52 protein-coding genes and 2 riboswitches (2 of these 54 only partly in view) are annotated in these 57,671 nt (G+C 29.2%); of the genes, 10 read left to right on the top strand and 42 right to left on the bottom strand.

Going from position 1 to position 57,671, the window contains the following annotated elements; genetic code table 11:
• The 9 genes from DYA59_RS03810 to DYA59_RS03770 form a co-directional block, all read right to left on the bottom strand.
• Positions 1-1,815, bottom strand: partial view of a hemagglutinin repeat-containing protein gene (locus DYA59_RS03810; RefSeq protein WP_172606948.1) — the 5' portion only. 9,330 nt of this gene lie to the left of the window's left edge; the window shows 1,815 of its 11,145 coding nt (coding positions 1-1,815); it begins with the start codon at positions 1,813-1,815; its stop codon lies off the left edge, out of view.
• Between the two features lie 11 nt (positions 1,816-1,826).
• Complete coding sequence (locus tag DYA59_RS03805) at positions 1,827-3,530, bottom strand: ShlB/FhaC/HecB family hemolysin secretion/activation protein (RefSeq protein ID WP_115269543.1); 1,704 nt, start codon at positions 3,528-3,530, stop codon at positions 1,827-1,829.
• A gap of 20 nt (positions 3,531-3,550) precedes the next feature.
• Complete coding sequence (locus tag DYA59_RS03800; protein ID WP_115269541.1) at positions 3,551-6,124, bottom strand: hypothetical protein; 2,574 nt, start codon at positions 6,122-6,124, stop codon at positions 3,551-3,553.
• A gap of 29 nt (positions 6,125-6,153) precedes the next feature.
• On the bottom strand, positions 6,154-6,816 hold the full coding sequence (locus tag DYA59_RS03795) for a hypothetical protein (RefSeq protein WP_115269539.1): 663 nt from the start codon (positions 6,814-6,816) through the stop codon (positions 6,154-6,156).
• 18 nt (positions 6,817-6,834) lie between these two features.
• The gene (locus tag DYA59_RS03790) at positions 6,835-7,404 is read right to left on the bottom strand and encodes a hypothetical protein (RefSeq protein ID WP_115269537.1); all 570 of its coding nucleotides are present in this window, start codon (positions 7,402-7,404) and stop codon (positions 6,835-6,837) included.
• Entirely contained in the window at positions 7,401-7,985 is a 585-nt protein-coding gene (locus tag DYA59_RS03785) for a hypothetical protein (protein WP_115269535.1), read from the bottom strand. The genes DYA59_RS03790 and DYA59_RS03785 overlap by 4 nt, the downstream gene beginning before the upstream one ends.
• A gap of 73 nt (positions 7,986-8,058) precedes the next feature.
• A complete protein-coding gene (locus DYA59_RS03780; RefSeq protein WP_115269533.1) occupies positions 8,059-8,646 on the bottom strand; it encodes a hypothetical protein in 588 nt (195 codons plus the stop codon).
• A 32-nt stretch (positions 8,647-8,678) separates the two neighbouring features.
• Positions 8,679-9,443, bottom strand: coding sequence for a fimbrial biogenesis chaperone (locus DYA59_RS03775; protein ID WP_115269531.1), 765 nt, complete (start codon positions 9,441-9,443; stop codon positions 8,679-8,681).
• The gene (locus DYA59_RS03770) at positions 9,406-10,464 is read right to left on the bottom strand and encodes a hypothetical protein (protein ID WP_115269529.1); all 1,059 of its coding nucleotides are present in this window, start codon (positions 10,462-10,464) and stop codon (positions 9,406-9,408) included. Before DYA59_RS03770 ends, DYA59_RS03775 begins: the two co-directional genes overlap by 38 nt.
• Before the next feature lie 561 nt (positions 10,465-11,025).
• On the opposite strand from DYA59_RS03770, the gene DYA59_RS03765 reads away from it, so the two are divergent.
• Positions 11,026-11,589 (top strand): cyclic nucleotide-binding domain-containing protein, encoded by a 564-nt coding sequence (locus DYA59_RS03765; protein ID WP_115269527.1) that lies wholly within the window; start codon positions 11,026-11,028, stop codon positions 11,587-11,589.
• Between the two features lie 266 nt (positions 11,590-11,855).
• Entirely contained in the window at positions 11,856-12,428 is a 573-nt protein-coding gene (locus tag DYA59_RS03760; RefSeq protein ID WP_115269525.1) for a hypothetical protein, read from the top strand.
• Between the two features lie 51 nt (positions 12,429-12,479).
• Here DYA59_RS03760 and DYA59_RS03755 read toward each other — a convergent pair whose 3' ends face one another.
• The 12 genes from DYA59_RS03755 to DYA59_RS03700 form a co-directional block, all read right to left on the bottom strand.
• Entirely contained in the window at positions 12,480-12,854 is a 375-nt protein-coding gene (locus tag DYA59_RS03755; protein WP_115269524.1) for a hypothetical protein, read from the bottom strand.
• 129 nt (positions 12,855-12,983) lie between these two features.
• Positions 12,984-13,616, bottom strand: coding sequence for a thiamine phosphate synthase (gene thiE, locus DYA59_RS03750; protein ID WP_115269522.1), 633 nt, complete (start codon positions 13,614-13,616; stop codon positions 12,984-12,986).
• Complete coding sequence (gene thiF / locus DYA59_RS03745; RefSeq protein WP_115269520.1) at positions 13,606-14,142, bottom strand: sulfur carrier protein ThiS adenylyltransferase ThiF; 537 nt, start codon at positions 14,140-14,142, stop codon at positions 13,606-13,608. Before thiF ends, thiE begins: the two co-directional genes overlap by 11 nt.
• Positions 14,139-15,245, bottom strand: coding sequence for a 2-iminoacetate synthase ThiH (thiH, locus tag DYA59_RS03740; RefSeq protein ID WP_115269518.1), 1,107 nt, complete (start codon positions 15,243-15,245; stop codon positions 14,139-14,141). Before thiH ends, thiF begins: the two co-directional genes overlap by 4 nt.
• Before the next feature lies 1 nt (position 15,246).
• Entirely contained in the window at positions 15,247-16,020 is a 774-nt protein-coding gene (locus tag DYA59_RS03735; protein WP_005887458.1) for a thiazole synthase, read from the bottom strand.
• Positions 16,021-16,115: 95 nt separating this feature from the next.
• Positions 16,116-16,331: a sulfur carrier protein ThiS gene (thiS, locus tag DYA59_RS03730; RefSeq protein WP_115269516.1), complete on the bottom strand. Its 216-nt coding sequence runs from the start codon at positions 16,329-16,331 to the stop codon at positions 16,116-16,118.
• Positions 16,332-16,341: 10 nt separating this feature from the next.
• Positions 16,342-17,619 (bottom strand): phosphomethylpyrimidine synthase ThiC, encoded by a 1,278-nt coding sequence (thiC, locus tag DYA59_RS03725; protein WP_115269514.1) that lies wholly within the window; start codon positions 17,617-17,619, stop codon positions 16,342-16,344.
• Between the two features lie 89 nt (positions 17,620-17,708).
• Positions 17,709-17,807, bottom strand: a riboswitch (TPP riboswitch).
• Positions 17,808-17,871: 64 nt separating this feature from the next.
• The gene (locus DYA59_RS03720; RefSeq protein ID WP_115269512.1) at positions 17,872-20,154 is read right to left on the bottom strand and encodes a bifunctional dihydroorotate dehydrogenase B NAD binding subunit/NADPH-dependent glutamate synthase; all 2,283 of its coding nucleotides are present in this window, start codon (positions 20,152-20,154) and stop codon (positions 17,872-17,874) included.
• 52 nt (positions 20,155-20,206) lie between these two features.
• Positions 20,207-20,917 carry a hypothetical protein gene (locus DYA59_RS03715; protein WP_115269510.1) on the bottom strand — a complete coding sequence of 237 codons (711 nt, stop codon included), beginning with the start codon at positions 20,915-20,917 and terminating at the stop codon, positions 20,207-20,209.
• Between the two features lie 13 nt (positions 20,918-20,930).
• Positions 20,931-22,022, bottom strand: coding sequence for a ParA family protein (locus DYA59_RS03710; RefSeq protein WP_115269508.1), 1,092 nt, complete (start codon positions 22,020-22,022; stop codon positions 20,931-20,933).
• Positions 22,023-22,119: 97 nt separating this feature from the next.
• Positions 22,120-24,714 (bottom strand): cation-translocating P-type ATPase, encoded by a 2,595-nt coding sequence (locus DYA59_RS03705; RefSeq protein ID WP_115269506.1) that lies wholly within the window; start codon positions 24,712-24,714, stop codon positions 22,120-22,122.
• A 236-nt stretch (positions 24,715-24,950) separates the two neighbouring features.
• The gene (locus tag DYA59_RS03700; RefSeq protein WP_245943713.1) at positions 24,951-25,808 is read right to left on the bottom strand and encodes a sirohydrochlorin cobaltochelatase; all 858 of its coding nucleotides are present in this window, start codon (positions 25,806-25,808) and stop codon (positions 24,951-24,953) included.
• Between the two features lie 231 nt (positions 25,809-26,039).
• Between DYA59_RS03700 and DYA59_RS03695 the strand changes: the two genes are divergently transcribed.
• Together DYA59_RS03695 and DYA59_RS03690 are read left to right on the top strand one after the other, a co-directional pair.
• On the top strand, positions 26,040-26,720 hold the full coding sequence (locus DYA59_RS03695) for a response regulator transcription factor (RefSeq protein WP_115269504.1): 681 nt from the start codon (positions 26,040-26,042) through the stop codon (positions 26,718-26,720).
• Positions 26,720-28,051, top strand: coding sequence for a sensor histidine kinase (locus DYA59_RS03690; protein WP_115269502.1), 1,332 nt, complete (start codon positions 26,720-26,722; stop codon positions 28,049-28,051). The genes DYA59_RS03695 and DYA59_RS03690 overlap by 1 nt, the downstream gene beginning before the upstream one ends.
• A 127-nt stretch (positions 28,052-28,178) precedes the next feature.
• Here the strand turns inward: DYA59_RS03690 and clpB are convergent, their stop codons facing one another.
• Positions 28,179-30,755: an ATP-dependent chaperone ClpB gene (clpB, locus tag DYA59_RS03685; protein WP_115269500.1), complete on the bottom strand. Its 2,577-nt coding sequence runs from the start codon at positions 30,753-30,755 to the stop codon at positions 28,179-28,181.
• 211 nt (positions 30,756-30,966) lie between these two features.
• Here clpB and DYA59_RS03680 point away from each other — a divergent pair, with 211 nt between their 5' ends.
• Positions 30,967-31,464: a PTS sugar transporter subunit IIA gene (locus DYA59_RS03680; protein WP_115269498.1), complete on the top strand. Its 498-nt coding sequence runs from the start codon at positions 30,967-30,969 to the stop codon at positions 31,462-31,464.
• 122 nt (positions 31,465-31,586) lie between these two features.
• Here DYA59_RS03680 and DYA59_RS03675 read toward each other — a convergent pair whose 3' ends face one another.
• The 8 genes from DYA59_RS03675 to DYA59_RS03640 form a co-directional block, all read right to left on the bottom strand.
• Positions 31,587-32,222, bottom strand: a complete 636-nt coding sequence (locus DYA59_RS03675; RefSeq protein WP_115269496.1) for an amino acid ABC transporter ATP-binding protein — start codon at positions 32,220-32,222, stop codon at positions 31,587-31,589.
• The gene (locus tag DYA59_RS03670; RefSeq protein ID WP_115269494.1) at positions 32,222-32,848 is read right to left on the bottom strand and encodes an amino acid ABC transporter permease; all 627 of its coding nucleotides are present in this window, start codon (positions 32,846-32,848) and stop codon (positions 32,222-32,224) included. The genes DYA59_RS03675 and DYA59_RS03670 overlap by 1 nt, the downstream gene beginning before the upstream one ends.
• 19 nt (positions 32,849-32,867) lie before the next feature.
• Positions 32,868-33,629 carry an amino acid ABC transporter substrate-binding protein gene (locus DYA59_RS03665; protein ID WP_115269492.1) on the bottom strand — a complete coding sequence of 254 codons (762 nt, stop codon included), beginning with the start codon at positions 33,627-33,629 and terminating at the stop codon, positions 32,868-32,870.
• A gap of 293 nt (positions 33,630-33,922) precedes the next feature.
• Positions 33,923-34,489 carry a xanthine phosphoribosyltransferase gene (locus DYA59_RS03660; RefSeq protein WP_115269490.1) on the bottom strand — a complete coding sequence of 189 codons (567 nt, stop codon included), beginning with the start codon at positions 34,487-34,489 and terminating at the stop codon, positions 33,923-33,925.
• Between the two features lie 70 nt (positions 34,490-34,559).
• Entirely contained in the window at positions 34,560-36,809 is a 2,250-nt protein-coding gene (locus DYA59_RS03655) for a xanthine dehydrogenase family protein molybdopterin-binding subunit (RefSeq protein WP_115269488.1), read from the bottom strand.
• Entirely contained in the window at positions 36,809-37,264 is a 456-nt protein-coding gene (locus DYA59_RS03650; protein ID WP_115269486.1) for a (2Fe-2S)-binding protein, read from the bottom strand. Before DYA59_RS03650 ends, DYA59_RS03655 begins: the two co-directional genes overlap by 1 nt.
• Positions 37,264-38,052: an FAD binding domain-containing protein gene (locus DYA59_RS03645; protein ID WP_115269484.1), complete on the bottom strand. Its 789-nt coding sequence runs from the start codon at positions 38,050-38,052 to the stop codon at positions 37,264-37,266. The genes DYA59_RS03650 and DYA59_RS03645 overlap by 1 nt, the downstream gene beginning before the upstream one ends.
• Before the next feature lie 29 nt (positions 38,053-38,081).
• Positions 38,082-39,413 carry a uracil-xanthine permease family protein gene (locus DYA59_RS03640; protein ID WP_115269482.1) on the bottom strand — a complete coding sequence of 444 codons (1,332 nt, stop codon included), beginning with the start codon at positions 39,411-39,413 and terminating at the stop codon, positions 38,082-38,084.
• A gap of 82 nt (positions 39,414-39,495) precedes the next feature.
• Positions 39,496-39,595: riboswitch (purine riboswitch) on the bottom strand.
• Positions 39,596-39,730: 135 nt separating this feature from the next.
• On the opposite strand from DYA59_RS03640, the gene hcp reads away from it, so the two are divergent.
• Complete coding sequence (gene hcp, locus DYA59_RS03635; RefSeq protein WP_147368823.1) at positions 39,731-41,398, top strand: hydroxylamine reductase; 1,668 nt, start codon at positions 39,731-39,733, stop codon at positions 41,396-41,398.
• 125 nt (positions 41,399-41,523) lie between these two features.
• Here hcp and DYA59_RS03630 read toward each other — a convergent pair whose 3' ends face one another.
• Genes DYA59_RS03630 through rlmN form a run of 3 tightly spaced genes read right to left on the bottom strand, consistent with a single transcriptional unit; the run spans position 41,524 to position 46,229 of the window.
• On the bottom strand, positions 41,524-42,912 hold the full coding sequence (locus tag DYA59_RS03630) for an aminopeptidase P family protein (RefSeq protein ID WP_115269480.1): 1,389 nt from the start codon (positions 42,910-42,912) through the stop codon (positions 41,524-41,526).
• Between the two features lie 54 nt (positions 42,913-42,966).
• Complete coding sequence (locus DYA59_RS03625) at positions 42,967-45,159, bottom strand: transglycosylase domain-containing protein (protein WP_115269478.1); 2,193 nt, start codon at positions 45,157-45,159, stop codon at positions 42,967-42,969.
• Between the two features lie 8 nt (positions 45,160-45,167).
• On the bottom strand, positions 45,168-46,229 hold the full coding sequence (rlmN, locus tag DYA59_RS03620) for a 23S rRNA (adenine(2503)-C(2))-methyltransferase RlmN (RefSeq protein WP_115271468.1): 1,062 nt from the start codon (positions 46,227-46,229) through the stop codon (positions 45,168-45,170).
• 220 nt (positions 46,230-46,449) lie between these two features.
• Between rlmN and DYA59_RS03615 the strand changes: the two genes are divergently transcribed.
• Entirely contained in the window at positions 46,450-47,643 is a 1,194-nt protein-coding gene (locus tag DYA59_RS03615) for a M20 metallopeptidase family protein (RefSeq protein WP_115269476.1), read from the top strand.
• Between the two features lie 100 nt (positions 47,644-47,743).
• On the opposite strand, the gene DYA59_RS03610 is transcribed toward DYA59_RS03615, so the two are convergent.
• Both DYA59_RS03610 and DYA59_RS03605 read right to left on the bottom strand, forming a co-directional pair.
• Entirely contained in the window at positions 47,744-48,172 is a 429-nt protein-coding gene (locus tag DYA59_RS03610) for an META domain-containing protein (protein ID WP_115269474.1), read from the bottom strand.
• 65 nt (positions 48,173-48,237) lie between these two features.
• Complete coding sequence (locus DYA59_RS03605; protein ID WP_115269472.1) at positions 48,238-49,044, bottom strand: histidinol-phosphatase HisJ family protein; 807 nt, start codon at positions 49,042-49,044, stop codon at positions 48,238-48,240.
• 200 nt (positions 49,045-49,244) lie between these two features.
• Between DYA59_RS03605 and DYA59_RS03600 the strand changes: the two genes are divergently transcribed.
• Positions 49,245-49,577, top strand: a complete 333-nt coding sequence (locus tag DYA59_RS03600; RefSeq protein WP_115269470.1) for a DMT family protein — start codon at positions 49,245-49,247, stop codon at positions 49,575-49,577.
• A gap of 41 nt (positions 49,578-49,618) precedes the next feature.
• On the opposite strand, the gene DYA59_RS03595 is transcribed toward DYA59_RS03600, so the two are convergent.
• Complete coding sequence (locus DYA59_RS03595) at positions 49,619-50,584, bottom strand: aromatic acid exporter family protein (RefSeq protein WP_115269468.1); 966 nt, start codon at positions 50,582-50,584, stop codon at positions 49,619-49,621.
• Between the two features lie 141 nt (positions 50,585-50,725).
• Here DYA59_RS03595 and DYA59_RS03590 point away from each other — a divergent pair, with 141 nt between their 5' ends.
• Positions 50,726-51,241: a shikimate kinase gene (locus DYA59_RS03590; protein ID WP_115269466.1), complete on the top strand. Its 516-nt coding sequence runs from the start codon at positions 50,726-50,728 to the stop codon at positions 51,239-51,241.
• 19 nt (positions 51,242-51,260) lie between these two features.
• Positions 51,261-52,046 carry an SDR family NAD(P)-dependent oxidoreductase gene (locus tag DYA59_RS03585; protein WP_115269464.1) on the top strand — a complete coding sequence of 262 codons (786 nt, stop codon included), beginning with the start codon at positions 51,261-51,263 and terminating at the stop codon, positions 52,044-52,046.
• Between the two features lie 68 nt (positions 52,047-52,114).
• Here the strand turns inward: DYA59_RS03585 and DYA59_RS03580 are convergent, their stop codons facing one another.
• The 6 genes from DYA59_RS03580 to DYA59_RS03555 all read right to left on the bottom strand — a co-directional run.
• Positions 52,115-53,401: a lipopolysaccharide biosynthesis protein gene (locus DYA59_RS03580; RefSeq protein WP_172606947.1), complete on the bottom strand. Its 1,287-nt coding sequence runs from the start codon at positions 53,399-53,401 to the stop codon at positions 52,115-52,117.
• Positions 53,402-53,403: 2 nt separating this feature from the next.
• The gene (locus DYA59_RS03575) at positions 53,404-54,183 is read right to left on the bottom strand and encodes a glycosyltransferase (RefSeq protein WP_115269462.1); all 780 of its coding nucleotides are present in this window, start codon (positions 54,181-54,183) and stop codon (positions 53,404-53,406) included.
• Positions 54,184-54,192: 9 nt separating this feature from the next.
• Complete coding sequence (locus tag DYA59_RS03570) at positions 54,193-55,182, bottom strand: glycosyltransferase (RefSeq protein WP_115269460.1); 990 nt, start codon at positions 55,180-55,182, stop codon at positions 54,193-54,195.
• 91 nt (positions 55,183-55,273) lie between these two features.
• Positions 55,274-56,386, bottom strand: a complete 1,113-nt coding sequence (locus DYA59_RS03565) for a glycosyltransferase family 4 protein (RefSeq protein ID WP_115269458.1) — start codon at positions 56,384-56,386, stop codon at positions 55,274-55,276.
• An 11-nt stretch (positions 56,387-56,397) separates the two neighbouring features.
• Complete coding sequence (locus DYA59_RS03560) at positions 56,398-57,576, bottom strand: EpsG family protein (RefSeq protein WP_115269456.1); 1,179 nt, start codon at positions 57,574-57,576, stop codon at positions 56,398-56,400.
• Positions 57,576-57,671, bottom strand: the 3' portion of a protein-coding gene (locus DYA59_RS03555; protein ID WP_115269454.1) for a glycosyltransferase. 987 nt of this gene lie beyond the right edge of the window; the window shows 96 of its 1,083 coding nt (coding positions 988-1,083); its start codon lies off the right edge, out of view; the stop codon is at positions 57,576-57,578. Before DYA59_RS03555 ends, DYA59_RS03560 begins: the two co-directional genes overlap by 1 nt.

The raw sequence follows: 57,671 nt of genomic DNA, 5'->3' as shown, positions 1-57,671 counted from the left end.
TATTTTACCACTTTCAGTATTTTCTAGAATAAAACCAGTTCCATTAATAACAACTTCATATCCTGATACAGTTCCTTTATTAATAAAATTACCATTTGTAAAGTCTATTTCTACTTTTCCAAATCTATCTGCTGTTTCTCCTTGACTATCCACATTTTGTCTAATATCTCCAACATTTTCTATACTTCCAGCAACAATTTTTATATCTGAACCCTGTAATGATGCTCCTTCTTTATTCTCTAATTTACCTGCATTTAGTTCTAATTTTCCAGATGAAGATATTAATTTATTATTTATTAATTTATCTGTTGCAGTAATTTTTATTGAACTTTTATCTTGTAAACGTCTTGTATTACTAATAGTTGAATCATTAGTAAAATTAGTTGAGCTAATCTCTATTCTTTCTCCTTGTATTCCACTTCCTACCCATGAATATTGACTTTCATTTAATATTTCTCCTGTTATTGGGTCAATAACTTTTCCATCTTCTCCTACTACTAATGGTGGATCATCACTTGTACTACCATTTCTAACTGGTCTCAACAAAGCTTCAATAGTGATATCTCCTTCTACTTTTATCAATAAAAGTCCTTGTGCTAATATTCCTGCTGTTGTCTTTTTATCTCCTAAAATTTTTAAATTTTTTGCTGTTATTTGTAGTCCTTCTGCTCCATTAGCACTTATAAAGCTATTAATCTCCATATCTCCAGTTACATTTAAATTTATTCCTTTTGTTGAAACAATACTATAGTTATATATTTTATTATCCACTTTATAAGTTCCATTAATTGTTTCTAACTTTCCTTTTCCTGTAACTGTAATATTTTTTTCAGAATTTAATCCTCCTATAGCTATATCACCATCAGCTTCAATAGTGATATCTCCCTTACTTCTGATTATTCCTTCATGTCTTACCCCAAGTCCATGAGCTGTACTTATAAGTCTTATATTATTTCCATACATTGCACCTAGCGGACCTGCATGTATTCCATATTTTATTTCTGAAGTTGTTCCATTAGTACTTCCTGTAACTTGAGGAGCTGAAGTATTTATAAAATCTACTTTATTATTTCCAGCTATAAAATTTAAATCGGCATCATTTTCACCATTTTTAGAGGATACCTGTCCAAATAGCTCTATAGTTTGAGAAATAATATTAAAATAATTTCCAGATACTTCTACTCCGCTTCCTTCAATTACAACATTTCCTTTAGTTACATCAACACTTAAATTTCCATTATTATTATTAACTTTACCAGTTGTTAATGTAACTCCACTAGTATTAATAAATCCTGCTCCATTAACAGTAATTCCGTTCTCATTCGCAAGAATAAAATCTGCTTTTTCTCCAGCTACTTCTACAACACCATTCAAATATGAATCTCTCATTCCAGTAACTTCATTTAAAATTGTTTTAGCAGCTCCACCACTCAAATTAGCATTTTTATGAACAATTCCTCCTAATTGACTATTAACATATTCATGAAAACCATTATTATTAAATATTATACCTTCTTCACCAACATTAAAGTCAACAAATTTGTTGTGTGAAATTCCATTAGCCCCTGGAGTTACAATATTTACAACATCAGTTTTTCCATTTGCTGCTTTATCAATACTTAAACCTGGACTATCATTACCAATATTAATATCATTTTTTGCTTGTCTTGGCCTCAGGTCCCTAGCTAGAATTTCTTCTTCCGTTATACCTAGACCACCGGTTATCATAAAAGTTACTATCAAACTTAAGGTTATTCTTTTTTTGTTCTTTAAATGATGTTTTAGTAACTTCTCATTTAACTTTAAATAGTTCATAACCATCCCTCCTATAAAATATAACTTAAGTTAACATAGATAGGGTTAGTTTCACGTGGCATTCCTGGTGCCCATCTTAAAGGTATTCCATATGTAAAGCTTCCGTGTAAATTCCCCATATCAAATTTGAATCCTAGAGCCATACCCACTATCTTATCAGAAGTAGGAAGATCTCTATCTCTTGATACCCCAGCATCTAATCCTATAAAAGGCTTAAATGCAGCAAGATATTTATTCATATTTTCAGTTCCCATATATGTTAACGTATTATTTATATAAACTCCTTTATTTCCAGCTACAGAACTTTCTTTAAATCCTCTAACTGTATATTCATCTCCCATAGTAAACTGATTTACTGCTAATAATCTATCGTCTGAATAACTACCTCCTATACCCATTTTATATTGAAATCCGTGATCTTTTACACTAAAAAATCTCAACCAATCCAAGTTAAAATTAAGTTTATCATACTCTATTTTATAATCTCCTTCTTTCAGAGGACTAGGATCTATTTCGGAACCAAACCAAGGTACTCCTCTTTCATATTCAAGCATTCCAAAAATAGTTCCACCTAAAAATCTATTTGTATGATCTATTGAAAAAGCCGCATTTGTATATTTTTTACTACTTACTTCTAGCAACAAATCATTTAGAGTATTTTTGTTATCTCTAATAGTAAAGCCTCCATGAATAGTTGTTTTTTGATACTGTCCTCTAGATATAACTCTACTTATTCTAACTTTATGTTTTTCAGCTCTACTCTCACTTGTATATGAACCAATATCACTAGTATAAGTATTATAGTTATCTCCTAGATTATAGTTATAAGCAAATTTCCAATACCCTATTGGGATAGTTACACCTAAATCATAGTTTGATTCTCTATCTTTATCTCTATCATCTGTTAATCTTTCAATGTAATTAAATCTTATAACATCATTTATTCCTAGAAGATTATCTTGTGTAAATCCTAGATTGAGTTTATATCTTCCTTTATCCTTATAACCACTGTTATCCATACCAAGTGAAAAACCAGTTGGAGAATAATTTTCTTCAATTATAATATCAGAATAACCGTATTCTTCTGTTGGAGTTATTTCTGCTACATTGTTATTTCCACCAACATTCATGTTTTCAATTCCTTGGTCCATATCTCTTGTACTAAGTAAATCACCTTTTCTCATTGGAAAAGCCATTCCTAGCTTTAATTTGTCTTTACCACCTTCCTTTTTATTCATAAACTCTACATTCCTGACTTTCCCCTCTTTTACCTCATAAATCAGTTCACCCTTGTTGACATTTCCAGATTTTAAAGTTACAAGTGTTGTTGAATAACCATTTACTAAAAATATATTAGATAACTTAACTAATAGGTTATATATCTCCTCCTTTCCCATCTTTGTATTGATATACTCTTTGATTACCTTATCAGTTTCTCTTTTTAACTTAGTTGTTCCAACTAATTGTATATTTGTAAATAGGTATTTTTCACCCTCTTTTACCTCATCTAATACATCCTTTTCTACTTTTATAGTACTTCTATTGGGATACATAAGTTGTTGATTTATATAGTCTTGCTTTTGTCTTAACTCTATTAGTCTTTGAGTTCTTTCTATATCACTTAATGTATCTCTTTGTACAGTGGCAGCCCATACGGAACTACCACTAGCTAACAAAGCTAATAAGCATAATTTAACCTTCAAATTCTTTTTCATAACATCCCTCCCAAATATGATTAATACATTTCTATCTCGTATTGTAAATCATTTTCATTATTTCCTCTTATATATAACTCAACTAGTTTCTCTTCATCATCACTATGAGGCAAATCTAATTCTTGCTCATATAGAGCTTCTCCAGGCTTATTAATTGATTCTAAAACTAGTTTATACTTACCTCCAGTCAAATTCTCTACCATAAAGAATCCATCTTTTTCTGGTATAACTACTTCTATTCTTTCTCCAGTTGAAAGATCATATACATTCATAAATAATGTTGGTAGTAAAGTATATTTTAAAATTTGATCTTCTATGTTAATATTTCCACTAACAATTTTTCTTGCTTTCATTGGAATGTTCAACTCTGTTGTTGTAGCAGGTCCTATTTTTACTCTGTACTTATCAGCTTCAGCTTTATATAATGGGTTTTGTGTTTCGAATTTTGTATCATAAGCTCCTGGATACAAATTACTTAATTTATATTCTCCATTTTCATCAGTAGTAGCTATAGTTCCTTTTACACTCACTTCTGTTCTTGGTAAAGGTCTGTCTATTCCTTCATCATATTGACCATTATTGTTATTATCTACATAAACAACTCCAGCTATTCTTCCATTATCAATAGAATTGATAGGTGCATTTACATCAGATAAATTTATAAGTTTATCTACAGTAAATCCAACGTCAGAATAACTTACTCCTCTATCTTTTTTATATGTAGCTGTTCCAGTGAACCAATCGTTGTAATCTATATCAAACGCTAGACCAAAAACCTCTCCATATCTATCTGATTTTTCGTAATAAGCTCTATATCTAATTCCATTATCGTTATATCTTCTACTTGTAACTTCAACCTTGTATTTAGTTTCATCATATCCTTTTACTGTCTTATGAGACACACCTGCATAAAGTATATAATTTAAGAAATGGTAACTTCTAATACTAAAATCATGTTGAGTAAAGTCTGTAGTTAAATTTCTATAAAGTCCATATTCAGGAGTAAGGTTTCTAAATCCTCCCCTTAAAACTACCCCAACCTCATTTTCTCTTTTAGTATAAGTATAGTTTGTTGAATAATACTTCAAGGATAAGCTTAAAGGATTAATTAAAAATCTACTCTTGCTTAATTCTAAAGCTTGCTCATCTTTTTTATAAATTCTACTTTCAGTTATCTTTGAATATTTTCCACCTTCAAAGCTAAAACTATAATCATTGAATTCTTGTCTATAATTATAATAATAATCCTCTCCAGCATTTCCATTATTTTTAAATGCCTCTATATCTATACTAAAGGGATATTTTGAAAAGTCACTTACATATAAAGCTCCTAACTTTACGCTTTCTCTAGATTGAGCTTTATCATCCCAATATGATGAATATTTCAAATCATAATATCCAGTTTTCAAAGTTAAAGTGTTAGTTAATCCGTAGTTTACTTCACCTATGAATTGATAATATTTATCGTAATCTGAATCTCCCATAAAAATATTATATCCAAATTCACCTTTTTTCTCTAAATCTTTGTTATAACCTCTTCTCAAATCTTCCCTAACTATACTTCCATCTTGATTATATATTATTACATAAAATGAATCAGAGTTAAAAAGTGCAGGTACATTTTCAAAAATATAACGTCCAGCTTTTACATCTTCATATGATAGTAATTGTCCATTTCTATATAACTCTACAAACTTTCCAAGTGGAGCTTGTCCAGTTATAGTAATATTAGTAGAATTTTCATTTATACTACTAATCTTACTATCTCTAGTAAAGCTTATTCCTCTTAATTTACTAACTGTTCCAGTCAATATATCAGGCATAGTTATATAATTGTCTCCAAAAATAATATCATGATCTTTATATACATCTCTATATGTTAATCTTGTCTGATAATTTTCTAATTCAGGGTATATTTCATGATACACCTCTAACTCTCCATATAGAAGAGGTCCATAATACTCAGTATCTAATGTTTTGCTTTCAGAACGATATCTTTGAAAGCTTTTATTGTAATTATATATTAATCTTAAATTTCCTGGTTCAAATAACTTTCTTTGTTCTGGTATATCTTTTTTTAATGAATTATCACCAGCTAGAAATTGTTCTTTTCTATATTCTCTTATATTAGCAAGTTCTGATGGTAATTGAAAAGATGTTTGAATGGCTATATTTAAAGTATCTTCATCTATATCAACTTCAGAAAGAGATAAAATGTTTTTTAAAAAATTAATATCAACATAGAGTTTGTCATTTTTTTCAAAAATTTCATTATTGTAAGCTATATCTTTATTATTTTTTCTTATTTGTTTTTTACTAAGATTAATAATTGTTTCTTGAGTAAAAATATTTCCACTATCAACTATATATTCATCATTTACCCATTTATTATTCGTTATTCCTAACATATCTAATAAATTTTGTAGTTCAATATATTTTTTTTCATCTATTATGTATACTTTTGTAGCCTCTGCCTTTACTTTTCTATTAAATACTAAGTCATATAAGCCTATACTTTCTGTAGAAATATCTTCAGAATATGTAAGAGCATTCAGCAACGCAAATACGCCTATACATAGTACACTCCTTTTCATATTACTCTCTCCTCATTAATTTATTTAGATTAAATTCCAGCTCTAGCATTTGAAAATTGTTCTTTTACAATATCTTGAATATTTCCTATTGCCTCTGTATTATTTTTTGCCTGTACATCCTTTCTAACTATATCTCCTACTTTAGCATTTTGCACTTTCAACCATAATTCAAAGGTATAAATTAATCTTTTTATTGGTTTGTACCCTAAACTTATTACTTGTTCTACTTCACTTTCGTGTGCAACAAATAAATACTTGTCTCCTCCTTGCCCAGGTCTAAATAGATCTTCTACTTCAATTTTTCCACCACTTATAGCAAGTTCAATATCAGCGTTATCTCCATTTTTATATTTTTTTATAACTCCTAATTTAACCATTTGATCTTTAATTACCGAATTTAAAATAAATGCCTGATTAAAATCTCCTTCTATTCCAGGTAGAGAAGGATTCCCAACATCTGTTGGCTCTGCAAGCATATCAACTCTAACTGTTGCTAGTTTTAACTCCTTTGTTCCTGATTGACTATTAATGACTCCTGCATCAAGTAATAGAGCCTCTCCATATGAATATTTTTTTGTTGTTCCATCTGGTTGTATTACTGCATTAACTTTTAAAGTTCCTTTAGCATATGCTAAACTACTAATACAAAGTAAAATAAATATATATAATATTAAACTCTTTATTTTTTTCATAACTATCTCCTATAAATATTAGTTTAATGATCCTCCAAACCATACATTGAGATACAAAGTTCCTCTATATACTCCCATTGGAACATCTCCATCTGGTAAAGTAAAATCAACATCTATTCCAGTAGTTGTTGAAAATGTATTTCCACTAACTGCACTAGAAAAAGGTTTGTTAATTTCAGTTAACTTTGCTTCTTCTGTAGCGGCAACCTGAGAGTCTATAAAATATCCATTTCCTATTATGGTTTTCTGTTCAGTTCCATTTTGTAGCTCAAAATTTCCTCCATTTTGTAACTGAAAATAAACAGTTTCATATATTTTTCTTAAAATATCATCAATAGCATCTTGATTATATGAAGAAGTTACTTTTACAACAAGAGGTGCTTTTTTAGTACTCATTTTACTATAAGTAAATGTTTTTTGATTTGCTGATACAACTAATTTTTCAGGTTCTTCAACTGTTACTATTAATGGATCGACTATTTTATAAATAATTGAAATTTTTCCTGAATCTCCACTCCACTGAACATCACTATAACTTATAATTCCAAACACTAAAAATAATGATAAAACAATTATCCTTCTCATCATTTTATGCCTCCTTCAGTCAAAAGTATCTTATTTGAAATAGGATTTATAGGAGTGGCATAAACAGTAGCACCAATTGTCTTTTTATATTCTCCTAATTTTACATCCCCAACCTCTCTAATTTCACCAGTTATTGGAATTACCATCTCTCCCTTTCTTAAAATCTCAGCATTTACTCTTTTAAGATAAACATCTATTTTATCATTTTGATTTTCCGGATTATTCTCTACAGGTGTAATTTGATATTTTGCATAAACAGTATCTGTTGGCATCAAATCATCTGTTTTATCATATTCAACTTTTATCTGCACATCCTCATTAAAACTTGCTTGAAATTTCAAATCAGCTTCTTTTGTTATTATATTTTTACTATTTCTTTGAATATCTCCAAAATCTAGCTCAACTGGATCAACTCCAACTGCTAAAGAGCTTAAAACTTCTATTTGAAAATCTATATTTTTAGTTATTACCAAACTATTTGTTGAAGTATGATTTCCTACCGCATTACTTTTCAATGTAATAATAAAAAAAAACATGAATAATATTAAGTTAAAACTAATCTTATACACCTTTTCTTTTTTCAACTTCTCTCCTCCTCCTATATTTTAAAATAAAGTTTTTGGGTAAATAGTATTACTATTTACCCATTATTACTCTTTATTTTATAGTTGCTTCTACTATTACTGTTCCTATATATGCTCCTAGTTTTTGATTTGTCCCTAAGTTACCACCAGTTTTATCTATTCCACCATTTCCATTATCATAAGCGGTAAAATGTCCTGTTAAGATTTTTTCAGCTTCTCCATTACCATTTAAGTCTATTGGTTCTGGTGCTGTTCCAAGTCCTCTAACAGTAACATTCCTTATCTCCATTACACTTCCTTCTCCATTTGAACCATTACCATTTCTCCAAGTTAAATTTGTAGTATCTTTTTCAAGATTTGCATGAACTCTTCCACTTCCTAGCATTCCTTGATCTGCTCTGAATACAACTCTTCCTGGTTTCAAACTATCAATCATTTCATTTTCAGTGTATACATTAGCCCCTCTTACTAAATTTCCGAAATCTATTGGCTCTGCTTCATTTACTGCAACTCCAGCTACAACATTAGCTCTTACTTTAACTTCTGTTCTACTTCCATTTTGCCCTATTCCTTCAACACCCATTCCATCAGTTCCTATCGCTAAAACAATTGCCGAACAACTAAGTAATCCTACAACTCCCATTAGTAATTTTTTCCTCATATTATTCCCTCCTAATTTTTGACATCATTCAATTATCTGAATGTTTTAATTATATTTTTGTTAGAATCCATTAAGTATATTTTATTAATAGTTGCTAATTCCTCTGGTAATTTTTCATTTATCTTGTCTTCATATCCTTGAATTACAACTATATTTTTATTTATAATTCTTTGCTTTCCTTCTTTATCTACTCCTTCGAAGAAAAGTGTATATGGTTTAGTTATTTCTCCATCATTTTTCAATTTAAATTCCATTCTAGTTTCTAAAATCTTCTCTTCAGAAACAGTTCCTGAAACTTTTAATTCATTAGGATCTCCAGAATATCCATATACTATTACTCCTAAATTAATTAACATATTAACTTGACTATTAGTAGTTCCCTCTTTCATGATAACTTTACCTTGAGGTGTTAAAGCTTTTTGCTCTAGTTCTTCCATAAATAAAACTGCTCTATACTCACCTTTAGGCAGATTTCTAGGAGCCTCTATTGAGAACTTAATATCCTTTTGATCTTTAGGTGGAACTGTTACTATTCTTGGATAAATAGTTCCCCAATTTCCTAAGTACTTATCTTCTCCATCTTTTTGATATGGAATAAAAGATATTTTTACTCTTTCAGGCTTATCTTTTCTGTTATAAAAAGTTACTGTTTGACTATTCCCCAAACTATCAAGTTGGTACACAAATTCTGCTGGTGTAATCTCTATTGCCTGTGCTACACTTGCTAAAGCCAGCATTCCTAAATACATTTTCAAAAAACTACTCTTGAACACCTTCTTCAATTTTTCCATCATCATTTGCTACTACCTCCTCATCCTCATAGAAACTTACTTCTATTCTTCTGTTTAACTTTCTATTTTCAAAAGTATCATTGTCTACTTTATAAACGTTCATTACAGTTTCTTCTGGATTAACTTTTTCAATTCTTACTTTATCTGTCAATCCATTATTTATAAATTCTTGTTCTAGATTGTTCATTCTTTCAGTTGCCAATTTTACATTCAACTCTTTACTTCCTGTATTGTCAGAGTATGCTGTCATCTCTAGAACTCCTGACTTGTCATATTCATTTAATTGTTTTGTCATCTCTTGAACATTCATCTTTTGTACTTCTGGTATATAAGTCTTATATGCTTCATATCCACCAGTTATTTCATCTCCAGCAATTACTAGTTTAAATTTAGGTTCTGGAGCAGTTGTCACTACTGGTACTTGTGCATTTCCTTCTCCATCTCTTGGTTCAGTTGTAGGTAATATTGGCTGATTTAATTCAGGCTCTGAAATATCTCCAAAGATATATCCAAATTTTAATCCTATAGTTGTATAATCTTTATCGGCAAAATTATTTTTCAACTTAGTATTCTCTCCTAATAGTTGAACTGTAAATCTTCCAAAACGTTTTTCTAATCCTGCAGCTACATAATATGTAGAATCAAACTCTTTTTGACTTGTTCTTCCTAATCTAGCTACTAATGAATAAGTTCCCCAAATTTTTCTCTTAGCTAATAAATAATAAGTATATAGTCTTTCTCCATCCTCTCTTATAAATTCTTTATCTAATTTTCTTTTTACTTCTCCTCCAAATCCTATAGAGAAATTCTGAAATGGTCTATATACCTCTAATCCAAAATCTAACCCCTCATCATATCTATTTGAATATGTTTTGCTGCCATATTTTTCATATGGTGTAACTCCTACTTTTAATTCATAATTAAGCTTTACGTCCTTCCAGCTAGTAAGTTCTTCATCCTCAGCATATGAAACTCCTGCAAGAGCTAAAACAGCTAATAGAAGAAAACTTTTTCTTTTTGTCAACATTTGCTTTTACACCTCTCTTTTAATAATTGAATTTTTTTCACGTTACATACTTCAGCTTTATACCTGAATTATACAAAAAAAATTAAATTAAAAAGTCCTATTTAGGAATAAACGAATTGTTTTAGTACTTTTATTTCTTATAAAACAGCTGTAATACTTAGAATTTACCAAATTGTCAGTTGAAACTTTTTTTGAATTTTTCTATACTAGCTCTAATTAGTATAATATTTTTTCAAGTTTTTTATTTTTCTTTCAAAAAAAATTACTTTTTATGATTTTTTAAATCTTTTTTTATTATTTTTTATTTTTTATAATGTTATTTTATTTTTTATATTTTATGTCAAGAGATCTTATTTCTTAAAGTTTTTTAAAAAAAAATCCTTTCATTCCTGTGTTTTTTTATTCTTTTTGTGTCTTATATAGGAAAAAAAAAAAGAAAAATTGATATATCCTTTAATATATATTATAATAATCCACTATCCTATTTCATAATTATTTTTTCCAATTTAATTAATTAATCACTTAAAGTTTTAGAATTTGTAAGAAAGGAGGAAAAGCAAGATGAATATGATATTCTTAAATAAAAATGATCGTCATTATTTAGATGGAAAATTTTATATTATAAAGAAGGGAAAAATTATAAGTCGTGATATATTAGAAAATGGAAAGATATTGACATATGAAAATTATCTTACCTCTGGAGAGATAATTGGAAATTTCTTTAGTTTTCTTACTCTTAAGGATATATATATTCCGGATATTGATATTGAAGTAGAAGCTCTAGAAGATGATACTGTTCTTGAAGAGTTTAACTTCAATTCTAATATTCTGACTGATGATAATTTCATTTCAAAAATAATTACTCATCTTGCCAAAAAAACTTTAATTAAGTTTTTTTACCAATTATATGATACTCAAGGTTATATTTTATCGATTTTGAAATTATATAATAACGATACAGGCTTTATCTCAAAAAAGGAGATTAACTATGAAAATTTTAATATAAGCAAGAGTCAATTCTACCTTGTATTATCTAAATTAAAAAAAGAGAAATATATATTAGATGATAGTGATGGGATATATCTGAATTTGAAAAAAATAGATACTTATTTAAGTAGTTTATAATTTTTCATTTTTTTCACATAACTAAAAATTTTTATTTATTCCCAAATTTACTGATATTTAACAAATTTGACTAAAAAAATATACTATTTTTTTAGTTATTAAGTATTATTTTTTTAGTTAAAAATATCTGTAATTCACAATAATAACATATTAGCGACACTAAAATGCCATTTTATAATTATAAAATTGAAATAAAACTCAGGAATAAGATTCAAAAATTCAATTATTAAAAAGATTTTTGTGAATTAGTTTGGGGATGATATTTTATGGAAAAAAATAGAATTGTTTTGAAAAAGAAAGAACGAATCTTCATTGACAATCGATTCTACATAATTTTAAAAGGTAGTATATTAGCATACGATATTTTTCAAAATGGAAAATATCTTCCAAAAGGTGGAAAATTTAAAGAAGGAGATATTATAGGTAACTTTTTCTCACTTAAAATTAATAATTTATCATTACCTGAAGTTAGCGTTGAAGGAGTAGCTTTAGAAGATGATACAATACTTGAAGAGTTCAAATTCAGTCCTGAAGTTTTCTTCAGCAGTACAGGTGTTGAAAAAATATTATTTCAACTTATTAAAGAAAATTTATTTAAACTTTTTTATCAACTATATGATAAAAAAAGATATATTCTTTCAGTATTGAGATTTTATACAGATAAATCTGGAAAATTATCCAAAGAATATGTTAGGTTTGAAAATTTTGCAATAAGCAAAAGTCAATTTTATTCTCTTTTAACTGAATTAAAAAAAGATAAATTTATTCTCGAAAAAGATAATGAGTTATTTCTAAATCTAAAAAAAGTTGAAAAATACTTATTAATGAATGAAGATTAATAAAATAAAAAGCCTTCAACATATTGAAGGCTTTTTATTTTATATCTTTCATTATATAGTATTATCTTTATCTAACTTTGCAAAACACAATAACCCATCACGTTTATTCCCTAAATTTATTTTTACTTTTAAAACTCTAAACTTCTTAGAAAAAATCTCCTCTTCATGTATTAAATAGTTTAAGTCATATGCCTTTATATCACTTTTCTGACAAGTTAAAATAGCCATTTTATCTTTAAAAATATCCTTATCTTTTTTCCCAATAACATCTTCTATTTTTAGATTAAACATATCACAAAATACCGAGTTAACATAACTATATTCAAAATTATTATTTTTAATAAAAATTAGATCTTTACTTAAATCAATATCTAAAATATTTTTTATAAAATCTAACATATTTTTATCTAAAAATCCTGTTTCCATCTTTCCCTCCTAAATAGCATCCAAACAAAAAATATTATGGTGTATGTTAACATTTAATTTTGACAATTTTATGACATATTTTTGTACTTTTTATCCTATTAAGATGGTTTTTTTAATATTTTTCTTCTATTACTCAGAAAATTTCTCTTGTAACTTTTTACTAATTTTAGATATAGATTCTGCTCCTACTATCTCACTAACAAGAGATACTCTTTGTGCTCCTTTAGCTATGATACTGTCTATATTGTGTGCTTTTATTCCTCCAATAGCTACAAAAGGTAAATTTAAATTTTTTACTGCGTATTCAAGATACCCCAATCCTACCGGAGTTGTATCTTTAGTAGTTGTTGGAAATATAGGTCCTACTCCTATGTAATCAACATTAGGATTTTTATAGGCTTCCATTCCCTGCTTTTCTGAATGAGTAGAAAGTCCAATGATTTTATTATCTCCTATAAGTTTTCTTACATCATCTGGGTGCATATCCTCTTGTCCTATATGAACTCCATCTGCATCTACAAGAAGAGCTATATCTACATTATCATTTACTATAAATACTACTCCATTTTTTCTACAAAGCTCTCTTATCTCTCTAGCTTCCTTTACTTTCTCTCTTGTATCTTTTGTTTTAGCCCTATATTGAACTATTTTTATTCCACCTTTTATCATCTCTTCTACACAAAAGTAATTACTTCTTCCATTAGAAAAATTATCTCCTGTTATTCCATATATTCCCTTAGGAATCTCTATTCTATTTCTCATTGTATAGCTCCTTTAAGATTACTTCTACTACTTTGCTAGCTACTATATTTACCTTATGTGAATAAGTTTTATATTCTGAAATATCACTTTTCATATCCCCTACTATATAGAGATTCTTCATTTTTTTTATTACCTGTACACTTGAGGAATCTATTCCACCTATCCCAGATACTGTTATTAAAAGTTTCTTTCCATCAAAAATCTCTTCAAGTAAAAGAGCCTTATACTCCTTTTTATCAAATCCATCTACTACTATATCACAATCTTTGAAAAACTCTCTCATATTCTCTTTTTCAAATTTTATTACTTCAAACTCATAATTACCCTGTGAGATTTTGGTAAGATTTTCCTTTAGAGTTTCAGATTTATATTTTCCTATCTGCTCTTCAAAGTAAAATTGCCTATTGAGATTAGATTTTTCTATTCTATCAAAATCTCCAAATTTTAGATTAGTAATTCCACTTCTAACTAGATGCATAGCCACATTTGAGCCTATTCCACCTGTACCAGCTATACCTATTTTCATAATAATGTCTCCCAATCTTTATACTTAGGTTCTAATCCTCTTTTTCTAATAGCTTCTACTATCTCTTCTACACTTCTATTGTCAGTTATATCAAATTGAGCTGTTGATTCATTTTCGTGTGAATAACCACCTACTTCCGTTTTTGAGCCTGCTGAAAATTTAGTAATTCCTAATTGCAATAAATTATCTCTCATATAAGCACTCTCTCTAGTTGATAGAGTTATTCCAGCTGTTGGTTGGAAAATTCTATTGGCTAATATTATCTGTACAAAGGTAATATCATCAACAGCATAACTATCTTTTAAATTCCCTTCTGCTTCATTTACTCTAGGGAAGGAGATACTAAACTCACTATTTGGATAATTATCTATAAGGTATTTCAGATGCAATCCTGTCTTAAAGGCATCACTTCTTATATTTCCAAGTCCTAATAGTGCTCCTATTCCTATTGTTCTTAATCCAGCTTTGGCTCCTCTTTCGGGAGTATCCAATCTATATTTAAAATCTCTTTTTTCCCCTGAGAGATGTACCTCTGCATATCTTTTTTCATCATAGGTCTCTTGATATACAGTAAGTCCATCTAATCCATCTTTAGCTAGATATCTATAATCTTCTTCGTCTAATGGCATTACTTCAATAGATACAGATGAGAAATATTTTTTCAATACATCTATTCCACCTTTTAAATACTCCTTATCTACTAACCCTTTAGCTTCTCCAGTTAAAAGAAGTATATTTTCTATTCCAGATTTTGCTATCTCTTTAGCTTCTCTTTCTATCTCTTCAAACTTCATATGTCTTCTTACTATATGATTTTTTTTAGAAAATCCACAATAGATACAATTACTAGTACAATAGTTAGAAACATATATTGGAAGATATAGTCCTATTACATTTCCAAAATATTGTCTTGTCAACTTATGTGCTCTTTGAGCCATTTTTTCTATATGATTTTTTGCTCTAGGAGATAAAAGATTTAAATAATCATATACAGATAATTTATCTTTCTCTATACTTTTCAATATCTCTCCATCAGTTACAGAATTAAAATATCCCTCAAAATCAAAACCTTTCCATTTAACTAGTTCATCATAGTAACTCATTCTACTCACCTCTAAACAAAAATCCTGTAAGTGGTGATGAAGCACTAGCATATTTTTGTTCCTCTGCTAATTGAGCTAAGAAAGCTTCTCTTCCAGCTTCTACTGCTAATGCAAAAGCTCTTCCCATTTTAACTGGGTCTTGTGCTGTGGCAATAGCTGTATTTACAAGTACAGCATCACACCCCATCTCCATAGCTATAGCTGCATCTGATGGTTTCCCTATTCCAGCATCTACTATGATAGGTACTCTATTATTTTCTAATAACATCTCTACAAATGGTTTTGTAAGTATCCCTCTATTTGAACCAATAGGAGAACCAAGTGGCATAACTGCTGCTGCTCCAGCATCTTCTAATCTTTTAGCTGTTATTAAATCAGGCATAATATATGGTAGTACTATAAATCCCTCATCAGCTAAAACTTTTGTAGCTTTTATTGTTTCACTATTATCTGGCATAAGATATTTACTATCATTTATTATCTCAATTTTTATAAAATCTCCACATCCAGCTTCTCTAGCTATTCTTGCTATTTTTATAGCTTCCTCTGCTGTTCTAGCCCCTGAAGTATTAGGTAACAATGTTATATGTTTTGGAATATAGTTTAGAATATTCTCCTTTGGATTTTGGAAGTTTATTCTTCTAAGTGCCATTGTTATAATTTGAGAACCACTAGCTTCTAACATAGGAGCTACTAAATTTTTATCAGCAAATTTCCCTGTTCCTGTAAGTAATCTACTACTAAACTCTTTTCCTTTTAAAATAAATTTTTCCATCTTTTCCTCCAATTCTTTTGGAACAATTCTTAATTTCTAATCAACTTAATTTAACTAGTTACATATATTTTTGTCCTATATTACAAATTATAAAATTACCCTCCAGAAACGAAAGATAAAACTTCTAGGTGATAATCCTTGCCTACTTTTTTTGTTTCCCATTTATTTTTTTTGACTATTTCATCATTCACAAGTACAACTGCTCCAGATAAATCTATATTCCATTTTACTGATAATTCCTCTAATAATTCCCCCACAGTGATATCTTCTTTGAAGACTTCATATTTTTCTCCATTTAATACAATATTCACTTCACTCACCTTAATCTAAAAGTTCATTACATCTTTTCATAGGACATAAATCTCCACACATTGTACAAACTTCCTCTTCAATAGGTTTTGAAGATTTTCTATACTCTTTTGCTTTTTCAGGGTCTAAACACTCTTCAAACATTCCATTCCAATTTAACTCTCCTCTATATTTACTCATTCTATTATCCCAATCTCTAGCACCTTTTATTCCCTTAGCTATATCTGCAGCATGCCCAGCTATTCTTGAAGCCATAATTCCCTCCTTCATATCTTCCAAAGTAGGGAGTCTTAAATGCTCAGCTGGAGTTACATAGCATAAAAAGTCTGCTCCACTAGCTGCTGCAATTGCTCCACCAATAGCTGAAGTTATATGATCATACCCAGGTGCAATATCTGTTACTAATGGTCCAAGGACATAAAATGGTGCATTATGACAAAGTTTTTTTTCTATTTGCATATTTGTTACTATCTCATGCATAGGAACATGTCCAGGTCCCTCTATCATAACTTGTACATCTTTTTCCCAAGCTCTTTTTGTAAGCTCTCCTAGTATTATTAATTCTTGAATTTGTGGAGCATCTGTTGAATCAGCTATACTTCCTGGTCTTAATCCATCTCCTAAACTTAGTGTCACATCATATTTTCTACAAATCTCAAGCAATCTATCATAATGCTCATAAAAAGGATTTTCTTTATCATTGAGTACCATCCATTGAAAAAGAATAGATCCTCCTCTACTTACTATTTTTGTAAGTCTTTTATTATTTTTTAATCTATCTACACAAGTTCTATTTAGTCCTGCATGTATAGTTAAGAAATCTATTCCATCTTCACAATGCATCTCTACTACCCTAAATAGATCTTCTACACTCATATCTTTTATATTTTTTCCTAATTTTGCTACTGCATCATACATAGGAACAGTTCCTAACATAACTGTTGATTTTTCTACTAACTCTTTTCTAAATTTTCGTGTATCTCCAAAAGTACTCAAATCCATTATCGCATCTGCTCCATACTCAATAGCTTTTTCTACCTTTACCATCTCCTTACAGTAGTCACAACAATCTTCTGATACACCTAAATTTACATTTACTTTTGTTCTTGTCCCTTCACCAATTGCTCTTGGATATATATTCTTATGATTTTTATTTGCAGGGATTACTATGCTTCCTTTAGCTATTTTTTCCATAAGCTCTTCTTTGCTCATCTGCTCATCTCTAGCTACTATTTCCATTTCCTTAGTAAATATTCCTTTTTTTGCTGCTTCCATCTGTGTTGAATACATATTTCCTCCTAAAATCTTTTTCTAATTTTCTAATAAAAAAAGCTCTGTACCAATGTACAGAGCTATAATTATACCGATTAATAAAAATCTAGTAAAACATATTGCTTCCCTACGCTGGTATTATCCATATCAGGTTCTAAGGGTCAAGATTCCTCTTTCTCAGCCTACTGGCTCCCCTAGCAATTAATTATTCAATTTTTTTATCTTTACAGAGATTATATACTTACAATTTTATTTTGTCAATATAATTTTTTATTTTTGTTCTGCTTTCTTTCCTCTAAGATATCTATCTATCTCAGCTGCTGCTTTTTTCCCAGCTTCCATAGCAAGTATCACAGTAGCCGCTCCAGTTACAGCATCTCCACCAGCAAAAATTCCCTCTCTTGAAGTTTTTCCATTTTCATCTGCTTCTATTCCCTTCCATTTACTAATACTTAAATTCTCTGTAGTATCAGCTATCAATGGATTAGGAGAGGTTCCAAGTGACATGATTACAGTTTCTCCCTCCAATATAAACTCACTTCCATCTATCACAGAAAATTTTGCTCTTCCACTTTCATCAGGTTCTCCCAACTTCATTCTTACACATTTGATCTCTTTTACCCAACCTTTTTCATCTCCAATTATCTCCACTGGATTTACTAAAAATTGAAACTTTATTCCTTCTTCCTTAGCATGATGAATTTCTTCACGTCTTGCTGGTAATTCTGCTTCTCCTCTTCTATATAATACTGTTACATCTGCCCCTAATCTTTTTGCAGTTCTAGCTGCATCCATGGCTACATTTCCTCCACCTATTATAAAAACTCTCTTCCCAATTTTTATTGGAGTAGCATAATCTTTTCTATTAGCTTTCATTAAATTTACTCTTGTCAAAAATTCATTGGCTGAGATTACTCCATTATAATTTTCTCCTGGTATATTCATAAATCTTGGAAGTCCTGCTCCACTTCCTATAAATACTGCTGAATACCCCTCCTTATCTAATAGATCATCTACAGTAAAAGTTCTTCCAACAAATGAATCAGTATGTACTTTTACTCCTAAAGTATATAATTTTTCTATCTCTTTATCTACTATCTCCTCTTTTGGAAGTCTAAACTCTGGTATTCCATAGCTAAGTACACCTCCAAGTTTATGTAATGCTTCATAAATAGTTACATTGTATCCAAGTTTTGCTAAATCACCAGCAGCCGTAAGACCAGCAGGTCCTCCACCAATTATAGCTACTTTTTCATCTTTTTTTTCTTCTATCTCAACTTTAGCATTATTTTGAATAGCCCAATCTCCAACAAATCTCTCTAATTTTCCAATAGATACAGGTTCTCCTTTTATTCCTACAATACACTTTCCTTCACACTGAGTTTCTTGAGGGCAAACTCTTCCACATATAGCTGGCAGTGTAGAATATTTTGAAATTACTTTACTTGCTGCTTCAATATCACCTTTTTTTATTTCTTGAATAAAGGCTGGAATATTTATTGAAACAGGGCAGCCTTTTACACATAGAGGATTTTTACAATTCAAACATCTTTCAGCTTCTTTTTGTGCCTCTTCAAGAGTATAACCATAACAGACTTCTTTAAAATTTTTATTTCTTACATTTGGATCTTGCTCTCTTGCAGGTACTCTACCTTTTACTTCAGACAAATTAGTATGAGTAGGACATGAGTCATTATGATGTGTATCTCCATCTTCTATCTCAAGAATATTTCTTCCTTCAGATGTTTTATACATCATCTGTCTTCTCATTGCCTCATCATAATCTACTTTATCCCCATCAAATTCTGGTCCATCTACACAGGCAAATTTTACTTTTCCATCTATAGTGACTCTACAAGCTCCACACATTCCTGTTCCATCTACCATAAGAGGATTTAAGCTAACTGTATTGGGTAAATTATACTCCCTACACTTCATAGAAGCAAACTTCATCATTATCATAGGTCCTATTACAACAGCATGATCATACTTTTTCCCATCTTCTTTTATTAATTTATCTATCATATCAGGTACTCTTCCATGCATTCCATAACTTCCATCATCAGTGCAGATATATACATTGCTAGCTACTTTTTTCATCTCTTCTTCTAATATTAAAATATCTTTACTTCTTGCTCCTATTATTACATCAACTGCAACTCCATTTTCTTTGAACCATTTTACCTGTGGATATACTGGTGCTGTTCCTACTCCTCCAGCTACAAATAGATATCTCTTATTTTTCAATTCCGTTAATGGTATATGTAAAAATTCACTTGGTTGTCCTAGTGGCCCTACTACATCTTGAAAATATTCTCCTTCATTGTAGTTTCCCATTTCCTTTGTTCCTTCTCCTACTACTTGAAAGACAATAGTTACACTTCCTCTTTTTTTATCATAATCACATATGGTTAATGGAATTCTCTCTCCCTTTTCATTGACCTTTACGATTAAGAACTGACCTGGCTTTGCAGCATTTGCAAGATCTTTTGCTTCAATATCCATATAACAAATCTCTTTAGTTAACCATCTCTTTTTTAAAATTTTATACATAAGTACACCCCTTTTTTAAGTAATTTTTTATAACATCTTTTAATCTCTATCTTTATCCCAATAATTTTTCTATTTCAAACAAAAGTTTATCTAATTTCTCTTTTCTTTTCTCATCTAGCTCGCCATAACTTCTATTAATTTTTTTATATAGATTATCTATTCTATCCACATCATAGCCAGATATTTCAACTTCTTTTTTATTTTTTATCTCTATAGTTTCAGAATTTTTCTTTAACATATCCATCATTTTTTTATATGTTAAATTTTCACTATTTTTTTCTAATTCTGGAATGATCTCATTTTGTTCTTTATAAAGTTGCTCAATACTTCTTACAGGTAGTATTGATATTATTTGTTTTACTACTTCAGATTTTGCTTTTTTAAAAAGTTCATATCTTTTTCTAAGTCTTAGAGCTGTATCTTTTTTATAACCATTAAATTCTAAATACTTTATATATAGTCCCTCTGGGCTTCCTTTTCTCCCCAACTCATCAAAGACCTCTGTAAGATTTTTTCCCAACATAATTATATTATTTCCCTGTATTTTTAACATCTCTAAAGACTTATTTTTCAAATATTCAATCAGATCTATATCAGTAGTTAAATCTCCAAATACTGAATCTTCTATCAAAAAAATCTCTTTAATATCTTTTTTACTGTTCTTTTCATTTACCACAATAGGTTTTTCTACTTTTTGCTCTGTTTCCTTTGCTTTTTTTCTTTTTGCCATCATAGCTTGGAATCTTTCCTCTGCTGTACTCATTTTCCCTCCTGCTCTACATCTCCATTATTATATCTAACAAACTATTCTGTGCTTCCTCTATAGATTTTGCCTTACTCTCCCATATGGTCTTTCCTTTTTTTACAAGACTTTCTATTAGTGATGTCTCTTTGATTGGCTCTGGAAATAATATATCTGTTTCTTTTAACATAGAATTTAACTTTTCCAAAATATCCTTTTGAGTAATAGTAGCTCTATATAGATTTACTAGTATAGCATGTATCTTCTCTATTCCTGCCTCTTCTATTACATTTATTACCCCTTTTAATGTCGGTATATCACAAAAAGCTGGAATTATAATCTTATCAGAACACCTTACAAACTCTGTATCTATCTTCATAGTAGGAATACTATCTATCAAAATATAATCATACTCTTTTTTTAGATGATCTATAAAAATTGGTAACTTCTCTAGAAATCTCTCTGTAAAAACTGAACTCTCTAGTGGAATAAAGTCTAGATTTTTTCTAAGGTTAAGCTTATCTCCTTTTCCAGTCATAACCCAACTTCTAAGTCCCTTCTTTAACTCTATACTTTCTTGTTTTTCTTCTGGAATTGTAAAATCTATTATATTATTTTGAGAATCTGTAGTTAAAATTATTACTTTACTTCCTTTCATTGTAAGCCCATGAGCTAGTTGTACTGTAAGAAAAGTTTTACCTATTCCTCCTTTATTTACCTTTAGGGTGTATACCTTCCCTATTCTTTCTTTTCTATCGATAATAACAGCTCCATCTTCTAGTGTTATGTTGACATCATTACTATCTTTTGTAATTTTTAATGTATCCACTACACCAAAAGGAATATTAAGTTTTGCTACATAGTAATCCTTATCTTTGTACACTTTACTAAAATTTATATTTACATTTTTTCTATACTCAATTAAATCTCCATGTATATTTTTTTCTTCTACTTCCTCTTTACACCTGCCCTTAGTTAAGGTGATGACTCCATCTTTCATAGAGAAAACTATCTCATTTTCATCCTTACTTACATTCAATGCTTCTGTTATACTTTTATCTATTGTAAGTACTGCATTATTAAAACTTCCATTTTTTTTATAAAATAGTCCTATCTTCTTTTTCATCTATAACTCCTTTATAAAAAACTAAGTCGCATGCATGCGACTTAGCTTGATATTACTATAGACATTCTAACATACTTTTGGTATGATTTCAACTATTTTATCTTTTATATTTAAAATATTTAGATATCTGTATAATAATAGTTGGAATCAACGCTAATCCATATATAATTAATATATCATTTAATTCTAAAGGAGCAACTTCAAATACTTTATGTATAGCTGGTATTAGTAAAACTCCATTTAGTAATACAAATCCTATAAAGAATGCTAAAACCGAAAATGGATTACTCATAAATCCTAGCCCTATTATTGAACTATTAGCTCTACAGTTAAATCCATGAAAAAGTCTCGCTAAACATAAGACAGCAAAAGCCATTGTACTACCTTTGAAAGCATCTTTTATCTCTCCATATCCAAAATAAAATCCTATCATAACAAATATAGCTATAAGCACTCCTTCAATAATTATTCTACTAGAAAGAGTTTTAGTAAGAATTGGTTCCTTAGGATCTCTTGGTTTTTCTTTCAAAACCTCTCCATGCGATGGTTCCATTCCAATAGCAATAGCTGGTAAACTATCTGTAAGTAGATTTATGAATAATAGATGTACTGGTGCAAATATTACTGGTAACCCTGCAAATGATGAATAGATTACAGCTAATATAGCAGCAGTATTTCCAGAAAGTAAGAATCTTATAGAGTTTTTAATATTAGCATAGATATTTCTTCCTGTTGTAACAGCCTTAACAATTGTAGAAAAATTATCATCAGCAAGTATCATAGAAGCTGCATCTTTAGAAACTTCTGTTCCTGTTATTCCCATAGCTATTCCAATATCTGCTCTTTTTAATGCGGGAGCATCATTTACTCCATCTCCAGTCATAGCACAAATTTTTCCTAATGATTGCCATGCTGTAACTATTCTTATTTTATGCTCTGGTGAAACTCTTGCATATACAGATGTATGAGCTACTTTTTCTTTTAGCTCCTCATCACTCATTTTTTCTAATTCTACTCCCTCTAATACATTATCTCCATCTTGATATATCCCAATCTCTTTTGCTATTGTTTTAGCAGTAACTTTATGGTCTCCTGTTATCATTACAGGCTTAATTCCTGCCATTATACATTTTTCTACAGCTTCTTTTGACTCTAATCTAGGTGGATCTATCATTCCTACTAAACCTACAAAAATATAGCCATTTTCATCCTCATAACATATATCTTTCTCACACTCTAAGCCCTTGTATGCATAAGTTAAGACTCTAAGTCCTGTCTCAGCAAACATAGTATTAATATTTTCAATCTCTTTTATATCCTCAGAAGTTATAGCTCTTATTTCATTTCCATGAATTATAGATTTTAATTTAGGTAGTAATGAATCTAAGGCTCCTTTTGTAAACATTGTTATCTTTCCATCTATCTCATGTACCGTACTCATAAGTTTTCTATCTGAGTCAAATGGTATTTCAGATATACGTGGATATTTCTCTTTTAACTCTTTATAATCTACACTATATTTTTTTGCTAGATTTATTAGAGCTATCTCAGTAGGATCTCCTACCTCAGTAGTTGCATCATTACATAATACCGATTCTTTTAATACTATATCTTCAGCTAGCCTTGTATCATCTAAACCAGTATCCTCAACAACTCTACCACTTACATATACTTTTTTTACAGTCATCTTATTTTGTGTAAGTGTTCCTGTCTTATCTGAACATATTACTCCTACACAACCTAAGGCTTCTACTGATTTTAAATTTTTAATAATAGCATTTTCTTTAGAAAGTTTTTGTGTTCCTATTGCTAGTACAATAGTAACTATTGAACTAAGTGCCTCAGGTATAGCAGCTACAGCTAAAGCCACTGCAAACATCAAAGAGTCTAAAATCTTAACTCCATGTAATAGATTTATAGCAAAAATAATTCCACATAGTATGATTATTCCCAATGATAATTTCTTTCCAAAATTATCTAGTGAAACTTGTAACGGAGTAGTTTTTTCTTTTGTTGCTTCCAATAGTTTAGCAATTTTTCCAAGCTCAGTATTCATACCAGTAGCAGTAACTAATATTACTCCTCTACCATAACTCACTAAGCTTCCAGAAAAAACCATATTTTTTTGATCTCCCAATGCTAATTCATCAGCTTCTATTACATCGCTTTTCTTCTCTACACCCTCAGATTCTCCAGTAAGAGAACTTTCATTTACAAGTAACGAAAAACTATCTAAAACTCTACCGTCAGCAGGAACTAAATCCCCAGCTTCTATAAAAACAATATCCCCAGGAACAACCTCTTCTGATGATAATTCAACTTTTTCTCCATTTCTTAAGACTTTTGTTTTTGGAGATGAAAGTGATTTCAAACTATTTATTGACTCCTCAGCCTTAATATGTTGAACAGTTCCAAGTATAGCATTGATTATTATTACCACAAGGATAACGATTGTACTTTCTATATTTCCAGATATAGCAGAAATAATCGAAGCAATTATCAAGATAATTACTAAAAAATCCTTAAATTGTGATAAGAAAACAGCTAGTGTGCTTACTTTTTCCTCTTCATTTAATTGATTTTTACCATACTTTTTAACTCTTTCCTCCACCTCTTGACTATTTAGTCCATTTTTCGTTGTTTGAAACTCTTGTAAAACTTCCTCTTTCGATTTTGAAAAATAGTTTTTCATAAATCCTCCTTTTGTTATTCTATTTTATTATTACTTAATTAATAAAAAAAGACTTTTAATACGAAGTATAAAACTCCGTATTAAAAGTCTTGTTACCACTTGGGTATACAGTACCAGAAAGCCCTAGACTCCGTGATGTTGATACTATATTTTCAACTACTCCCTTTTAATACCTAACTATCTTTTTACCTTCAAAATAATATCACAGTTTTTATTAAAAGTCAAGAATTTTATTATTATTCATTCTTAGCTCTAGAATATTCAATTTTTTTAGCTGCAATATCTTCTGGCCTATGCTCAGAAATAAACCTTATATGTTCTAAATATATGTCTTGAATATCTTCATTCTCTCCAAGTCCCATCATTACTATCTTTAAAATTTTAAATCCAGCTTCTTGTAAGTCCTTATTCCAATCACCAGCTATATCATTTTGAGCATGATCTCCAGCTACAAACATAAACGGAATAAGAATTACCTCCCTTATTCCTCTAGCATTTAGTTTTTTTACTACATTATCAAATTCTGGATATCCCTCTATAGTTCCAACAGCATAATTATCATATCCTTTAGCTGAAAATACATAATCCATCATAGGATAAGCTGAACCAGCAAAATGCTTTGTTCCATGTCCTACTAATACAACACCTTGATTTTCTTTTAAAACTCCAACCTTTTTTACAATAGCCTCAGCTACCTTTTCATAATCAGTTACTTCAGTAAGAAGAGGAACTCCTAACCTTATATCTTTAAAAAATTTTTCATATGAAGCTACTTCTTTTTTCAAATTTTCACTCTCTATTCCATTCATAATATTTGTACTTTGTACTAATACATGTGTATATCCTTGGGCTTTTAATTCATCAAGTGCTTCTTTTGGATTTAACTTCACTACTCCTCGCTCTTTTAATTTTCTCATAATTATTCTTGAGGTATACGCTTCTTTTACGATTATACCTTTGAACTCTTTCTCTACTTTCTGATTAATTTTATCAATAGTCAAAGTTCTAGTTTCATCATAAGTTGTTCCAAAGTGTACCATCAATATAGCCGCTTTATCCCCTTTTTGCATACCCTTAAAAAAATCTTTATTCACAATATTCCTCCCAATTTTATCATAATTTTAATATACTATTTTTAACTAAAAATGTCAACATCTATAAATCTAGTATAGATTGTCAAAATAGCTAAAAATTATCCCATTGACAAAGAAAATAATAAATACTAAAATTTAATTAATTAGGAAAATTTTTGAAATAAAAGATATATATATTTTAATCTAATTTTAATCAAATGCTGATAGGATATCTAAGAGGAGGAAAAGAGTATGAGAATACTAGTAGTAGAGGATGAAAAAGATTTAAATAGAATTATCACCAAAAAATTAAAAGTAGAGGGATATAGTGTAGACTCTTGTTACAATGGAGAAGAGGCACTTCTTTATATAGATGGAGCTAGTTACGATATAATTTTAATGGATATAATGATGCCAAAACTCAATGGTTATGAAACTTTGAAAAAAATAAGAGAGAAACAAAATTCAACTCCAGTACTTTTTCTAACTGCTAAAGATAGTATTGAAGATAGAGTTAAAGGACTAGATTTAGGAGCTGATGACTATATAGTTAAGCCTTTTCATTTTGATGAATTGATGGCTAGAATAAGAGTTATGATAAGAAGAAGTCATGGTTCGTTGAGTAATGAAATAAAAATTGCTAATCTAGTAATGGATTGTAATAAAAGAATTGTTAAACGAGGAGATAAGGAGATAGACCTATCTGCTAAAGAATTTGCTATCTTAGAATATATGATACAAAATCAAGGTATAGTTCTAAGTAGAGAAAAACTTGAAGAGCATATTTGGAACTATGATTATCAAGGTGCTTCTAATATGATAGATGTATATATAAGATATCTTCGTATTAAAATGGATAATGATTTTGAACCTAAACTCATACATACAGTAAGAGGCGTCGGTTATGTTTTGAAAGAAAAGGAGAATAATTGATGAGATTTCTAAATATTAAGACCAAAATAACTCTTTGGTATACAACTTTTATGGTAGCTCTTGTCGTAACTATATTAGGAGTCCTTGTCGAATTTACAGATATAACTTTACTCACTAATCAAAAAAATCAACTTGTAGAGGTGATTGAAGATACAATAGAAGATATTAAAGATGGAGATGACTTTGATTATTTTGATGATAATGTCTTTATTATTACCTATGATAAAGAAGAAAACTATTTAAATGGTAGTATTCCTTTTAACTTTTCAATTGACTATCCCTTAAAAAATGGGCAGTTACAAGAAGTTGGAGAAGATAAAAAAAAATTCTATATCTATGATAGAAGAGTTAATCCTCCTTATGGAGATTGGTTTTGGGTACGTGGAGTATTTTCAGATATGCAAATCAATAATGTCACACAAACAATAGTAAAAGCAGCCTTTATCTTACTTCCTATCTTAGTCATCATCTCAACTGGTATTGGATATTTTATAACTAAAAAAGCTCTATTACCAGTAAAAAAAATACAAGAAACTGCTGAAAATATAAGTAAGAGCAATCAACTTTCTTTAAGAATTGGCCTTCCATCTGGAAGCGATGAGATAGCTAGACTTGGGACTACTATAGATAATATGTTAGAAAAACTAGAAAAAAGTTTCTTAAAAGAAAAACAATTTACCTCTGATGCATCTCATGAACTGCGTACTCCAGTTACAGTTATCTTAGCTGAGAGTGAGTACATGTTAGAACACGGAGAAAATATTGAAGAAGCTAGAGAGTCTATGGAAGTTATAAATAGACAAGCAAAAAAGATTTCTGCTCTTATAAATCAACTCTTATTTTTTAGTCGAGCCGATAGAGGAGAGATGGAAATAAAGTTAGAAAAAGTAGACATTATACAAACATTAAAAGATTTAAAATCTGATAATACTATTGAAGCTAATAAAAGAAATATCACTATAGAGTATGAAAATAACTTAGAAAATAAAGAGTATTCTGTAGATAAAATAATGTTTATAAGAGCTATTCAAAATATATTACAAAATGCTATAAACTATGGTAAAGAAAATGGATTTATAAAAATTTCTAGTTTTGAAGAACCAGATTATTTAGCTATAAGTATAGAAGATAATGGAATAGGAATAGAACAAGAAAATTTAGAAAAAATTTGGAATAGATTTTACCAAGTAGAAGAGTCAAGAACTGGTAGTAGCATGGGTCTAGGTCTTTCCATGGTAAAATTAATCATCGAAAAACACCATGGTTATGTAGATATAAAAAGTGAGCTAGGAGTTGGAACAACTTTTACACTATATTTTAAAAAAGTATAAGTTTTATCTTTTAATCATACTCTAATAAATAAAAATAACTACTTAGGTCAGTAAAAATAAATGAAAAGTAAAATTTAAAACTTTTCAATTGAAGTCTACTACCTAGGTAGTTATTTTTTAATAAGTACTAGCTCTCTACTCTTTTAAATTTAATTTCATTATTTTCTAAAATTACATCGACCTTATCTCTTTCTTTAATCTCATTAGATAGAATAAGTTTAGCTAAAGATGTCTCTAACTCTTTTTGTATAAACCTTCTAAGTGGTCTTGCCCCATATTGAGGCTCATAAGCATTTTCAGCTAAATATTTTATAACCTCTTCAGAAAAATTTAATTGTATATATCTATCTTTTAATTTTTCCTCTACTGATTTTAAAGCAAGTCTTACTATATCCTTTATTGAGTTTAGATCTAAGGCCTTAAATGTTATGATTTCATCAACTCTATTCAAAAACTCTGGCCTAAAGTTAGCTCTAAGTTGATCTAAAACTCTTTCTTTTGTGCTTTCACTGAGATTAATATCATCAAGAATTAAACTACTTCCTATATTAGAGGTCATTATGATCAAGGTATTTTTAAAGTCTACAACTCTTCCTTGTCCATCAGTTAATCTACCATCATCTAAGACTTGTAATAAGATGTTGAAAACATCAGGATGAGCTTTTTCTATCTCATCAAATAAAATTACAGAGTATGGTTTTGTTCTAACTGCCTCTGTTAATTGTCCTCCCTCTTCATATCCTACATATCCTGGAGGTGCACCTATAAGTCTAGTAGTAGAGAATTTATCCATATATTCACTCATATCTATTCTAATTACACTCTCTTCACTATCAAACAGATTATATGCCAAAGATTTTGCTAAAAATGTTTTTCCTACTCCGGTAGGTCCTAAAAATATAAATGATCCCATAGGTCTATTTGCATCTTTTAGTCCTGCTCTAGATCTAATCATTGTATCAGCCACAGATTTTACAGCTTCATCTTGTCCTTTTACTCTCTCTTTTAATGAAACTTCAAGATTTAAAATTTTCTCCTTTTCTGTTTCGGCTAATTTTGCAACTGGTATACCAGTCCATTTAGAAACAATATCAGCTATCTCATCAGAAGTTACTTCCTGCTTTAAAAGTCCAGTATTTTCATATGACATATCAAGCTTATCTTGTTGCTCCTTCAACTGTTTTTCAAGAATACCAAGCTTACCATATTTTAATTCTGATAACTTACTTAAATCATAATTTCTCTCCGCTTGTTCCATCTCAAGTTTAACTTTTTCAATCTCCTCTTTTATCTCCTTTAGTTTAGTAATATCTTTCTTTTCTAATTCCCATTGAGATTTTAAAAGTGACTTCTTAGAATTTACTTCTGCTAACTCTTTTTCTAGATTTTCTAATCTCTCTTTTGAAGCTGTATCTGTCTCTTTTTTCAATGCTTCTCTTTCTATTTCGAGTTGCATACTTTTTCTTGTAAATTCATCTAATTCTGCTGGCATAGAATCTATCTCTGTTCTAATCATAGCAGCTGCTTCATCTATCAAGTCAATTGCTTTATCTGGTAGCTGTCTATCTGCTATATATCTATTACTTAAAGTAGCCGCAGCAACAATGGCTCCATCTGATATCCTAACTCCATGATACATTTCAAATTTTTCCTTAAGTCCTCTTAATATCGATACAGTATCTTCAACAGTTGGCTCATTAACTAATACTATTTGAAATCTTCTCTCAAGAGCTGGATCCTTTTCAATATATTTTCTATATTCATCAATAGTAGTTGCTCCTATTACTCTTACTTCACCTCTAGCGAGCATAGGTTTTAAAATATTTCCAGCATCCATTGCACCATCAGTTTTCCCAGCTCCTACTATAGTATGTATCTCATCTATAAATAGAATAATATTTCCATTTGAGTTCTCTACCTCTTTTAGTACACCTTTTAATCTCTCTTCAAACTCTCCTCTGAATTTCGCTCCAGCTATTAAAGCTCCCATATCTAAAGAATATATAACTTTACCCTTCAAAGATTCAGGTACATCTCCATTCAAAATTCTTTGAGCAAGACCTTCAGCTATCGCTGTCTTACCTACTCCTGGTTCCCCTATTAAGATAGGATTGTTCTTAGTTCTTCTTGAAATAATTTGAATTGCTCTTCTTATCTCTCCATCTCTACCTATTATGGGATCAATCTTACCTTCTCTTGCAAGTTCAACTAAATTTTTTGCATATTTTTCTAATACCTCATAATTTGCTTCAGGATTTTGAGAGTCCACTTTTTGATTTCCTCTTATTTCTTTCACTACCTCTTCATACTTTTTCTCATCAAGGCCTAATCTTTTTAATATAGGTAAATATCTAATAAGTGCCCAAAAAAGATGTTCTACACTTATGTAAGAATCTCCCATTTTTTCCATTAAGCTATCTGCTTCAATGAGTACTTTATGAGTTCCAGAGTCTAGAGCTACATCACCTAAGTTATTTCCTTCTATCCTTGAAAATTTTGAAATTTCATTCTCTACTTGCCCTATGATATAGTTTAGATTTAATTCCAATTTTTCAATTATTCTTGGAATAAGTCCTTCACTATTTTTAAGGAGAGCCAAAGCTAGAAACTCAGGTTTAATAAATTGTTGTTTTGCTTTTATAGCCAAACTTTGAGCCTCCTGTAAAGCAAGTAATGAGTTTTCTGTAAATCTATTTTGATTCATTAAAAACGACCTCCTTTTTTTGTTAGCACTCTATATAATTGAGTGCTAATATATTTATATTTTGATTATAGAACATAAAAGGTTTTTTGTCAACTATTTTCAAACAAATTTTTTTTTATTTTTTATAAAAAAAATTAAAAATTAATTGATTTATTATTAAAAATATGAAATAATATGATATAGCAGTAGACTAAGTATAGGGAGGATTCGTATGGGATTATTTGATTTTTTCAAAAAGAAAAGTAATGAGGAATGGTTTGAAATCTACTCTCCATTAAATGGAAAAGTAATAGATTTATCTGAAGTTCCTGATGATGCTTTTTCTCAAAAAATGGTAGGAGATGGATGTGCTATTGATCCTGCTGAAGGAGCAATTTGTGCACCAGTTTCTGGAGATATTGGGATTTTTGAAACTAATCATGCTGTAACTTTCGAAACTGAAAATGGACTAGAATTAATTGTTCACTTTGGAGTAGATACAGTAGAATTAAAAGGAGAAGGATTTAAAAAATTAACTGATGCAGATTCTGCTAAAGTTGGAGATAAATTAGTTGAATATGACTTAGCTTTTCTGAAGGAAAAAGCTCCATCTGTTAAAACTCCTGTCATCATCGCTAGTATGGATGCAGTAGAAAAAATAGATGTTGTAGCTAAAGGAAAAGATGTTAAAGTTGGAGATCTTATCATGAAGGTTTTATTAAAAAAATAATCATTAAAAAAGGAAAAGAATTAAATATCTTTTCCTTTTATTTTTTATTCTTTATATTTAAAAACTCAAAATTAATTTTTATATTTTGGGAAATTTTAAATTAAAAAATAACTACTTAAATATTATTTATTTTTTCTTATTTCCTTAATATTCCCATTTTCCATGACAACTATTCTATCAGATATCTTATTCACAAACTCTATCTCATGACTTACTATTACCATTGTCATATCTGTCGTATCTCTTAGATTTTGAATAACATTTAAAACTTCATTTACCATTTCAGGATCAAGTGCAGAAGTCGGCTCATCAAAAAGTAAAACTTCTGGATTTTTTGCCATTGCTCTAGCTATAGCAACCCTTTGTTTTTGACCTCCTGATAAAGCCTTAGGATAAAAATTAGCTCTATCTTTTAATCCCACCTTATCCAATAACTCCAAACCTATTTTTTTAGCTTCTTCCTTTGGCATTTTATCTACTACTATTAAGGATTCCATTATATTTTGAAGAGCTGTTTTATGTGGGAAAAGATTAAAAGATTGGAAAACCATCCCCATTTTCTTTTTATCAGGAGTTTCTATAGTTCCACTGTGTATCTCCTCTAAATCTATCATACATCTGAGAAGAGTTGATTTTCCCCCACCTGAAGCTCCTATTATTGAAACAACCTCTCCCTTTTCTATATCTAAATTTACACCTTTTAATATCTCTATATTTCCTTCATAATTTTTATGTAGATCCCTTATCTTTATAATCATTATATCATCACCTTTTTCTCTACTCTTTCAAAGAATATTACAACAATTGTTGAAAGTATTAGATATATAACTGCACAAATTATAAATGGGGTAATTGAAAAATCTCTAGTTACTATTTCTCTTGAATTTCTTAATATCTCTGCCATACCTATTGCTGAAATTAATGAGGTATCTTTTATAAGTGCTATTGCTTCGTTTCCTAAAGGTGGAAGAGCTGTAATTAAAGCTTGAGGAATAATTATTCTAACCATTGTTTGCCAATAACTCATTCCTAAAACTTTAGCAGCTTCATACTGTCCTTTGTCTATACCTAATATACTTCCTCTGAATATCTCACAAAAATAGGCTGTATAATTAACCACAAATGTAAGGGCTGCAGCTGTAAAAGGAGATAAAGTAATTCCTATCACAGGTAATCCATAATATACAAAGAAAAGTTGTAACAGTAATGGAGTTCCTCTAAATATCCAAGTATAAACTTGTATCCCATTACTTAAAAGAGGGTTTTTAGATATTCTTCCTAATGATATGATAACCCCTAAAGGTAACGAAAATACCATTGTTATTATATATAACTTTACCGTCAGTCCCAAGCCTTGTAATATAAATAAAACATTACTATCCATCTTTATCTCCTTTTATCTTTTATTTTCCAAGCCATTTTTCTACTATTTTATCAAATGTTCCATCTTTTTTCATCTCATCTAGCAATCTATTAATTTCATTTAGAAGAGTTTTATCTTGTTTTCTTAAAGCTACTGCATAATTCTCATCAGCTAAAGTTTCTACTGAATAAGTCAATGTAGATTTTTTAGCATTATAATATTTCCCTGAAATTTCATCCATAACCACTGCATCTAATCTTCCTGCTTCTAAATCTAAAAGTGCCTCAACATTTGTAGCATATTTTTTTAATTCCTTTATCTCTTTTCTAATTGGATTATCTTCCACTGATTGAGCACCTGAACTTCCTAATTGAACACCTACAACTTTTCCAGCTAAATCTTGAACTTTAGCAGGTTCAGTTCCCTTTCTGGTAAAAATTATTTGATTATCAGTTAGATAAGGTTTCGTAAAAGCTACTTGTTTTTCTCTAGCTGGAGTAACTGTCATTCCATTCCAAACCATGTCTATATTTTTACTTCTTAATTCGAATATTATAGCATCCCATTCACTAGGTTTAAATCTAGCTTCAACTCCCATTCTTTTAGCTACTTCTTTAGCTAAATCTATATCTAAACCTACTATTTCACCTTTTTCGTCTCTAAATCCCATAGGTGCAAAAGTGGCATCTAATCCTACTATAAAATATCCTTTTTTCTTTATCTCTTCTAGTGACTTATCTGCACCAAAAGAACTAATAAAAACACTCACCATCATCATTAAACACATAACTACTTTTTTCATACTTAATCCCCCTTGTTTTGATAAATAAAAAACCATCTGTTTTTATCCAGATGGCTTACTTCAAATTACGAAAATCTTTTATTTTACCATCATAGATACAGTTCTTAATTGCATGCTAATCAGAGTCTGTATCTATGAAACTAATTCACATAACAAACTCTCTACCTATGATGGTGATGATGTATTGTTGTCAAATTAAATAAAATAAAATTTCCTTTCATAACTTATCTCCCTTAAAATAATTTTTCTATAAAATAATAATACACCTATATCATAAATTTGTCAATACTTTTTTATCTAAAATTAATTTCTCCATTTTCTAAGGAATCTACTACAGCTAATGATTCTACTCTCAATCCAGAATTTAAAAGTAACTTTTCTCCACCTTGGAACCCTTTAGTAACAGCTATTCCTACTCCCATAACTTCTGCTCCTGCTTGCTCTACTAACTCTTTTAATCCTAGAACAGCATTTCCCATAGCTAAGAAATCATCTATTATCAAGACCTTATCATGTGGTTCTAAAAAATCCTTTCCAACGCAGATAGTGTAATCTTTATTTTTAGTAAATGAAAACACTTTAGTAGTATAAAATTCCGCCATTGTTGAAGGTACTTTTTTTTTGGCAAACACCAAGGGTACATTAAAAGCATATGCTGCAGCAAGTCCTATTGCTATTCCTGATGCTTCTACAGTGAGAATTTTATTAATCTCTACTCCTTGAAATCTTTTTTTAAATTCTTCTCCCATTTTCATCATAAGAACAGGATCAATTTGATGATTTAAAAAACTATCTACCTTTAATATCTTTGAACCAATAGCCTTTCCATTATTTAAGATGTATTCTTTTAGTAATTCCATGTTTAAAATAAGCCTCCAATACTTAACAAATAAAATTAATCATATTTTTATATTATATCATAATTTACAACTATTTTAAAGTAATTTCCCAAAATAATTTTTCGCTCGTAATAGGAAGACTTCTAACTCTTGCCTTAGTTGCATTATATACAGCATCAGCTATTGCCGGAGCTGCAGTATTTATAACAACTTCTCCTATTGATTTAGCTCCAAATGGTCCAGTTGGTTCATTAGAATTACTAAATATTACTTTAACATTTCCTCCTATATCCTTTCTAGAAGGAATCTTATACTGCATCAAAGTATCTTGTAAAAGCCTTCCTTTTTCATCAATAGTTATCTCTTCAGTTAGAGCAAGTCCAATTCCTTGTGCTATTCCTCCCTCTACCTGAACTCTTGCTAATGCTGGATTTATTGGAATCCCACAGTCAACTACTGATAAAAAGTCAACTACATTAGTCTCTCCAGTTAACGTATCTACCTCTACTTCAACAAAACTTGCTATAAATGGAGGTGGAGAAGTCTTTCCTCCCCAAGTTCCTGTTGTAATTATTTGATTTTGTCCTTCGAATGATACACTTCTTACTCCAATCTCTTTTAATGTGAGTCTAGTACCATCTTGAGCCTCTACATATTCTCCTTTATACTCTAACTCATCTTCAGACTTATTCATTAACTTAGCTGCAGATTTTATAATCTCTTTTTTCATTTTTTCACAAGCTATAACTACAGCATTTCCAGTTACATAGGTTCCACTTGAAGCGTATGCTCCAGGATCATATGGTGATGTATCAGTATCAGCTGTATTTACTATTATTTTTTCTAGAGGTACTTCTAATACTTCAGCTGCCATCTGAGATAAAACGGTATCACAACCTTGTCCCATATCAGTTACACCTAACATTACTGTAAAATCACCACTATCATGTAATTTTACGGTAGCAGATCCTGTATCAACATTAGCTATTCCTGATCCTTGCATAGTTACAGCCATTCCAGAAGCTCTAACCTTTCCATTTCCCATATCTAAGACTTTTCTATTTTCCCATCCAAAAGATTTCTTTCCAATTTCAATACATTTTTTAATATCTCCACTTACTGTTTCTGATTGATTTACCAGATTTTTCATTCTTACTTCTGTAGGATCTAATCCTAGTTTATGTGCTAATTCATTCACAGCAGATTCTACAGCAAATGTTCCTTGAGTTGCTCCATAACCTCTAAATGCACCACCTACTGTAGTATTGGAGTAAACTATATTCGCTTTACATCTCATAGGAATCTTTTCATATAATGGAAATGTTTTATAAACTACAAGAGCTGTAACTGTCGGTGCATGTTCTCCATATGCACCTGTATTAGATAATACATTAATATCTATAGCTTTTATATTTCCTTCTCTATCTGAACCTATTTTAACAGTTAATCTCATAGCATGCCTAGTATTTGAATAAGCTTGTGTCTCTTTTCTTGTATATACTATCTTAGATGGTTTTCCTGTTTTTAAAGTTACAAAGGCGGGATAAATCTCACATACAGAAGTTTGTTTCCCTCCAAAACCTCCACCTAATTTTGGCTTCATAACCCTTATTCTACTACTAGGATACTCTAATGCTCTTGCTAGATGTCTTCTTACATGAAAAGGAATTTGAGTAGAAGATATCACTGTTAGTCTTCCGTATACATCAAAATACGCAGCTGATCTATAAGTTTCCATCATAGCATGAATTTGTGGTTGAGTGTAGTAAGTATTCTCTATTATAACTTCACTCTCTTTAAGTCCCTTATCTACATCTCCTTTTTCCTGTAAATAAGAAGAAGCTAAATTTCTTGTATTATCATATCCTATGTTGTTATAATTTATATGTGCTTTGTCTCTATGTACTAAAATATGAGAGTCTAAAGCCTTTTCATAATCAACTACAGCTTCTAAAACCTCATATTCAACTTTTATAAGATTCATAGCTTTTTGAGCTGTCCTTTCATCTACTGCAGCTACTATTGCAACAGGATCTCCAACATATCTCACATATTCATCTAAAATTTTTCTATCATATGGAGATGGCTCTGGATATGATTGTCCAGCTAAAGTAAACATAGTTTGTGGAACATCTTCATAGGTATATATAGCCTCTACCCCAGGTACTTTTTTAGCAACAGTTGTATCTATACTTTTTATTTTTGCGTGTGCATGCGGAGATCTTAGAAGCTTTATTATAAGATATTCTTGATTTGCAACCATATCATCAGTATAAAATGGCTTACCTGTAATCAGACCGATCCCATCTACTTTCTTTATCTCTTTATTTACATATTTCATTATCTTTTCTCAGCCTCCATAAAATTTTTTATAGCTCTAAGCTGTGAAATATATCCACTACATCTACATAAGTTTCCATTCAAGTAGTGTAAAATCTCCTCATCACTTGGATTTTCATACTCTTTCATAAGAGCAAGTACTGTCAATGTGAAACCAGGTGCACAAAAACCACATTGTTCTGCACCTTCTGCTGCCATAAATTCTGCAAATCTTTCCGCCTGCTCTTGGCATCCCTCAATAGTTGTTATATTCTTTCCTTGAGCTCTCACAGCTAACGTACTACAAGATAATACTGGTTTATCCTCAATTAATACTGTACAAAGCCCACAAGACCCTGTATCACATCCTCTTTTTACACTTAGATATCCCATTTTTCTTAAAACATCTAATAAATATTCATCAGCAGAGATCAATATTTCTCTTTTTCTTCCATTTACATTAAGTGTTAAAAGCACTACAATACCTCCTTGATCGCTCTTTTTACAAGAGTTTTCGAAACAGCTCTCCTATATTCTCCTGTTCCTCTCATATTACTTCCAAATATGATCTCTTTTGTCATAGCTTCACAAGCTCTATCTATTATCTCATCTGTAATCTCATTATTATTTAAAATTTCCATAGCTTTATAAGCCAGCACTGCTTTGCCTGGTCTGACTCCTATAGCTAATCTAATTCCAGCTTCTGTTTTAGTTACACAAGTATTTGTAATAGCATAATCTGTTTTACTTTTTCTAATACTTTGAAATGAACCTCTTCCATCTTTTTTTACTTTAACCTCTACTAAAATATCTCTTCTAAGTCCCTCTTCTTTTAGGTAATTTTCCAAAGAAATTTCTCCACCTTTATAAAGTATTACACTAGCATCCATTGCTAATAAAGTTGGAATTAGATCAGAAAATCCATACTTTGAAAATACAGTTGCTCCTACTGTAACATTTGTTCTAAACTGTACTCCTATTATTCCTCTCACACATTTATCTAAAATACCATTAAATAAATTTTGAGTAATTTTACTTGTCTCTAAATCTCTAAAAGATGTCATAGCACCTATATGTATATATTCTCCTTCATTTTTTATATAATTAAGGGAAAGGTTTGAAATATCAATAGCAGTATTATAAGCTATATTCCCCATTCTCAGATAGGAAGTTCCTCCTAAAATAATATTTTTTTTGCTCTTTAACAGTTCATTATAAGCTTCTTCTAATGATGTAACAGCTAAATAATTTTTAAAACTAAACAAAGCTGACCTCCTAATATTTCATAATTTTACTATACTTTTATCTTATCACTTGTTATATGTTTTTTCATCTCTTCATCTGGCGGTAGTATAAGATTTAATATTACAGCTATAGAACCAGATACAACTATTCCTGATCCTCCAAAAATAAGTTTTACACTTTCTGGAAAATAACTTAAAGCTGCAGGTACACTTCCAAGTCCGTATCCCAATCCCAAAGAAACAGAAAGAATTAATGCATTTCTTCCCTTTAATGGTTCTTTTGTTATAAGATTTATTCCTGATATAGAAATCATGGCAAATATCATAACTAGACTTCCACCTATTACACTTGCTGGAACTATTGAAAGTATTGCTCCAACTTTTGGAATAAAAGCTCCTAATATCAAAAATATTGCCCCTACTCCTACAACAAATCTACTCATAACCCCAGTCATAGCTACAAGTCCTGTATTTTGACTAAAAGAAGTTGTTGGTAAGATAGAAAAAACAGCAGCTATACAACTCCCTATTCCATCTGCTAAAATCCCACCTGAAATCTCTCTATCTTCAAGTTCTCTATTAGCACCACCCATAGTGACTCCTGACATATCTCCTACAGTTTCAACAGCAGAAACTATATACATCATTATCATCGCCAAACAAGCATCTAAATGAAATGTAAATCCATAGGTAAAAGGCTTAGGTAAATTAAAATATCCAGCCATTGAAAGAGTTGATAAATTAACTTTTCCCATAAGTATAGCTACGATAAATCCCACAACAGTTCCTATAAACATTGCTCCAGTACTTGTAATTCCCTTAGTAAATTGCTTAAAATATATCACTGTTATCAATACAATCATTCCTAAAATTAAATTTGAGAAAGATCCAAAGTCAGCAGCTCCTACTCCTCCAGCAAAATTTGAAACTCCAGTAGGCAACAGTGATAAGCCTATTGATAAAACTATTACTCCTGTTACAACTGGTGGAAAATACCTTCTTATTCTTTTTATAATTAAGCCAATAAAAGCTTCAAAAATTCCTCCAACTAAGGCAGCTCCTAAAATGGCTTCATATCCATATTGTGATCCAATAGAAAGGGCAACAGGTACAAAAGCAAAACTTGTACCCACAACGATAGGTAATTTAGCTCCGATAGGTCCGATAGTATATGCTTGTATCATTGTATTTAACCCTGCTACAAACATTGTACATTGAATTAGAAAAGTTTTTGTTTCAGCTGGCATTTTTAGAGCTCCAGCTACAATTATCAACGGTGTAATATTACTTACAAACATTGCTAATACATGTTGTAACCCCAAAGGGATAGCCTCTTTTAATGATGGAACTCCATCTAAATGATAAGGTGATGTATTTTTCACTTTGTCCTCCTAAAAATTTTCATACATCTTCTTGAAACTACAATTAGGAGTAAAATAAGTAAGTGATCTTGAGATTTAACTCAAACTTTTTATTCTAACTCATAGCAGTTTATTACATTGGTAAACCGTAGAAACTCCTGACCATATTTCAGGGATATATGAGATATTACATAAAATCATTTACTTTTAATATAACATAGTTTCTATAATAATTCAATAAAAATTTAAATATGTTTTGGTAACATATGTTACTGATTTTATAAAAAAAATCTGTTACGATATTTCCAGAGTAAAATTTTCATTAAAAGGGAGGAAATATGTGTAATAGTAAAATGTTTTGTTTTCAATGTCAGGAGACAGCCAAAGGAAAAGGATGTTCTGTTATTGGAGTCTGTGGAAAAACTTCAAAAACATCTAATTTACAAGATTTATTAATATATGTTACAAAAGGAGTAGCTCTTTATAGTTCAACTCTTAGAAAAAATGAAAAAATATCTGATGAGATAAATAGATATCTAATTAATTCACTATTCGTAACAATTACTAATGCCAATTTTGATGACGAAGCTATAATATCTGAAATAAAAAAAGGAATAAAACTGAGAAAAGAATTAGCTACTTTGTTGAATGAAGAGGAAAAAAAAGAGATAGAAAAGTTTTCTAAATTAGTTAATTGGGAAGTTCAAAGTGATGAAGATATAATAAACTTTTCTGAAAAAAAAGAAGTTGGAGTTTTAAGAAGTGAAAATGAAGATATAAAATCATTAAGAGAGTTACTTATCTATGGATTAAAAGGTATGTCTGCCTATGCTGAGCATGCTATGAATCTTGGTAAAACTCAAGATGAGATCTTTTCATTTATAGAAAAAGGCTTACTTGCTACTGAAGATGACTCACTAAATGGAGATGAATTGACAAGCCTTGTGCTAGAGTGTGGAAACTACGGAGTAAAAGTTATGTCTTTATTAGATGAAGCTAATACCTCTGCCTTTGGAAATCCTGTAATTACAAAAGTAAATATAGGTGTTGGAACAAAACCTGGAATTTTGATATCTGGTCATGATTTAAATGATTTAAAACAACTTCTAGAACAAAGTGTAAATAGTGGAGTGGATATCTATACTCACTCTGAAATGTTACCTGGACACTATTATCCAGAATTAAAAAAATATCCTCATTTCTTTGGAAATTATGGAAATGCTTGGTGGAAACAAAAAGAGGAGTTTGAAAAATTTAATGGACCTATCATATTTACTACTAACTGTATAGTTCCTCCATCAACTAATGCTAATTATAAAGATAGAGTATTTACAACTAATGCTGCTGGATATCCTGGATGGAAAAAAATAAAAGTTAATAAAGATGGATCAAAAGATTTCTCTGAAATAATAGAACTTGCAAAAACTTGCCAAGCTCCTACTGAATTAGAAAAAGGAGAGATAATTGGTGGATTTGCCCATAATCAAGTTCTTTCATTAGCTAATAAAATTATTGAAAATATCCAATCTGGTGCAATTAAGAAATTTATTGTGATGGCTGGATGTGATGGTAGAATGGCAAATAGAAACTATTACACAGAATTTGCTGAAAAATTACCAAAAGATACTATTATATTAACAGCTGGTTGTGCAAAATACAGATATAATAAACTCAATCTTGGAGATATTAATGGAATTCCTAGAGTATTAGATGCTGGACAATGTAATGACTCTTACTCTCTAGCTATAATAGCTCTTAAATTAAAAGAAGTTTTTGAACTAAGTGATATAAATGAACTTCCTATAGTTTATAATATAGCTTGGTATGAACAAAAAGCTGTGATTGTTTTACTTGCTCTACTATATTTAGGAGTAAAAAATATTCATTTAGGTCCTACTCTTCCAGCTTTCTTATCTCCAAATGTAGCTAAAGTTTTAGTGGAAAATTTTGGAATAAGTGGAATTAGTTCTGTAGATGATGATTTAAAAAAATTTGATTTAATTTAAATTCTATGTAACTATTCGGGTATGGAGATTAATTAAAAACTTAAAGAGTCGTATAATTTAGATAATTTTTAATTTTCCTTTTAAGTTAAACATACCTGAATAGTTACTATTTAAATATTTTTAATTTAGAAAAATTTTCTAAGCTCTTCTATCTCTAAATAAGTTTTTGGCATTTTATCTCCCAATCTCCTTGCACCCTCTTCAGTTATTAAAAAATCTCCTTCGTATCTCATTCCACCAAAATCTAAGTATTTTTCAATCTCTTCATAATTTAAATACTCAGTAAATTTTTTCTCTTCTTTCCATCTCCTAATAAGTTCTGGTATAAAGTATATTCCAGGCTCTACTGTAAATACATATCCTGGTTTTAATTCTCTTGCCAATCTTAAAGATTTTAATCCAAACTGCATATCTCTCTCAAATTCTTCATAACCTACATTATTTTCTCCTAAGCTTTCCATATCGTGAACATCAAGTCCCAACATATGTCCTAGTCCATGCGGGAAAAATATAGCATGTGCTCCTTCTTTTACAGCTTTTTCTACATCCCCTTTCATTAAATTACGATCTTTCATACCCCTAGCTAAAACTTTACAAACTTCTAAATGTACTTCTTTATATGTTATTCCTGGTCTAATCAAACTCTCTGCTTTTTCAAACATTTCAATTAACAATGTATAAATATCCCTTTGTCTATCTGAAAATTTTTTAGATATTGGAAAAGATGTAGTCATATCTCCACAATATCCCATTTGTGTTCTAGCTCCAGCATCTAAAACAACTATATCTCCATCTTGTAGAGTATTTCCATGATAATGATTATGTAGTGTTTGTCCATTTTTTGTGAATATAGTATGGAAGGAAGTAGTAGCATTATATTTACTTGCCACCGCTTCTAAAGCAGCTACCACTTCATACTCTTTCATACCTGGTTTAGCTATTCTCATAGCCTCTAAATGCATTTCTCTTGTTATATTTACTGCTTTTTCTATTTCTTTTATCTCTAATTCTGATTTTATATTTCTTTGTTCTACTACAGCCTTTATAAGTTTTTCTGAAATATAATTATTAAATTCAAATGGATTTAATTTAAAAGCTTCTGACAATTCAAGAATTGTCTCAGCTCTATACTGAGGTAGAAAAAGAAGCTCCCTTTTTTCATCTTTTAATTTAGCAGAGTAAATTTTAAACTCACTTAATTCTATAAAATTTTCTACTCCAACATCTTTAGAAAGATCTTTTAAAAGTTTTTGTTCTCCCATCCAAACTATATCATCAAGAGTAAAATCAGTTCCAAAAATATATTCCTTATTATTATCTACATCTATAACTCCTATAAGATGTGGAATATCCATGCCAAAATAATATAAAAATGTAGAGTCTTGTTCAAAGTTATAGCAGTTATCTTTATAATTTCTAGGAGATTCCTGATTTCCAGGAAGTATTATTACTCCTTTTTTTACTATCTTCTTTAACTTTTCTCTTCTTTCAATATAAATTTTTTTTTCAAACATAGCTATTCCTCCTCGAAATTTTATAAATTTTCTAATAAATTTAAACCACTCTCTTTACTCTCCTAACAATCTTTTAAATAATGAATCATTTGTATTTGAATTTGATTTACTATTCAAATTAATATTTTTATCTATCTTCTCTTCTTTTTCTCTCCATTCAGATTCAGTTACTGTATTTATATTTGTAACTTTATATCCATTTTTTTCAAATATTCCAGCTATACCTTTAAAATACTTATCATCTCTTTCAAGCTCAATTTTTCCCTTTCTAAGAACAAAATCTCTTCCCTTATCTGTTTTCAATCCACTATTAAGAGCTAAAGTTTGTAAAACTAAATCTCCGTTTTTTAAATGATTATCTAAAAATGAAAACTTAGCCTTAGTATTATATAAATTTTTATCTACAAGTTTTTGATAATACTCAGCCCACAGTGGTGCAACTCCATTTCCTCCACTTACATTCCCAATAATAGGTGAATTATCATCATATCCTATATAAATAGTTGTTACATAATTAGGTGTTATCCCAGCAAACCATAGTGTTCTATTCTCATTAGTTGTTCCTGTTTTTCCACCTTGTTCTATCCTATTTTTATTAGAGTCATATACAGCTGCTCTTCCAGAACTTCCAAACATAACTGAGCTTTTTAACATATATGTTACTAAGCTGATATCTAAGCTATCATAAATTTTCTCTTTTTGTGGTAGCTGTTCATAGAGAACATTTCCATATTTATCACTAACAGACGTAACTATTACTGGTGCCACTTTATACCCTCCATTAGCAAATACACTATAATTTAATGCATGTTGTAATGGTGTATTTTCAAACGAACCTAATGAGGCTGTTAAATTATCTGGAATTTTTAAGTTAGGATCAAGCTTTTGCATATTTTTTTGGACAACATTTATTCCTACTTTATCTAATAGCTGAATAGAAACAGTATTTACAGATCTATCTAAGGCTGTAAGCAAAGTCAGGTTTTTATTATATCTATTTCCATAATTTTTAGGTATCCAATTACCATATTGTAAATACCTATCCTCAATCACTGAATTTAACTCATATCCATTTTGCAAAGCTGTAAAATACAAAAAAGGTTTAAATGAAGACCCTAATTGCCTTCTTGCCATAGTAGCTCTATTAAAATCTCCATCTTTAAATTTTTTTCCAGCTACAATAGAGATAATATGTCCATTATTTGGATCTACAGTTACCATTCCTCCTTGTAATTTTTCTCTTCCATCTTTTTGAAAAAAAGCATAATTTTCAAAACTTTCCTTAGCTATCTTTTGCATATCTAAATCAAGAGTAGTATATACTTTTAATCCACCTGTATATATTAGATCTTCACTAAAATTTTCTAATAATATATTTTCTACTAACCCAGAGAAATCTGGTACATTATACTCAACTTCACTTCTTTTATTATATATAACTGTGGTCTCTTCATCTAAAATAAAATCTTTTGGTAGATTATTTTCATTATAAAATTTATGTGCAAGAGCTCTATCATACTCATCTTTTGTTATCATTTTATCTTTATACATCTCTGAAAGAATAAGTCTCATTCTTTTTAAAGAATTATTTAATTTTTTGCTGGGATTATATGTTTCCGGTCTATTTGGAATACCTGCAAGCAATGCTGCTTCTGCTAAATTAATTTGTGATATATCTTTTCTATAGAATTGCTCTGCTGCTGTTTTTACTCCATAAGCCCCAGCTCCAAAATATATCTCATTTAGATATTTTTCAAAAATCTCATCTTTAGTGTATTTTCTCTCTATTTCGAAAGTTATAAGAGCCTCTTTTATCTTTCTAGCTATACTTTTCTCATGAGATAAAAAAGCATTTCTAGCTAGTTGTTGAGTAAAAGAGCTTGCCCCTTGTACAGCAGAACCACTTTTTATATTAGCTACTATCGCTCCTAATAATCTTTTAAAGTGTATGCCATGATGAAAATAAAATTTCTTATCTTCAATAGCTAAAAAAGCATTTTTTAAATTCTGAGGAATTTCCCTAAATTTTGCTGTTTCTCTTTTTTCACGAGAAATAACATCTATTACTCTTCCTTTTCGATCGTACACAGTTGTAGGAATAGATGGAGAATAATCCTCTATTAAGGTAGAAATATCCGGTAATTCTTTATAGTATTTATATACTACTCCAAAAACAGCTCCAGAAGCAATCACGCCACCCAAAAATATCACTGCTATAAATACTTTTAAGTATGTAAATTTTTTCATTCTTCCTCCTATTTAGTAGGTTTTTTATTTTTTTGTCTCAACTGTCCACAAGCTCCATCTATATCTGTTCCTTTTTCTCTTCTAATAGTTACATTTACCTTTCTTACATTTTGTAAATAGTTAACAAATCTCTCTATTTTTTTATCTGATGGTCTAGTCATATCAGTTCCTTCTACTGGATTACAAGGAATTAAATTCACAACATGATCAAACTCATGCACATAATCTGCTAAAGCATTAGCATCTGTTTCAGAAACATTAAAATTATTTATTAAAATATATTCAAAAGTAATTCTTCTCTTTGTTTGTCTTTGATACTCTTGTAAAACAGCATGTAAGTCCTCTAATGGATATCTTTTATTGATAGGAATAATCTCATCCCTTTTTTCATTAATAGCTGAATGTAAAGATACAGCTAGCTCTACCGGTATCTTTTCAAGGAGTATTTTCTCTATGTTTGGAACGATTCCTGAAGTTGAGATAGTTATTTTTCTCTTAGAAATATTTATTCCATTCTCACTAGATAATATTTCAAGAGCTTTTAAAACATTTGTAAGATTTAAAAGTGGTTCTCCCATCCCCATAAATACAACATTATTTATCTTATCTCCCCGCTTTAAAAGTCTTCTTTCTATAGTATAAACTTGATTAATAATCTCACTTACATTCAGATTTCTTGCAAAACCTCCTTGTCCAGTTGCACAAAAACTACACTTTACAGCACAACCAACTTGGGAAGAAATACATAAAGTATTCCTCTTATCTTTATGTCTCAACAAAACAGTTTCAATTGTATTTCCATCTTCTAACTGAAACAAAAATTTCTCTGTTTTGTCTATTTTAGATATTTGATGTTTTAATAAATTTAAAAATGGGATATAAGATTTCTCTACTAACAACTCTCTATCTTTCAATGAAAGATTAGTTACCTCATTTAAATCTCTTACTATCTTTTTATGTAACCAATTAAAAAGTTGTTTCCCATAAAATTTTTTCATTCCAAGTGATATTATAAAATCTTCTAACTCTTGCTGATTAAAATTTAACAAATTTATTTTTTCTGACATTATCTCCTCCATAGTTTTACTCAATTATTGAATTATATCATAATTTCAGCTTAAAAACAACATAAAGAAATTAACAAACTTGCCTATTTTTCTTCGTAATTTAAACTATATTTTTTAATATATATTAAATATAAAAATTAAATAAAAAACATTTTAAAAATATATTTTACTTTTTTTATTTTTTAGAATAAAATAATGCAAAATATTTTACTCAGGAGGGAACATGATAATTACAAAATTTTTAAACGATGTTAATGAAAATAAAGAGTGGATTATCAATACAAGAAGAGAGTTACATAAGATCCCAGAGTTAGACTTTGAGCTTCCTAAAACTATTGCTCATATCACTTCATTACTAGATAAAATGGGTTTTAAATATAAAACTGGGGTTGGAAAAAGTGGAGTAGTTGTTGATATAGATGGAAATGATAAAAATGTTACAATAGCTCTACGTGCTGATATGGATGCACTTCCTATTTTAGAGTGTAATACTAGTGAATACTCTTCTACTATTTCTGGGCAAATGCATGCTTGTGGTCATGATGCTCATACAGCTATATTACTAGGAGTAGCGAAAATATTATCAGAGAATAAAACTAATCTTCCTTGTAATATAAGGCTTCTTTTCCAACCAGCAGAAGAGACAACAGGTGGTGCACTACCTATGATAAATGATGGATGTCTTGAAGGTGTAGATGCAATATTTGGACTTCATGTAGATCCTATAATAGAGTGTGGAACAGTAGGTGTAAAATATGGAGCTTATTGTGCTTCATCTACTGATGTTAGAATAGAAATAGAGGGAATAAGTTGTCATGGTGCTTATCCAAGTCAAGGAATAGATGCTATTGTAGCTGCTTGTGGAGTAATTACTAATATTCAAAGTATCATAAGTAGGAATGTTGATTCTAGAGATTCTGCTGTACTTAGTTTTGGAAAAATAAATGGTGGAGATAAAGAAAATATTGTTGCTCAAAAAGTAGTAGCTTCTGGTACACTAAGAACTCTTTCTAATGAAGTTAAAAATAGAGTAAAAGAGAGATTAAAAGAGATGGTAGAATATGGAGCTAAATCTTATGGTGCAACAGGAAAAGTTATCTTTGAAGATAGTTATACAGCTTTAATAAATCATGACAAATACATAGATATCATTAAAGAAAATACTAAAAAACTTCTAGGAGAAAAAGCTATTTTTACTAAACCATTAGCTAATATGGGTGTTGAAGACTTTGCTTACTTTGTAGAAAAAGTTCCAGGAGCATTCTTTAATTTAGGCGTTGGAAACTTAAACAAAGGTATTACAGCTCCACTTCATAATGATAAATTTGATATTGATGAAGAAAGTCTAGCTATAGGTGTAAAACTTCAAATCATGAATATTTTTTCAGCTTATGAAAGCTTAAAAACTAGTAAATAAACAAAAACTCAAGAATGATTCATATCACTCTTGAGTTTTTGTTTTATATAACTGTTGTTGCTTTTAAATTAAGATGAAAATTGAAAATAATTATTTGATTTTATTTTCCTAGAAATTTTAAAGTCTTTCCATTTCCTGTTAAAATAACACTCTTACCCTCTATTCTCATGTAAGTCATTTCTGCTAGAGTCTTTAAATAACTTGCTTCTTCTTCCATTTTATCTTGAGGACCCGCCATCATAGTAGAGGCTATATTTTCAATAACTATACTACTTCCTTGTACTGTTAATCCTCCAAAATATCTATTTACTCCACTAAATCCATACACCCTAGTATTATCAAATGAAATAGTTATATCTGAATTTTCAAGAGTAAATTCTTGCCCTTTTATAGAATTAATATCTAGCATAGTTTGAGCTGTTTGTGTCACAGTTCCTACTTTTTCAACCGCTTCATTTGTTTTTTCTAAAGCTGTACATCCTCCTAATGCTAAACCAAGCATTGTTAACATCACTACTGTTTTTTTCATAATCTTATCTCCTTTTATAAAATTTATCTTTTTAATTTTATCATATTTAACCTGAAGTATCAACTTTATTTTAAAATTTTAAATACAGGTTTCATTTTTTCAAATCCACAAATATATTTTACTCCAATACTTTTTAAAAAATTATATACTCTATCAAAGTCCATAGTCAAATGCTCTTTTATATGCGAATCTGAGCCAATAGTAATAATTTCTCCTCCCAATTCAAAATATCTTTTTACAATCTCAGTACAAGGATAAAACCTATCCTCTTTATACCTATATCCTGAAGTATTTATTTCTATTCCCTTTCCCTTATGTATCAGCATTTTTAAAATCTCATCTATCAAATCGCTATTTTTTTCGTACTCTAAACCCCTATATTTATCTCCACCATACCTTGTAATAAAATCCATGTGTCCATATATAGAGAAATTATCATATATTTTTACATTTTCAAATACAGTTTTAAAATAATATTCCTGCAACTCCTCCTTATTTCTAGACTTTTGTAGTTCACCAAAAGCCAGATCATATCTATCAATAGCATGTGTAGATGCTATCACAAAATCAAAAGGATATTTTTTAACTTGATTCTCTAAATACTCTCGAGTATGCGGTTGAACTCCCACTTCTAATCCTAATTTTATATTTAACCTATCTCTATACTTATTTTTAAATTCTATTATTTCTTTAGTATATCTATCTAAATTCAAAATCCATTTTTCAGTCATCCCCTCTATATCATATTCTAAATGATCGGTTATAGCTATCTCTTCCAATCCTAAAAAAATTGCTCTTTCAAATATTTCATTTAAATCTTGACTTGAATCTCCTGAAAATTGACTATGAATATGATAATCATTTATGAACATTTCCCTCACCTCAACATCATTTTCATTTTATCTTTTAATTGATATTTTAACATATTTTTTTATCTATTAGTATCGCTTCTTAAAACTTTTTTCTCCAAAATTAAGGATCTATTTTTAAAATTAAATTTCTATTGATTTTTTCATCAAAAAGATATAAAATTTTTAGGTTAAATATGATTAAAATAAGGAGGCTAAATCTAATGAAAATTTTACCTGTAATTTTACTTTTTATCTCAAATATTTTTATGTCTTTTGCTTGGTATGGACACCTTAAAAATACTCATAGTGCTTTATGGTTTGCTGTTATTAGTAGCTGGGGAATAGCTTTTTTTGAATATTGCTTCTCTATCCCTGCAAACAGAATAGGCTCACAATTTTTTACAGTAGCACAACTTAAGATTATTCAGGAAGTTATCACTTTAGTTGTCTTTTCTGGTTTTTCAGTTTTATATTTAAAACAAGAATTTAAATTAAACTACATATATGCTTTTATTTGCCTAATTGGAGCTGTCTACTTTATGTTCAAAAAATAAAGTCATACTTCATTTACTTTAAAAGGAGAATTAGTTAAAAACTAATTCTCCTTTCTTAATTTTTTCATATAGTCTCTTTTTATCTCTAAAAACTGCTCTATATCATTTAAAAATTGAAATAACATCGCCCTACTTTCAAATTCTACTCTCGATTGAGGAAGAGGCATATTTTTAAATACTTCTCTTATTCTTTCAAGCTCTGACATTACCTGTATATATAATTTATCTACACCTATTGAGTCAGAAACTTTTCTTGCAAACTCTGAAATAATTTCAGTATGTTCACTACTTAAATAAAATCTATAGAAATGATTTCTCATTCTGACTAAAACCTTATACTGATTTCTTTTCATCTGAAAAAATTCAACCTCTTCTCTTGAGCTAGAAAAGATATCGTTATTATACTCCTTATAAGCAATATCCCTAGCTGAATCTAACTCCTTTTTCAACTCAGTAAAAACTTTTTCTTCATCTGCAAAAACCGATCCAGTTATAAGAACTTCTCCAAAATAATTCATAATAGTTTTCATTAAACTATCTATATTTTTTTTCTTTTCACTTAATTCTTTCCTCATATCAGGCATGTATGAATTTAATACTAAAGCCACAATAATTCCTAATAATAATATATATATCTCATTTTTTACTATAACTAATGATACTGTGCCTAAGCTTAAAATATGAGTAGCTAATACGACGGTAGCTAAAAAGCCTTGGAATAAATTAAATTTTAAACAAACTGGCATAAAAATTAAAATAAATACTCCAAAAATAAATGGAGTATAACCAAAAATTTCAAAAGATATAACAGCTATAAAAAGTCCAACTAAAGAAGCTATAAACCTCTCCAATGCAATTTTTAAAGATTCTTTTTTAGTAGCTTGAATACTTATAATAGTTACTACTCCTGCTGTTACTCCAAATTTTATCCCTAATAACTCTGCTATATATATCGAAATAAATGTTCCTAAAGCTGTTTTTATGACTTTATGGTCTATATATTTCATAATTCCCTCCCTTTAGCTTACTATGTGATTTATCACATATAATTCCATTCTATCATATTTATTCTAATTAAGCTATAAAAAAGAATTTTCCTTCTTTTATTTGATAAGTTTACATGTTATAATGTCTTTGAGGAGGAACAAATGAAAGATAATATTGCATTAATTGGATTTATGGGAAGTGGAAAAACTACTATAGGTAGAATACTTGCTAAATATCTAGATATGAAATTTATAGATATAGACAAGATGATCTCTGTTAGAGAAAAAAAAACTATCCCTGAGATTTTTGATGAAAAAGGGGAGCAATATTTTAGAAAATTAGAGAGAGAAATTGTATTTGAAGAATCTCTTAACAATAATATTGTCATTGCTACTGGTGGTGGTGTTATCATCGATAATGAGAACATCAAAAATCTTAAAGAAACCTCATTTATAGTATACCTTGATTGTACTATTGAATGTATTTATGAACGAGTCAAAAACAGTAAATCCCGTCCTCTTTTAAATGTTGAAGATATGTTTGAAAAAATAAAAGAACTATATCAAAAAAGAGAGTTACTCTATAAAATTTCTAGTGATTTTAGTGTAAAAATTGATATGGATAGCAATATGTATGATACAGCTGAAAAAATAAAAAAGGCCTATATTGAAAGTTAAAATAGAAGGAAGTGGTATTATGTACAATGAAAATAGAGTTAAGGGCAAAACAGCCCTTATAACTGGAGCCAGTAGTGGAATAGGAAGATCCTGTGCTATAGCTCTAGCTAAACTTGGTATGAACATTATAATTGTAGCTAGAAGAAATGATCTTTTGCTTGATTTAAAGAAAATAATAGAACAAGAATATCTCGTAAAAGTTTTAGCCCTTCAACTAGATGTTAGAAATGACAATGAAGTAAAAGAAAAACTATCTAAACTCCCAGTTGAATGGAAAGATATAGATATTCTTATCAATAATGCAGGTTTAGCTTCTGGCTTAGATAAATTATATAACAACTCTTCAGAAGATATCTCTACTGTTATAGATACAAATATAAAAGGTCTATTATATGTTACTAATGCCCTTCTTCCACATATGATAGAAAGAGATATCCCAGCTACCATTATCAATATGGGTTCAGTAGCTGGAGATGCCGCTTATGCTGGTGGGGCAGTTTATTGTGCAAGTAAAGCTGCTGTAAAAATATTATCTGATGGATTGAGAATTGATTTAGTTGATACTAAAATAAAAGTAACAGATATTAAACCTGGACTTGTTGAAACAAATTTTAGTATGGTTAGATTTAAAGGCGATAAAGAAAGAGCTAAAAAAGTTTATCAGGGAATAAAAGCTCTTACCCCTGATGATATAGCTGAAACAGTAGCTTATATTGCTAACCTTCCAACTAATGTCCACATAGCAGAAATCACTTTGCTATGTAATAATCAAGCTGATGGACGTACTATCTATAAGCAAAACTAATTATCTATAATATAATAACTAGTAAAATAAAAGAGAGAATTTTTTAATTTCTCTCTTTTTCAAAAAAACTATTTTATCTTTAAGCTTTTTAAAATTACTATTCCTTTCATCATTACTATCAAGAATACCTGTATTCCATAAGCTATTATCACTCCTATTAATCCTATTTTTTTTATTAAAATAAATAAGATGGCTAAATATAAAAAATTCGCTATAAATACTATTTTTGTTTCTCTTTTTATGTATCCTAATGCTAAAAATAATGGATGTATAAATATGAATACAGTTGCTAATGATTTCATAAGCAAGTATAGATTTAATTCTAATTTATACTTATTCAAACTTTTAGAAAAAAAATTGGATAGAATATCAAAACCTATGATATTCATAACAAAAACAAGGAAAATACAGCTCATTAGAAGCATAGATGATATCTTTATACATTTTCTAAATATCTCACTATAACTTTTCTCTACTATCCTTTCACAAAAATAAGGGTAGAGAGTTTGATATAAAGGAGTAGCTACTCTATCTAATACAACCGTCAGTGTTTTACACAACTTGTACACAGCTAATTGTTCTAAGGATAATAATTTTCCTATCATAAGATTATCAAAATATTGCACAGGTATATCCAAACTTGAATTTATATTCGTCAAACAGGTAAACTTAAAGAATTCTTTATTAAATTTTAATTTTTCTTTAAATATTCCAGTAATTTTTCTCCTTTTTAACTCTTTAAAAACAAAATAGTTGAGAATTAGAGAGTTTAAAATATTAGTAAAAAGATATACTAGAAGAAAATAAAATATATCTTGCTTTAAAATAAAACCCAATCCTAAAAATAAAAAATTAAAAATTGCAACTAACATCCTCTGATTTCTCAGATAATCAAATCTATTAAAACTTCTTAAAATCCCAAGACCTGTTCCTTGAATATTAAAAATAATATAGATTGAAAAAACTAAAAGAAAGTAAAATTCTTGTGATTGGAAGTTATAAAACTTAGCTATCCAAGTACTCAATGAAAAAAATACTATAAAAGCTATTATAGCTGTAGAAAAATCTAAAAAATAACTAAACTTTATCAAAGTTTTTAATTTTTTCTCATCTTCTCTAACCTCAGGATAAAATTTAATTATACCTTGCCATGATTGAAAATTAAAAATCCCATCTATAAGAGATACCACTCCTTGTATTAAAGTAATAAGACCATATTTTTCTAAACCTATTCCTTTTGTTATAAATGATATCGAAAATATAGATAAAATTGAAGCAAAAGCATCTCCACCAAATAGATGTAAAAAATTTACTAACAATTTATCACTAAGTAAATACTTTAATTTCTTTATCATACTTATAACCTCTTGCCTAAATTTTTTAATAACTTCGATCGTTTTACAAACTTCATAAGTCCTGTTATTATAAGTAGTTCTATTAAAATTTTTCTATGTCCATGGTAATGTTTAAACTCTAAAAAATAGAGCTTTGAAAGATTTTTTTTCTCACCCCATGACTTTCCCCACCAATGTATCCCATAAGTATCATTTTTTATACATGAAATTTCGAATTTTTCTGTAAAATGATATGGATAAAAATATCTAGCTGGATATATTACCATTCCATCAGCTATATATGTAATATCTTCCTTCATCTGAAAATGATACTCTTTATTAATCACTCTTGTGATTATATCTGGAATCGTAAATATTGGCTCATTCCAAATATCATTCTCATAAAACTCTAAAATTTTTTTCATAAGCTCATGTTTTGGAACTATACCGATTATCCCTGCACTTATAATCTCTTTACTTTCTACCCCTATAAAAAACTCATTAAAAAGAAGTGAGTCTATATTTTTTACTATTTGCATATCAGTATCTAAATAAATCCCACCTTCTTCATACAAAATTTTTATTCTAAAATAATCTGATAAAAAAGCCCATAATTTTCTTTTATAACACTCTTTTAAAAATCTATTTTTTTCCATTTCTTCATAAAAATTTAAAGTTTCCTCATTCCACTCTATAATTTCATACCCTGGAAGTTTTTCTCTCCAAGAATTTATACAAATATCCATGAGATTAGGATGGGGATTTTTGCCTAACCAAACATAGTGAATTTTTTTAGGTATCATATCTCCTCCTTAAAATTTCGGAATTTTTTGAATATTAGTTATCTCTTTTCCTAAAATTTTTCTTATAGTATTAGGAATAAATATAGAAAAAGATAGCAATCTTTGTTCTATATTTGATTGTGAATATTTTTTTAACTCTAAATATAGCTCCTTATACCTTTGATATACTTTTGTATAATTCTCTTTACCATTATATCTTTTATATAAAATTGTTGAGTAAAAACTTAAAATAAGTGATGATAAAGCTTCTTTAGCTTTTTTATCATCTATACTTATAAATTCTTCGAATAACCTTTCACAAATTATTTCAAGAGAAATTATACTTTTTTCTGACACCTTATTCATTATACTTCCTTCTCTTTGACGATAAAAATAAAATGTTTTATCTATATATTTTACTTTTTTTGCTTTTAAATATGCAAGAGTTGTAAACTCACTATCTTCATGTACTATATTTTCATTAAAAAAAAGATTATTTTTTATAAGAAAATTTCTTCGATATATATCATCTACCACTTCTTCTCTATAACATTTAGGAGATTGCAGAACTCTCCAAAGAAAATCTATCCCAGTAATTACTCCACTATCCTTTATTAGCTTTGATCTAAAAAGCGGTTCTCCTATTCTTCCAGGAGCATAGTATCTCATATTTCCCACTGCTATATCCACTCTAGAACTTATTCCCTCTATTACAAATTTTTCAAATTCATCTGTATCTATGAAGTCATCACTATCTATAAAAGAGATATATTTTCCTTTTGCCACCTTAAGGCCAGCGTTTCTCGCCGAAGATAATCCACCATTTTCTTTATTTATTATAATAGTTTGTTTAGGGTAAAGTTCTTTAAAATCCTCTATTATCTTAGAGCTCTTATCTTTAGATCCATCATTTACTAAGATAACTTCATACCTTAGATTACTTATTTTATACAAGCTCTTCAGACATTCAGCTAAATATTCCTCTACATTATAAATTGGAACTATAATACTCAAATCCATAATCTTACTCCTTTCTCCACAAGATGTCTATCACATCAGTTTCCAATACTATATTCGAAAAGATTTTCTTGAATATGCTTTTCTAACTTTTTTAAATTATATTTAGTATCTTTTCTTTATAAATATCAATTATAATTTTTTCGTCAAATTCCTTGAGTATTTTTTTTCTTCCAAATCTTCCCATTTTTTCTCTTTCCTTCCGTGAAAGTTTAATAAACTCTTCCATTTTTTCTACTAAATCATCTACACTTCTTACCTTAACTAAATAACCATTTTTTCCATCATCAACTATCTCTTTACAACCTGTTACATCAGAAGCTATTATAGGTTTTTCCATAGCCCCTCCTTCTAATAATGTCTTTGATATTCCTTCTCTATATGATGGTAAAACTATTGCATCACACTCTTTTATAATAAATTCAGGTCTGTCAGTTACTCCTAAATAATTTAAAACTCCTTCCTTCACTAATAAATCCATATATTCTTTAGTTATACCAGATACCGCATTTTCTCCTAATGCACCTAAATACCAAAATTCTACTTTCTCTTTATATTTCTTCCTTATTCTTCTAGCACTTTCCTCATATTCTTTAAATCCTTTATCTAAAAAAGCTCTAGCTATCATAAGAAATATTATTTTATCATCTCTTCTCTCCATAGGAAGTGGTTTAAATCTTTCACAATCTGTTCCCTCTCCTGGAAGTATAAATATTTTATCAGTGCTTCCTATTCCCTTAGAAAGAAGCATATTTTTATCATCTTCATTAAGTACCCAAATCTCATTTGAAAATCTTAAAGAAAACTTATAAAGTTGTACAGCAAGCCTTGAAACTAAACTTTTTTGGACAAAAGAATAACCAAGACCTGTAAGTATAGCTATCGATTTTTTTTTAGCTAATTTTGAAGCTATCGTCCCATAAATATTAGGTTTTATTGTATAATGAAATATCAAATCTGGATTTTCTTTTTTATAAATATTATATAACTCTTTTATAAGTTTTAAATCTTCTATTGGATTTACTCCTCTTTTATTTAATGTTATAGAGATACTTTTAAGACCAGGAATAGCTTTTTCCATATCTATTCTTCCATCATCTGGAGCTATCACTACTACCTGATGCCCATCATTTATTAAAGCTTTTAATACTCCAGCTCTAAATATATATATATCCCACATATAGTTAGCTACAAACATTATCTTCATTTTTATTCTCCTTAAAAAAGTACTGATATCTCTTTCCCATGAGCATTCATCTTATATTTACTTGCACTCTCTACTTTTTTTCTTTGTATTTCCTCACTTTCATTGCTTATCAAAATATTCTGGTACTGATATATATCCTTATTACCGATAAAATTTATCTGATTATTTAATCTAAAAACTGAGATTAAAAAAATTAAAATAAATACTAGTAATTTAAGATAGATATCTAGAAGCATTGGAAGAACAAACCAATACGAATAGATAAAAAGTAAAGCAAATCTAGTAGCTACAATTGAAAATTCTGATAAATATAAGAAAAAAAATACTGAAATATAGAGAGAATTCAGCATTATATTCCCATATTTTTTATCTCTAAGTCTATCATCTTGAAACCAACAAATTAAAAATATAACTACTCTTTCAATGTAATAAAATGAAAAGCCCAATGAAAAATCTAAAGGTATTATACTTAAATAACCTGAGAGTTTAGACCCCAATCCAGTAGGTAAAAAAACACTATACTCTTTTATTATTTTCATTACTATTCTAATATCAGAAAAATAATAAATATTTCCTATAATAAATAGAAAAAAAATAAATTTTTTATTCCATTTAGTATTTAAGAAAAAGTACATAGGTAAGTAAAGAAAAGAGCTGTAATGAAAAAATATTCCTAAAATATTTAAAAAAGTAAATTTCATAATATTTCTTTCTTCTATATATTTTATAGATACTAAAAACAACATGATACTTTTTGCATTTCTTATCATATCTACTTCTAAAGCTATTCCATAAATACTAAAAAAAAGTAAAAGTGAAAGTAATGGAAATTTTGAGAATCTTTTTAGCATAAAGTAAAATATTATAAAGTCTACTAAACTATTGATAAAATTATAAATATAATAATTATCTGTAAAAGTCTTTATAAAAGAAGTATAAATTTGAAATCCTAACTCATAGCCAGAAGATAGTATCGAAAGATCTCCTTCAAATAGTTTAAATAGTGTGGGTATTTTATCAAAATTTGGCTTATAGGAATACCAATCATATCCTATATACCCACGTAATCCAAAAAATAAGATTAAAAAGAGAAAAGAAAAAAGGAAAAAATTCTCTCCTAACTTTTTATTTCTTTGTTCTATTATACTACCTAATCCCAAAAAGATAATTATTCCAAAATAAACCAACATCATAACTCCTTTTCATATAGTTTTAAATAATTATCTGCACACCACTCAATTGTATATTTTTTACTTTTTGCTAAACAGTTTTGAGAGATATTTTT

This window comes from Fusobacterium necrogenes, assembly GCF_900450765.1.
In the GTDB taxonomy this organism is placed as follows: domain Bacteria; phylum Fusobacteriota; class Fusobacteriia; order Fusobacteriales; family Fusobacteriaceae; genus Fusobacterium_A; species Fusobacterium_A necrogenes.
The sequence above is the reverse complement of the archived record's forward strand: the minus strand, read 5'-3'. Positions and strand labels throughout refer to the sequence as shown.

Coding starts and splice junctions, on each gene's coding strand:
- DYA59_RS03715 (WP_115269510.1), bottom strand. CDS start 20,917: ATGAGTACAGCAGAGGAAAGATTCCAAGCTATGATGGCAAAAAGAAAA.
- DYA59_RS03720 (WP_115269512.1), bottom strand. CDS start 20,154: ATGTATAAAATTTTAAAAAAGAGATGGTTAACTAAAGAGATTTGTTAT.
- DYA59_RS03760 (WP_115269525.1), top strand. CDS start 11,856: ATGGAAAAAAATAGAATTGTTTTGAAAAAGAAAGAACGAATCTTCATT.
- DYA59_RS03705 (WP_115269506.1), bottom strand. CDS start 24,714: ATGAAAAACTATTTTTCAAAATCGAAAGAGGAAGTTTTACAAGAGTTT.
- DYA59_RS03595 (WP_115269468.1), bottom strand. CDS start 50,584: ATGAAATATATAGACCATAAAGTCATAAAAACAGCTTTAGGAACATTT.
- DYA59_RS03775 (WP_115269531.1), bottom strand. CDS start 9,443: ATGATGATGGAAAAATTGAAGAAGGTGTTCAAGAGTAGTTTTTTGAAA.
- DYA59_RS03575 (WP_115269462.1), bottom strand. CDS start 54,183: ATGATACCTAAAAAAATTCACTATGTTTGGTTAGGCAAAAATCCCCAT.
- DYA59_RS03655 (WP_115269488.1), bottom strand. CDS start 36,809: ATGAAATATGTAAATAAAGAGATAAAGAAAGTAGATGGGATCGGTCTG.
- thiH (WP_115269518.1), bottom strand. CDS start 15,245: ATGAGTTACTATGATGAACTAGTTAAATGGAAAGGTTTTGATTTTGAG.
- DYA59_RS03735 (WP_005887458.1), bottom strand. CDS start 16,020: ATGGAAAAATTTATTTTAAAAGGAAAAGAGTTTAGTAGTAGATTACTT.
- thiC (WP_115269514.1), bottom strand. CDS start 17,619: ATGTATTCAACACAGATGGAAGCAGCAAAAAAAGGAATATTTACTAAG.
- thiF (WP_115269520.1), bottom strand. CDS start 14,142: ATGAAAATAGGTATAGCTGGTACAGGTGGAATAGGCTCAAATGTGGCT.
- DYA59_RS03590 (WP_115269466.1), top strand. CDS start 50,726: ATGAAAGATAATATTGCATTAATTGGATTTATGGGAAGTGGAAAAACT.
- DYA59_RS03790 (WP_115269537.1), bottom strand. CDS start 7,404: ATGATGAGAAGGATAATTGTTTTATCATTATTTTTAGTGTTTGGAATT.
- DYA59_RS03690 (WP_115269502.1), top strand. CDS start 26,720: ATGAGATTTCTAAATATTAAGACCAAAATAACTCTTTGGTATACAACT.
- DYA59_RS03765 (WP_115269527.1), top strand. CDS start 11,026: ATGAATATGATATTCTTAAATAAAAATGATCGTCATTATTTAGATGGA.
- DYA59_RS03695 (WP_115269504.1), top strand. CDS start 26,040: ATGAGAATACTAGTAGTAGAGGATGAAAAAGATTTAAATAGAATTATC.
- DYA59_RS03570 (WP_115269460.1), bottom strand. CDS start 55,182: ATGGATTTGAGTATTATAGTTCCAATTTATAATGTAGAGGAATATTTA.
- DYA59_RS03665 (WP_115269492.1), bottom strand. CDS start 33,629: ATGAAAAAAGTAGTTATGTGTTTAATGATGATGGTGAGTGTTTTTATT.
- DYA59_RS03605 (WP_115269472.1), bottom strand. CDS start 49,044: ATGTTCATAAATGATTATCATATTCATAGTCAATTTTCAGGAGATTCA.
- DYA59_RS03805 (WP_115269543.1), bottom strand. CDS start 3,530: ATGAAAAAGAATTTGAAGGTTAAATTATGCTTATTAGCTTTGTTAGCT.
- DYA59_RS03585 (WP_115269464.1), top strand. CDS start 51,261: ATGTACAATGAAAATAGAGTTAAGGGCAAAACAGCCCTTATAACTGGA.
- DYA59_RS03615 (WP_115269476.1), top strand. CDS start 46,450: ATGATAATTACAAAATTTTTAAACGATGTTAATGAAAATAAAGAGTGG.
- DYA59_RS03630 (WP_115269480.1), bottom strand. CDS start 42,912: ATGTTTGAAAAAAAAATTTATATTGAAAGAAGAGAAAAGTTAAAGAAG.
- DYA59_RS03795 (WP_115269539.1), bottom strand. CDS start 6,816: ATGAAAAAAATAAAGAGTTTAATATTATATATATTTATTTTACTTTGT.
- DYA59_RS03600 (WP_115269470.1), top strand. CDS start 49,245: ATGAAAATTTTACCTGTAATTTTACTTTTTATCTCAAATATTTTTATG.
- DYA59_RS03675 (WP_115269496.1), bottom strand. CDS start 32,222: ATGATTATAAAGATAAGGGATCTACATAAAAATTATGAAGGAAATATA.
- DYA59_RS03560 (WP_115269456.1), bottom strand. CDS start 57,576: ATGTTGGTTTATTTTGGAATAATTATCTTTTTGGGATTAGGTAGTATA.
- DYA59_RS03580 (WP_172606947.1), bottom strand. CDS start 53,401: ATGATAAAGAAATTAAAGTATTTACTTAGTGATAAATTGTTAGTAAAT.
- DYA59_RS03780 (WP_115269533.1), bottom strand. CDS start 8,646: ATGAGGAAAAAATTACTAATGGGAGTTGTAGGATTACTTAGTTGTTCG.
- DYA59_RS03670 (WP_115269494.1), bottom strand. CDS start 32,848: ATGGATAGTAATGTTTTATTTATATTACAAGGCTTGGGACTGACGGTA.
- hcp (WP_147368823.1), top strand. CDS start 39,731: ATGTGTAATAGTAAAATGTTTTGTTTTCAATGTCAGGAGACAGCCAAA.
- DYA59_RS03565 (WP_115269458.1), bottom strand. CDS start 56,386: ATGAAGATAATGTTTGTAGCTAACTATATGTGGGATATATATATATTT.
- DYA59_RS03610 (WP_115269474.1), bottom strand. CDS start 48,172: ATGAAAAAAACAGTAGTGATGTTAACAATGCTTGGTTTAGCATTAGGA.
- DYA59_RS03660 (WP_115269490.1), bottom strand. CDS start 34,489: ATGGAATTACTAAAAGAATACATCTTAAATAATGGAAAGGCTATTGGT.
- DYA59_RS03800 (WP_115269541.1), bottom strand. CDS start 6,124: ATGAAAAGGAGTGTACTATGTATAGGCGTATTTGCGTTGCTGAATGCT.
- clpB (WP_115269500.1), bottom strand. CDS start 30,755: ATGAATCAAAATAGATTTACAGAAAACTCATTACTTGCTTTACAGGAG.
- DYA59_RS03710 (WP_115269508.1), bottom strand. CDS start 22,022: ATGAAAAAGAAGATAGGACTATTTTATAAAAAAAATGGAAGTTTTAAT.
- DYA59_RS03625 (WP_115269478.1), bottom strand. CDS start 45,159: ATGAAAAAATTTACATACTTAAAAGTATTTATAGCAGTGATATTTTTG.
- DYA59_RS03755 (WP_115269524.1), bottom strand. CDS start 12,854: ATGGAAACAGGATTTTTAGATAAAAATATGTTAGATTTTATAAAAAAT.
- DYA59_RS03770 (WP_115269529.1), bottom strand. CDS start 10,464: ATGTTGACAAAAAGAAAAAGTTTTCTTCTATTAGCTGTTTTAGCTCTT.
- DYA59_RS03680 (WP_115269498.1), top strand. CDS start 30,967: ATGGGATTATTTGATTTTTTCAAAAAGAAAAGTAATGAGGAATGGTTT.
- thiE (WP_115269522.1), bottom strand. CDS start 13,616: ATGAGAAATAGAATAGAGATTCCTAAGGGAATATATGGAATAACAGGA.